Consider the following 56827-nt stretch of genomic DNA (forward strand, 5'->3'; position numbering starts at 1 on the left):
ATTCCGCCGCCCCACTTAACTCCATTAAGTGTTCACTTAGGGTACATTTTATCTGTTTTAAATTCTCTAACTCTTGGTTGATTTCTGTCTGTCTTCGCGATAATTTATCAATTTCCTGCTCCGCTTTTTTCTTGTCTTGTAAATATTTTTTAGTTTCGGGATTTCCAATAATTGCTAAATCCGTTTCTAGGGATTTTTTAGCTTCTCCTAAATGTTTGATAGAGCGATTTAAAACTTCCACACCCAATAATTCTTTAGTCGCTTCAGCAATTTCTAATTTACGTTCATCCCTAACAATTTGCTCAATTCGCTCTCCATCAAAAAAGAAATATTGATGTAAACTTAAGGGTAAAATTCGATTAATAATTTCCTCCGGTGGGTGAGGTGGTATTACCCAGCGTCCATCATCTCCAGCTACTTGCATTGATAATTCACTGCGACTCTGTTCTATCTCATTCCCATTTTTATACGCTCGACAAATTCGTTTAACTGAATATCGTTTATGATCATGATCAAAAACTAATTCCACCCAACATCCTATGGCTTTTGTGGGTTCGGCTTCATTTAAAGCTCGTTTATTAACTAAATGTTCGGAAATAGAAAATGCTGCACTAAACTTTTCATATAAAACCCAAGTAAAAGCATTCATTAAGGTCGTTTTTCCGGCTCCATTATTACCATGAATAACGGTTGTATTCCGTTCTCCAAACGCTAAATGAATTTCTGGAGTTTTTCCATAAAATTGTCGAAAGTTGCAGAGTTGAATCGAAATTAATCTCATTTCACCACATCCTTAATAATTTTGAGAATATCATCATTAATATTCCGGGGATTTTTCATATATAGTTTATCTCGTTCCGCTTGTAATACCCGTTCAATAATTTCTCGCACTTCCGGGGAAGCATTGATAATTGGGTCTTGAGCTTCTTTAGGATTAATATTATCCCCATAAGTGGATTTTTTCTCTGAGAAAACATTAGCAATGGTGCTAATAATACTTTCAGAATATTTAAACATTTTAATAGGCGCGACATGGCAATTATGATCATTTTAATCTGAAATTGACAAAAAAATGCGACAAAGCTGAGTTTTAAACCACAAGAGTTGATTAGTCTTAACAAAAATTTATCTTTGGTTGTTGTAATATAAAATACCGTGCTTGTCACCTAATGACTGTTATGGATCAAAAATGTGTTGACAATGTGTATACAAAGCTGTTAATCTGGAATCAAGCAACAAATCAGCAATTTAGTTTAGCTCTCACAGAGGTATCATTTATGTGTGGGTCAGAATCTCAAGAGTTAGTCAGCCAAACCCGCGAGGTAACGATCAATATCCGAGCCAAGCAGAATCAACGGGATTTTATCGATCAAGCGGCTAAAATACAAGGCAAAAGCCGATCAGAGTTCATGCTTCAAACAGCTTACGAAAAAGCCCAAGATGTTATTTTAGGTCACTGTTTTTTTGGGCTAGATGAGGATAAATTTCAGAAATTCGTGGTGCTGTTAGATACACCGCCTATGCAAAATGAGAAATTACAGGCATTGTTAAATACTAAATCGCCGTGGGATTAGATAAAGATCGAGACAAACTTAGCCCTCCTGAAAAACTAAATCCGTCACATCAAATTGACAACTTTGATTCGGGTAACAGTCAGTTAGATGACTGGCTCAAGCGTCGTGCTTGGAAAAATGAGTTAGAAGGGGCTTCCCGTACTTATGTTCTTTGTGTGGGTGAAGTTGTCGTTGCCTATTACTGTCTTGCCAACGGCGCAGTAGCTCAAACTATTGCTCCAGGACGAGTTCGGCGTAATATGCCCGATCCAATTCCGGTTATGGTGATCGGAAGATTGGCCGTTGATCGGCAGTGGCAAAACCAAGGTATCGGGGGTGCTATGCTACGAGATGCGATTCTTCGCACGCTACAAGCGTCTGAAATTGCCGGAATCCGAGCAATTCTCGTCCATGCTATCTCGGAAGATGCAAAGCTCTTTTATCAGAAGTATGGGTTTACCGCCTCGGAGATCGATCCGATGATATTGATGGTAAAAGTTAGTGATGCTATTATTTCACTTAAGTTAGGGTGAAAGCCAGGGTTTGTTATAAATCTAATAACCCATATCGTTTTTGTAACTGAAGTAATTTTAATCTCGCTTCCCCGGCATTATCAGCTAAATTGGCAAATTCCAAAAACCGTTTTAACTCTTTTCTTAACAAATTACGTTCAACTTCTAAGGTATTTCTATCTAAATCTGGCGGTAATACAATCATATCAAATAAAGTTGCCCGTTCTTTCCCCGGATGGGGTCTTAAAATTCTTCCCCGTCGCTGAATAAATTGTCGAGGATTACAACTACTGGCTAATATTACCGCATTTTGAATCGCTGGAATATCAACTCCTTCATCTAAACACCGAATAGCAACTAATCCTTGTAATTCTCCCTGTTCAAATTGTTGGCGTAATTTTTCCCGTTCAATTAAAGGGGTTTCGGCGGTATAAGTATTCACCCGATAACCTAATTCTGACCCCAATAACTCAACCGTTGCTTCTAATTGTCGAGGGGAATAATCCTCTAGGGTTTCTACACTGCCATCCCCACAATAAAATAAAGTATGGGTTGTATGTAACCGGGTTTTCATTAACTGGCGTAGGGCATCTAACTTATTACTGGCGGAGGCAATTAACCGAGATCTTTGGATGAGTAAAGCGGTGATAGTTTCGTTCTGTTCCCAGTCTTTATCCTCCATTAATGCCCACCCAATACGAGTAGTTAATCGATGATAAGCTCGACTTTCAGCTTCGGTTAATTCCACTAAAATCGGATAATATAAATACCGGACTAATGCCCCTTGACTAATGGCTTGCGCTAAGGTTAATTCCGGTTGTAAAACAGGCCCAAAATAGTCTAAAATAGCCTCGCTTCCACTCTCATCAAAATGTCGTTCAGGCGTGGCAGAAAGTGCTAATCTCAAGCCAATATTTCGGGGTAAACTTTCTTCTAATCTGGGACTTCCTAAATTATGGGCTTCATCCCCAATAATCAGGGTTTTTTCAGGAAAATAACGGATTTGAGATTGCAAACCTTCAGAAATTAAGGTGGAATTAGTAGTAATAACCGTTAAAAAAGACTGAGTTCCGGCTCTTAATTGATATAATTCCGTTGATAACTTTCTTTGCCAATGGCGCACACTTTCAAAGGCTAAAATCGGTTGTAATCCAAATTTTTTAGCCTCCTTTTCCCATTGAATGACTAAATGGCGATAGGGACAAATAATGATAACTGCTTGTAATCCAATTTGATCATATAATTGAGTGGCGATCGCTAAAGCTGTAATAGTTTTACCGCTTCCAGTTGCCATTTTCAAGGTTCCCCGTCCCCGATTTGCAAACCAGTTATTTACCGCTTGCTGTTGATAGGTTCGTAGATGCAAAGATGGGGGAATTTGAGGACAAAATAAGCCATTACCCATTATACAGTTATCATTTATTGGTGGGCTATAAGTACCAAGCGCATCTGTCAACTTATTAACTATAGCAAGTCTAAATCAGTTGCACAAAAGCATCATATAGTTAAAATTCAAAATCGGGATGATAGGATTTGAACCTACGACCCCCTCGTCCCGAACGAGGTGCGCTACCAAGCTGCGCTACATCCCGATGCCTTAATTAAGACACCTTTAGTGAGTATAACACAGAAAAGATCAGTTAGGATCTATAAAGATGTGAATTTATTAGGAAAAGGTAGCCCGTGGTAGTCAAGCCAGACTGGTTAAGAGTCAAAGCCCCTCAATGGGAGCGTGTTGGCAACGTTAAAGGGATTTTGCGGGATTTAGGCTTAAACACCGTCTGTGAGGAAGCCTCCTGTCCCAATATTGGGGAATGCTTCAATGCTGGAACCGCCACATTTTTAATTATGGGGCCAGCCTGTACCCGGGCTTGTCCCTACTGTGATATTGACTTTGAGAAAAAACCCCAACCCCTAGATATTACTGAACCGGAAAGATTAGCGGAAGCGGTACGACGCCTGAACTTGAATCATGTTGTGATCACTTCTGTCAACCGGGATGACCTACCCGATGGCGGCGCGTCCCAGTTTGTTCGGTGTATTGAGGGGGTGCGATCGCTCTCTCCCCAAACCACTATTGAGGTCTTAATTCCCGATTTGTGTGGGAATTGGGACGCCTTAGAAATAATTTTGCAGGCTAAACCGGAAGTTCTCAACCACAATACCGAAACCATCAAACGGCTGTATCGTCGGGTTCGTCCCCAAGGCGACTATCAGCGCAGTTTAGAGTTATTAAAGCGATCGCGCCAACTCAGACCCGAAGTTTATACTAAATCTGGGTTAATGGTGGGACTGGGTGAAACCGATGGGGAAGTTCGAGAGGCCATGGAAGATTTACGGGCCGTTGATTGTGATATTTTAACCTTGGGTCAATACCTCCAACCCACACCCAAACATTTAGCCGTTGGGGGATTTATCCCACCCGAACAATTTGATACTTGGCAGCAGTTTGGTGAGTCTATCGGTTTCTTACAGGTGGTGGCTTCTCCCCTAACCCGCAGTTCCTACCACGCAGAACAGGTACGAGCCTTAATGCAGCGATATCCGCGTTGATACCGTAGTGAGTCCTTTAGGACTCCCTCTCAAGGTTCGAGCCTTAATACAGCGATATCCGCGTTAATACCGTAGTGAGTCCTTTAGGACTCCCTCTCAAGGTTCGAGCCTTAATACAGCGATATCCGGGTTGATACTCCAGTTTCCCAAAATTGAGACAAAATAGAGAGAATATTCTAACCCTTGAGAACGATGACTTGCTGCATCAACCCCCAATGTCCGAACCCAAACAACCCCGATAATACGGTTTACTGTCAAAGCTGCGGTGTCCCCATACCCGACTTCCTGCGGGGACGGTTTCGCATGATCAAACTGTTAGGACAAGGGGGGTTTGGTCGGACTTATTTAGCGGAAGATATCGATAAATTGAATGAGAAATGTGTGGTGAAACAGTTTGTTCCCATGATACAAGGAACAGCAGGACTACAAAAAGCTTTAGAATTATTTGAACGAGAAGCGAAACAACTACAACAACTGGGACACCATTCGCAAATTCCGGCATTATGGGCTTATTTTTCAGAAAATAATCAACTCTATTTAATTCAGCAATATATTGAAGGGGAAACTTTAGATAAGATTTTACAAAAACAAGGGGTTTGGACAGAACAGCAAGTTAAGGAATTATTAATCAGTTTGTTACCTGTTCTCAAATTTATTCACCAGCAAAAGGTGATTCACCGTGACCTCAAACCCGATAATATTATGCGTCGTCGGAATGGGGAATATGTGTTAATTGATTTTGGGGTAGCGAAAGATTTATCAGGAACGGTAGTCTATACCCAAGTCGGAACCCGTGTTGGTTCCCATGGATATGCAAGTCGGGAACAAATGCAAGGCGGGGAGGCTTATGCGGCCAGTGATTTATATAGTTTAGGGGTGACTTGTTTTTATCTATTAACTAAAATTTCACCTCTGGAATTATGGTTAGATGACGGTTACAGTTGGACGACAAATTGGCAAAAATATGTCAAGCAAAATCTTAGTCCACAATTAAAGAAAGTTCTTGATCAGCTACTAAAAAAAGATATTGGAGATCGTTATTCTTCTGCTGATCAGGTGTTACAGAATTTACAGATAATACGACCACCACAACCAGCGCCAACACCGAAGCCAACACCGAAGCCAACACCGAAGCCAACACCGAAGCCAACACCGAAGCCAACACCAAAGCCAACACCGAAGCCAACACGCACCCACAATAATCATATTAACTTCTGGGTGGGTTTATCTATTGGGATATTGCTGTTAGTCGGATTATCTATTGGGATATTGCTGCAAGTCAGATCTAGCAAGGCTAAATCAGTCATTCCGATCAGCAATTCTACAATATCACCAACTCCCATAGCCGTTGCCACAACCGCCCCCTCACCCCAAGTATCCTCGCAAGACCCCACCTTGGTTGCCACTCTCACCGGACATTCAGAGCCTGTCTCCTCTGTAGCCTTCAGTCCCGATGGTCGGACGTTAGCTAGTGGGAGTGATGACGAGACGATAAAATTGTGGGATGTGCAGAGCCAACGGCAAATTGCCACTCTCACCGGATATTCAGGTTCTGTCTTGTCTGTAGCCTTCAGTCCCGATGGTCGGACGTTAGCCAGTGGGAGTTATGACAACACGATAAAATTGTGGGATGTGCAGAGCCAAGGGAAAATTGCCACTCTCACCGGACATTCAAGTGTTGTCTGGTCTGTAGCCTTCAGTCCCGATGGTCGGACGTTAGCCAGTGGGAGTTTGGACAACACGATTAAATTGTGGGATGTGCAGAGCCAACGGGAAATTGCCACTCTCACCGGACATTCAGATTATGTCGTCTCTGTAGCCTTCAGTCCCGATGGTCGGACGTTAGCTAGTGGGGGTCACGACAAGACGATTAAATTGTGGGATGTGCCGAGCCAACGGAAAATTGCTACTCTCACCGGACATTCAGAGTCTGTTGACTCTGTAGCCTTCAGTCCCGATGGTCGGACGTTAGCCGGGAGTTTTGACAAGACGATTAAATTGTGGGATGTGCAGAGCCAACGGCAAATTGCCACGCTCACCGGACATTCAGAGTCTGTCGGCTCTGTAGCCTTCAGTCCCGATGGTCGGACGTTAGCCAGTATGAGTGGGGACAAGACGATTAAATTGTGGGATGTGCAGAGCCAACGGCAAATTGCTACTCTCACCGGACATTCAAGTGATGTCTTGTCTGTAGCCTTCAGTCCCGATGGTCGGACGTTAGCTAGTGGGAGTTATGACAACACGATTAAATTGTGGCGAGTGCCGTAGGGGCGGGTTCGAGTAGCAGAAACCGGGTTTCTCAAGATATCTTGATTTGTAGCAATTAACTTAATTAGAAACCCGGTTTCTTTGGGTATTTGCGATCGCATTCGGGGCGGGTTTAGCCAGATTTTTGCTAATTAACAGAGATGAACGCGAACCCGCCCCTACGATATAGAAATATTTCTGTTATTCTAAAACAAGGAAACAATATTATTAATTGCTGTGATTATGATTAGACGAGTAACAATTTATTCCGGTGAAGATGGTTACTGGGTGGTTGAATGTCCGAGTTTACCCGGTTGTGTGAGTCAGGGTAAAACTCAAGAAGAAGCATTAATCAATATTAAAGAAGCAATTCAAGGCTATATTTTAGCTTTAGAAGAAGATGGTTTACCTGTACCCCAGGAAAATGTTGAGACTTTAGAAAATTTACTGTTAGTGGTATGAGTAAATTGCCTAGAATTTCAGGTAAGGAATGTGTTAAAGCTTTAGAGAAAGTGGGTTTTTATCTAAGACGACAACAAGGTAGCCATCTGATTCTCAGACGTAATGAACCTTTAACACAAGTCGTTGTTCCAAATCATTCCGAACTGGATAAAGGAACTTTAAGATCAATTATTAGAGGTGCTGGCTTAAGTGTCGATGATTTTTTACGATTACTGTAATCTATATTGAAGGCAATAAACCCTAGTTATCAGGTCTTTTGGCAAATTGCGATCGCATTCAGAAACCCAGTTTCTCAAGATATCTTGATTTGTAGTAATTAATTTAATTAGAAACCCGGTTTCTTGGGATATTTGCGATCGCCGATAGGTGTAACCGAGACGTTGATCATGGTGTTTTGATCTTAAAATAAGTTAATATTTTTTCATCCTGAGTAATTAATGATAAGCCGTTAATCTTAGCCGTTGCGACGATAATTTGGTCGGCGGGATCTGCATGAAATCCAGAGAGTCGAGTAGATTCTAGGATAATTGGCAGGTTTAATGGTAGCAATTGAATACCGGGGTATTTTAGGGCGAGTTCGAGCCATTCTTCTATAGAAGACTCAAAAGTTAGTCTATTTTTTTCGACTAATTTGGCAATTTCCCAGCAAGAAATGATACTGATTCCTATACCACTTGTTTGATGTGCTAGAATGATATCGCGGTTTTGGGGTGACAGTTTAGGATGATCGTCAACCCACCAAATCCAGATATGAGTGTCTAGGATAATCATGTTAGCGCCTCCCAGTCTTCTACGGCTACGGGTTCGTAGGGATATTCATAGCGAATGACTTTTCCGCGCAGGGGATGTTCAGAGGTAAGCTGTGGTAAGGAAGTTGAGCGCATATCATTTTTGACAGTTTGTAAAATGGCTTCAATGATTAGGATACGATCTTCGATTGATGTTCCTTGCAGTTTTTCTAGGATATCTGATTCAATCATTTGTTTATTCTTGTATGATTAGGGGTAGGTTTAGCATTCGGGGCGGGTTTAGCCAGATTTATACTAATTAACAGAGATTGTCTCGAACCCGCCCCTACAATTGAGGGATTTGATAATAGGGGAAAGTGCGATCACTATAAATAATATTATGGAAAGTCAACCCAGGGAGATTCAACGTTATGTGACACCAGATGGTAAAATTCCCTTTGATCAGTGGTACGAATCCCTAAGCGACGCTAAAACTCAATATAAAATAGATGCAAGGATAGAACGAATTGCGTTAGGTAATTTAGGAGATTACCGTTTTGTAGGAGCAGGGGTTTATGAGTTCAGAATTAATTATGGCCCTGGTTATCGCCTTTACTTTGGACAAATCGGATTAAAAATTGTGTTATTGCTGTTTGGGGGAGATAAAAGCACCCAAAAACAAGATATTCGTCAAGCTCAGGAGTATTGGAAAGATTATGACAAACATTAAAATACCAACTTCTAAACCCTATCAGGATTTTATAATTGAAAAGCTGAAAAATTCTGAACACGCTGCGGGTTTTTTGACCGCAATATTAGAAGAAGAAAACCCCGAACCTGAATTATTGAAAAATGCGATCGCTAAGGTAATTGAAGCAAAATATCAAAATCAAGATTTATCAAACGAAGCCAAATTATGTTATGAAAAACTTAATCACCTGTTAACAGAATCAGGTTGTGCTGAAATTTATGGTTTTATTGAATTATTGAATAGTTTGGGATTTGAGATTTCAATTCATGTTAAAGAATATATTACAGAAATTGACGAATAAGAACCTGCGATCGCTTGATCATTAAGGCGACTCTTATTTTTATCTTTAACCTTTGGAACGGGACTGACGGGGCTCGAACCCGCAACTTCCGCCGTGACAGGGCGGTGCTCTAACCAATTGAACTACAGTCCCTTGCTGTCGTTCTTTTTTTTGCGACAATTTTTATTATTACTGCTTTTTTCTAATTTGTCAAGCCTTTCTAGGAAAATTTTTTTCAGGGGGCTTTGGGCTGAGTTGGGCAGTGAAAGCTAAACTGAAAAAAAGATATGGGGAGGGATTCTCAGTGAATATAGGGCTGAAGCCATTCGATAGGTTAACCCAGGCTGAACTCAATATCTGGGTGAAGGAAGGACAACAACGGAGTCAACTCGGCCAGTTACCCAGCTATATTCCCCAATTAGCCCAGGTGAACCCCCAGGAATTTGTCGTTAAAATCCTGACGATCCCAGGCCCATCCTATCAGGCGGGGAATGAAGCCCTGCGATTTCCGGTAATGAGTGTGATCAAGTGCTTTCTATTATTGAATCGACTGCTGGAATTGGGGGAGGAGCGGGTATTCCAACGGGTGGGGGTGCAACCTTCCGATCAGCCGTTTAATTCCCTGGAACAGCTAGAGTCCGATGGCGGATGGCCCCGGAATCCGATGATTAATAGTGGGGCGATCGCCCTAGCCGGATTGCTCCCCGGAAAGGATGCGGATACTCGCTGTCAGTATCTCTGTTCCTGGTTAAATCAATTCGGCGATTGTCAGTTAGTCTTAGACCGAGATATTCTGGAGTCCGTGCGTTCAGCCCCCAACGCCAAAAACCAAGCCCTGGTTTCCACCCTGGCGGCTGCGGGTTATTTGGAGTATCCCGAGATCACCCTAGATACCTATAACCAAATCTGTTGTTTATCGGCCACCATTTCCGATTTAGCAAAATTGGGTTTGTTATTACTAAAACCGCCCAATCCCCAGTGGCAAAATGCCAGTCGGATTGTCAAAGCTTTAATGATGACCTGTGGGCTATATGAAACATCAGGACAGTTTGCGGTGAAGGTGGGAGTCCCAACTAAATCCGGGGTGAGTGGGGCGGTATTATCAATTATTCCTGACCTGGGGGCGATCGCTTGTTATAGTCCTCCCCTTGATTCCCAAGGAAATTCTATGGGAGGTTTATTTTTGATTGAAAAAATGGTTGAAACTGTGAACTACCCACACTTCTCTAGGAGTAAGTGTGGGCTTCTAGCATCAACGGGGATAGCATCAGAAGAAACAGAAGTTTGTTCCGGTGACTGACATCCCCTCAGACTAGCAGTATCGCTGGTTCCCAACGATAAAACTTGTACTGAGCATAGTCGAAGTATCCGCAAGGCTTCATTTTTGATATTGATCGACGCATTAATATCACGGTCATGGGTAGTTTGACAATGTTCGCAAGTCCAACTTCTAATATCAAGTGGTAAACTACCGACTTGATTTAGACAGACGTTACAAGTTTTAGAAGAAGGGAAAAACCGATCAATTTCGATATAGGTTTTCCCTTCTTTTTCGGCTTTGTACTTGAGCATTGTACCAAACATTCCCCAACCACAATCGCTAATTGACTTGGCTAGTTTATGGTTTTTAACCATATTTTTAACTCCTAGATTTTCTACAGCAATCACTTGGTTTTCGTCAACTATCTTGCGGGATAGCTTGTGTAGAAAATCTTCTCGGCCACGAGCAATCTTAGCGTGGACTTTGGCAACTTTTAATCTTGCTTTTTGTCTACTATTACTTCCACTTCGACTACGCTCAGTGCAAGCCTTTTGTTTACGAGATAATTTTTGTTGTTTTCGCTTTAAATTGCGTTGATGTTTAGCAAAGTGTTTGGGGTTACTATATTTATCTCCATCGCTGGTGATTGCCAAGTGTGTTAATCCTAAGTCAATGCCAATTGCTTTTCCATTGGTTGATGAATTAGGTATTTCCTTACCGTCATCAACTAACACCGATGCGTGGTATTTCCCATCACGATTCTTTGAGATAGTAACGGTTTTGATTAGCCCTTTAAATTCTCGGTGGCGACGACAATAAATTAACCCCACTTTACCGGGTAATTTCAGGTAATCCCCTTCAAATTTAACACTTTGGGGATAACTGATTGATTGTCTGCCATGCTTGGATTTGAATTGAGGTAATCTTGCCCGTTTCTCAAAGAAGTTTTTGTAAGCGGTAGACAAATTGAGAGCGACAACTTGTAAGCATTGGGAGTAAGCATCTTTTAACCAAGGATATTCCTTTTTGAGTTCAGGTAACAATCCTTGAATTGCTTTTCTGAATAATCCTTTTCCCGTTTGCTTATAGGTTTCTTGACACAAATTTAGGGCATAATTCCAATACCAACGGCAACAACCAAAACTTTTGGCTAAGGTAATCTGCTGTTCAGTCGTTGGATAGATTCGGAACTTATACCCTTGAAACATTGTTACTTTCAAAACTCTTTGATATACTCTAACATATTATTGTTAATTTTGTCGGGATTGACCGACCAAAATTAACTTGGGGGAGTCCATGTAACCCACACTGATTTGGTGGTTGTTTTTTTGTTTTGTGAAATTCAGTGTGGGACTTATCGCTCCCCCAAACCCCCTCGTCAGTTAAATTTGAGTCTGTTTAATTAATTGATTTTTATAGTATTGAGAATCTAACATCCTCCTGTAGCCTTCGGCAAGGAAGGGCTAGTTACGATACAATTCAACTAAAAGCTACTCTAAGTATTATGACAAGCACAGAACAAGCCCCACTAACGACCGAAACAAACGATGAGCTCATTGAGTCTGCCATGGCGACGGTCAAACCCTCAGAAGAAATTGAAGCCGTCCTGGCGGGGTTAGCCCAAGACCAGAAGGTCATGGTCAGCAATTCCGAAACAGCTAAGGTTTGGCAGTTTGAATACGGGACGGTGGAGGTTTTTGTGCAACTCACCGGAGAAACTGATGAAGATACTCTCACGGTTTGGGCGACGGTACTCAAATTTCCGGTTAAAAATGAAAATCAGTTAATGCGAAGATTATTAGAAATGAACTGGTTATCGACATTAGAATCCCATTTTGCGATTACTAATGATCAAGTTGTGGTTTTATCTAGTCGAACTTTAGCCGAAATATCTGCCACCGAAATCTCACGTATTATTACCATTGTGGCAACAATTGCCGATAATAACGATGATAGCTTACAAGCCGAATTCGGTGTCTAATATTTGGCGTTTAATTCCCGTATTTAAAGCCTCGGGACATCTACAAATGGCAATTGACCATTGGTTGTTTCGTCAGCATCAACAGGGAAAACACCCCCCTACTTTACGGTTTTATCTTTGGGAACCTGCGAGTATTTCTTTAGGTTATCATCAGAAATCTTGGCCGGAACATTGGCAACGGTTAACCTGGCAAAACCAACCTTTAGAGTTAGTTAAACGTCCCACCGGAGGCAGGGCAGTTTTACATCAAGGGGATTTAACCTATGCGGTGATTGCTTCGGAATTACCCGAAAATTCTAGGGCAGCCTATCAAACAGTATGCCAATTTTTAATTGACGGATGGCGATCGCTCGGCTATGAACTCCATTATGGTTCCACCGAACGGGGATATATTCACAACCCCAACTGTTTTGCCACCGCCACCGCCGCGGATTTAATTTTATCCGATGGTACTAAATTAATTGGAAGCGCCCAACTCAAGAGTAATGGGACAATCCTACAACATGGCTCCATTCGATTAACCCCCGATGCGGAACTGTTTCGTCAGGTATTTGGTCGGGAAATGCCCTCACCGACTTTAAGCACTTTACCCTCGGGAGAGGAGTTGATTTCAACGGTCATTGATGGCTTGGCGGTTGCCGCCCGGTTTTGGTTCGGGGGAGAATGGGTAATCCAACCCCTCTCGGAAACGGAATTACAGACCATTCAAACCGAGTATTCAAGCCATTGGGGCGTATTTTCTGACCCCATGGTAGTTTAAGATTAGCAAGGAAAACCCACCCCAGTTAAAGATAAAAAAATGGATACAAAAGCATTTAGACGTTCCTTACAACAGTCCCAAACCTATCATCGTAAAGGCTTTGGTCATGAGGAAGAAGTGGCAAATGTCATGAACTCCGCCTATCAAAGTTCTTTAATTCAAGAAATTAGAGAGAATAACTATAGGATGAAACGGGGAAATGTTACGATTCAAATGGCTCAATCCTTTGGGTTTTGTTGGGGTGTGGAACGGGCTGTCGCCATGGCCTATGAAACTCGTCAACATTTCCCGACGGAAAATATTTGGATTACTAACGAAATTATTCATAATCCTTCGGTGAATCAACATTTAAAGGATATGAAAGTGGAGTTTATTCCGGTTGAAAATGGGAATAAGAATTTTTCCGTGGTTGATGCGGGGGATGTGGTGATTTTACCGGCTTTTGGAGCCAGTGTTCAAGAAATGCAAACCTTGAACGAAAAAGGCTGTAAAATTGTCGATACGACTTGCCCTTGGGTGTCTAAAGTTTGGAATAGCGTTGAGAAACATAAAAAAAGAGATTATACCTCTATTATTCATGGAAAATATAACCATGAGGAAACCGTTGCTACCAGTTCCTTTGCAGATAAATATTTAGTAGTTTTGAATTATCAAGAAGCGGAATATGTGTCTAATTATATTTTAAATGGAGGCGATCGTCAAGAGTTTTTAGCAAAATTTGTTCGGGCTTATTCGGAGGGTTTTGATCCCGATCAAGATTTAAGACAAATTGGTATTGCTAACCAAACCACTATGCTGAAAAGTGAAACCGAACAAATCGGCAAACTGTTAGAGCATACGATGATTAAAAAATATGGCCCCGATCAATTAAATAATCATTTTCAAAGTTTTAATACCATTTGTGATGCTACCCAAGAACGTCAAGATGCCATGATTGGCATACTAGATCAACCGTTAGATTTGATAGTTGTGATTGGAGGATTTAATTCTTCTAATACCACCCATTTACAGGAAATGTCCGTGGAAAAAGGAATTTTATCCTATCATATTGACTGTGCCCAACGCATTTTAGAAAATAACCAGATTGAACATAAACCCTTGGGTAAGTCCTTAGAAATTCAAGAAAACTGGCTTCCTGATGGGGAGATTGTAGTCGGAATTACTTCCGGTGCATCAACTCCTGATAAAGTCGTGGAAGAAGTAATTGAACGAATTTTTTCACAAAAACTTTCTCTAGTTTAAGGTTAAAAACTAAGGAAATTGACTCTCCCCTGATTAGGATAATCAAGCTAGGTTATAATCATCCCGATTAACTTTTCCCGCCTTGATTATCCTAATTTTATTAAACCCTAAAGACACAAACAAAAAAATATAATGAGTTTCCAGACTCCCATCCTTTTCTTATGATTCAATCAGCAACAAAACTCTTAAATGTTGATCAATTTATTACTGAATATGGTGATAGCGATCGCCATGAATTAATAGATGGGGAGTTAATTGAAATGGAACCGACTGGACTACACGAACAAGTAGGAGCTTTTATCAGTCGAAAACTAAATGTAGAAATTGATCGTCAAGACCTGCCTTCCCTAATTCCCCATCGTTGTTTGATCAAACTATTAGGAACAGAAACCGCTTTTCGTCCCGATCTCATTGTATTAGATCAAACAAAACTGATTGATGAACCCCTATGGGAACAAAAACCTATAATTACATCAGGAAAATCCATTCAACTCATTGCTGAAGTTGTCAGTACCAACTGGCAAAATGATTATGCCCGGAAGGTGGAAGATTATGCTTTATTTGGAGTTGCTGAATATTGGATTATTGATTATTTAGGAATAGGAGGTAGAGAATATATTGGTAAACCAAAACAACCTACTCTTACTATTTGCAATCTAGTCGGTGATCAGTATCAAAAACAATTATTTCAAAATAATGATTTATTGGTTTCATCAATCTTTCCCAATTTAAAAATCACCGCCCAACAAATTTTTGCAGCAGGTCGTATCGTGTAACATTATGACCTTGAATAACTTTGAGTGTAAAGGTTGTTTCTCTAATATAATCAGAATTGTTTCAACTCACGGGCGATAGATTAAATCCCTTCAACATAATTAGCTCAGAACTCGTGCTTGGGCAATTTCTCTATTACCAATAGCCCGAATTTGAGAACTAAATAAAGAAATAATAGTAATTGTTTGACCTGTGAGGGTCATAAATTCTACTTCGTATCCTAAACCTTCTTGATGGACTAAAACTACAGTACCAATATCGCCTGCTTTTAAATTATATTCGGCTAAATCATGGGTTAAAACCACTCGGTCTAATTCAGTAATCATATTAGTTTAGTTAATTTGATCTGAGGATTTTATTCTAGTGGATATGCGCTAACCAGTCTAGGATTATCATCTCCGGTGGCAATAAACCAAACAGAACGAACTTCTGGGTTCCTACCATCTGGGGTCATGAGTATACCCTCAATAACGTACCGTGTTCCAAAAGGAGATGTTTCGATTTTAGCTAATTCATGATCAGCAGCATGATTGATGAAAGCTTTAGCCATTATTTCCCAGGAATTAACCGTAAACCCAAACCGGAGAAAAAAATTTGCCTTACTTTTGCCATCAGGATGAGTCGGTGACAGTAAATATTCTGTAATTTTTTTCTGTGGAACTATGGCTTGCCGATAATTGGGTAGTTTCAAGCAATTTCTCCCATAAAATTTTTGAGTTAATCAAATCAATGATATTATCTCAAATGCCAAAAAACTGGCTAAAAATTAGGCCGTTGATTCCTAATCAACCCATCAAATTATCTTGCCAATTTAAGACGCTGGAGAATCGCTGGTAAAATAAATATGACCTAGGGTTTTTCCCTGATAAACTCGTTTAGTTAAACGCCAACCGGGTTCTAAAATTATTTTAGCGAAACCACTGGTAAATCCGTAGGTTCTGCCAATAATAATCGGTGGCGCGTAGACATCAGCCCGGGACTGGGCGACCAGCAAAATATCATTAGGGGTACTTTGAACACTCAACGCATGGGAGAGCACCAAATCTGTCCCAGCCATTCTCACCGAATAACCGTTACTATCGGTGGCCCGTCCACAAATCCCAGTAAAATCAAAATTCAGCAGTAATGGATCAATCATCGTGGGTTGACTACCACTCTCACTCCAACAGGGGCGACTATCCGAGACCTGTTCCACAATAACTAAAGTATGTCCAAAGGCGCGGGGGACAGCGATCGCCACAAATCGATCCTGTTCTACCTCTTTTTGATCAAAATCAACCGCGATCGCATTTAAGCTAAAACCCAGGACTGATATCCCGATGATCAATGCTGTAATAGTTTGCTTTAGTGATAGTTTCATCTGGATTTTTGCACCGTCTAATGGCAACAAGAACTGACTCTAAATATTTTCTAAAATCCCACGGGAACCACTAACCCTTCCCGTGCCATAATTGCTTGGGGAGATATGGCCTGGACTTCCTGTTCTATCTGATCCAAAAAGTCATCGCTATGGCTAGGGTCGTGATGGAAAATCACTACTCGCTTGACTCCGGCAGCTTCAGCCATTTTTACCGCCTCTTGCCAAGTGGAATGTCCCCAACCGATTTTCGGAGATTTAGGATTATGATATTCCTCATCGCTATACATGGCATCGTAGATCAAAATATCGGCATTTTGAGACAGATTTAGGACATTTTCATCCAAGCCATCGGGGAGATGTTCAGTATCGGAACAATAAACCGCCGTGCGTCCCTTCCAAGTCACCCGATATCCCATGGCCGTATTCGGATGGTTCAGTTGTCCGGTTTCAATCAAAATATCATCCAACATCATCGAGTCTCCGGGCTTGAGTGTATAGAATCTCAAGTCTCCCTGGAGTCCCGTCAGGGGAACAGGGGAATTCGGATGCAAAATCCGGTCAATAAAATGTTGTTTCATCGACTCCCCATCCGGCGGAATTGCCCCATAAATATGAAAACAATTACCCCGCATAAAAGCCGGGGTAAACAGGGGAAATCCTTGAATATGATCCCAGTGGTAGTGGGTAAAAAACATATAGGCTTCCACCGGAGTTTCTTTAAGTAAATCATCTCCTAGGAGTCGCAGGCCAGTTCCGCCATCAAAAATCAAGCGTTTACCAGCCACTCGCATTTCCAAACAGGAGGTATTGCCCCCATAACGAATCGTCTCTTTTCCGGGGGTGGGAATACTGCCCCTAACCCCCCAGAATTGGATCACAAAATCCTCGGGTTTCGAGTCGGGAGTCGATAAATTAGAGAGCTTCTGAGGGTTAGCCCCCACAGACGATAGGCTGGTTTCCATTTTATTCTTCAGGCTTCAAAGTTCCACACTGACCATGATGACGCAGCAAATGATCGCACAACACAAGGGCAACCATTGCTTCCACCATTGGCACGGCCCGAGGTAAAACACAGGGGTCATGCCGTCCTTTCGCCGATAACAACGTTTCCTCTCCCTCCTGGGTGACGGTGCGTTGCTCCTTCCGAATTGTAGCAGTTGGCTTAAATGCTACTCGGATAATAATATTTTCTCCATTGGAAATGCCACCCTGAATTCCACCCGATCGATTGGTTACGGTTCGGACACTACCCACAGGATCAATATAAAATTCATCGTTATGTTGACTGCCTGTGAGCAGAGTGCCCGCAAAGCCCGAGCCAATTTCAAACCCTTTACTCGCGGGTAAGGACATTACCCCTTTCGCTAGATCTGCTTCTAGTTTATCAAATACTGGAGATCCGAGTCCTAACGGAACATTTCGAGCCACACATTCCACTACCCCACCAATGGAGTCCCCCTGATCTCGAACCTGTTCAATCCGTTCTATCATGGTTTCGGCACAATTGCCATCGGGACAACGGACAATATTACTTTCTACTTGAGCTAGGGTAACGGTATTGGGATCAATCACTCCCTCGATATCTTGAATCCGTTTTACATAACCAATAATTTCTACCCCGGCATATTGTTTGAGGATTTGTTTGGCGATCGCCCCGGCGGCCACCCGTCCAATGGTTTCTCGGGCGGAAGATCGCCCCCCCCCTTGCCAATTTCTAATCCCATATTTGGCATCATAGGTGGCATCGGCATGGGAAGGGCGATATTTTACCGCCATATCACTATAATCTTGGGGGCGAGTATCCTGGTTCCGCACCATAATCATAATCGGGGTTCCCAGGGTTTGCCCCTCAAACACGCCGCTGAGAATATCACAGGTATCGGTTTCTTTGCGAGGAGTGGTAATCTTGCTTTGTCCGGGGCGTCGCCGATCCAGTTCCGCCTGAATATCTGTAATATCAAGTTTTAATCGGGGAGGGCAACCATCGATCACAACTCCCACCGCCCCACCGTGGGATTCTCCAAAGGTCGTGATCCGAAACAAATGCCCAAATGTGTTGCCCATAATGGTTGTGTTTATTTTGCCAAACTCTTTATTATAGCAGATCTGGAGCTAAACCAGACCTGGAACCTTGAGAAAATATGTACCTAAAGCTTGAGAGAGAAAACATGAGAGACGCGCCGTGGCACGTCTCTACGGATATCTCCCACCCCATGTTAGTCTTCGTGTTCTTCAAAGGGGTCGCGCAGGTCGGTAGAAGCAGGGCCAAAGGCTGTGTAGATCGCATATCCCGTCAGGGCGATCACAAACACAGCGATACAAATGCTTAGAGTTAATGCGGGTTCCATTATGATTAATCCCTTGTTATTCGTGTGCTTCTATAATAAAATAATTAGAAAACTTAAGACAATTTAACAATTGTTTCGATTCTGGAGTCAGGATATTGTGTTTAACCCGATATGGGGACACCTAAATCGGGTAACATTAGCCTAAGCCTCTCCGGTCTTCCCTCGCTTGAAGCGGTGAGAGTGTCCAAAATCCAGAAAAAATTTTGTTGACGTAAAAAATTTAGGTGAACTATGGCACAACGGACTTGGTTAGGAGATTTATTAAGACCTTTAAATTCCGAGTATGGTAAGGTTTCTCCCGGTTGGGGAACCACCTCCTTAATGGCAGTGTTTATGGGTCTGTTTTTTGTGTTTCTGTTAATTATTTTACAGATTTATAATTCCTCACTGCTGCTTGAAAATGTGGATGTAAACTGGGCTAATTTAACCCGCTAATTAAGTTTAAAATCCGGTTAATCGTGAACTGTGAGTAGCAATTTAGGCAATGGGTTTTAAGTATAATACCTAAAAATACTGACCTAAGTTCTGCATTTATGCTTGTTAAAAGTTGAAAGTCGCAGTTCACGGTTTTCTATTTATGACAATTATTTTTTGAAACTAAGGAGACTATTTTAGTGAATATATTTGGCATTGGTTTACCGGAAATGGCAGTAATTTTGGTACTGGCACTCTTGATTTTTGGGCCAAAAAAGTTACCGGAAATTGGCAGTAGTTTGGGTAAAGCCCTGAAAGGGTTTCAACAGGCTTCTAAAGAGTTTGAAGATGAATTTAAAAAAGAAGCTCAAAAGTTAGAAGAAACACCTAAAATCAAGCCAGAAACCAACTCAATTGTCGCATCTACTCCCACTGAAAATTCAGTCAATACCCTGGAATAATTAATAGATAAAATCAATAAATTAACGTTATTTAGCTATATCAATAATTATGATCATGGAGGTTACGCCCACTAAAACCTTAATTGTGCCTCAATTAATAGTGGGTTTAGGAAATCCTGAAAACAAATATGAACAAACCCGACATAATATTGGTTTTGAGGCGATAGATGCGTTAGCCAAGGCTTGGCGAATTCCCGTTTCAGAAAATCGCAAATTTAAAGGTAAATTTGGGGAAGGGGTGACAACATCAGGGGAAAAAATTAGACTATTAAAGCCTCTAACCTATATGAATTTGTCAGGACAGGCGATTCGTGCTGTCGTTGATTGGTATAAACTCCCTCCCACATCCGTATTAGTAATTTATGATGATATGGATTTACCATTAGGACGGTTGCGACTGCGGTTGTCCGGTTCAGCAGGAGGTCATAATGGCATGAAATCTACCATTTCCCATTTAGGAACCCAAAACTTTCCTCGGTTGCGAATTGGAATTGGTAAACCGAAGTCAATGACTGGAAACGGGGAAACGGTTTCTTATGTGTTGGGAAAATTTTCCTCACCAGAAATGCAAATCATGGAACAAGTTCTAAAATGGACAGGGGAAGCCATTGATTTGAGTTTGCATCAAGGTGTGGAAAAAGCCATGAGTTTATATAATAATCGGAGTCTTGTTGATAACCCAGAGTGAGTTCTAAAAGTTTACCTGAAACAACGGCGTATGTAAGAATTACGCGACAATCTTGGCACCAGGGTCTTCTCGAAGGGGAGGTCAGTGCTGGGGATTACGAGTGGCGATTTCAGTGGCGATTTCGACATACCAAAAAACTCACAATTCAACCGTCCCAAGGACGAGCTTTAATTCAAGAACCCCTAGGACGGTTTTTAGAAAAGTATGATTATCAATTAGAACCCGGTGGAGATTATTGCTTTACGGTTCGCGCTCAATTTTAGGTCAGGGTACAGGGGAAGCAAAGATCAAAATAGAATTTATTACCCTGGTTTACCGAATGCTATACTTATTTGAGAAAGTCTGAATTTAAAATGATAAAAAGCGTTACTATACCTATTTACAAATTTATAAAAAAGCAAAATCGTGCAAAGTATTTCAAAGTTTGATATTGCTAGCCAAATTAGCTGTAACCCTTACTACAAAACGTCGCTAGGTTCTGCCTATTTAGGTAATAGCTTAGAACTGATGAGAGAACTGCCCGATGAAAGCATCGATCTGATTTGCACTTCCCCACCTTTCGCCTTAGTCAGAAAGAAAGAATATGGCAATGTAGATGCTCATCAATACGTCGAATGGTTCAAGGCGTTTACCTATGAATTTTACCGGATTCTCAAGCCCCAAGGATCGCTAGTGATCGATATTGGAGGAACTTGGCTTAAGGGTTTTCCTGTGCGATCGCTGTATCATTTTGAATTAGTTATAGAGCTTTGCAAACCAAAATCAGAAGGGGGTTTAGGTTTTTTTCTCGCTCAAGAGCTTTTTTGGTATAACCCAGCGAAACTTCCTACACCTGCGGAGTGGGTGACAGTGCGAAGAGAAAGAGTTAAAGATGCTGTCAATACAATTTGGTGGTTATCAAAAGATCCCCATCCTAAAGCCAATAATAAAAGAGTTTTACGCCCTTACAGTGAGGCGATGAAAAATCTATTAAAAAATGGCTATGACGCAAAATTACGCCCGTCTGGACATGATATTTCTACTAAGTTTCAGAATGATCGCGGTGGTGCTATTCCTCCTAATATTATCGCCGATCCTTCATGTGAATCAGGTACATCGATTGGAAAACCCATATTAGGAGAATTTAATTGGATTTTAGAGAATGATTTAGCACAGCCTGTCAATATTATTTCTGCTTCTAATACTGCATCTAATGATTACTATCAAAGGCGCTGTAAAGAAGAAGGAATTAAAGCTCATCCCGCCCGATTTCCTCAAGCATTACCTGAATTTGTTATCGGACTTTGTACAGAACCCGGTGATTTAGTCCTTGATCCATTTGCAGGTTCAAATATGACTGGACGAGTTGCTGAAACACTGGATCGCCGTTGGTTAGCCTTTGAATTAGATGAAAATTATATTAAAGCATCACAGTTTCGATTTGAAGAAGATGCGCCATTGGTGGTTACTCCATTAAAAGACAGAAAAGCACTGAAAGCAAAAGCACTGACTTTAGCCCCTGATTATCTGGATAAATTATCTAAACTTGATGATCAAAATACTTATATCCAATTAGACTTATTTCAATCGCATAGTAATAATATGGCGGAACAAAAACTTAAATTTACTTATGGGCATCAGTTTGAACCTAAAACGATGAATTTACGGGAACTGATACAACTCTGTCTAAAGTGTCAACCTGATCGCCGTGTGCTACAGGATGAAATTGCCAAGCGTTACTATTCTAGCCACTCAACGCAAAATGATTTACAGAAAGGAGAAAATCGTAGCAAACTTGCTATGAATACATTTCTTTCCCTTCGTGCTTACAAGTTAGTTGAGTCGATTAATGATGATGATTGGCAGTATAAAGTAACAGATATTGCTAATGAAATATTAGAAAATCAGAGTGATGCGGATGAAGCCGCAACAATTTTTGCCCGTCATATCCTGACTAACTTAACTGGAATGTCTTTGCTGAAAGCAGTGGAAGCAATCAACAGTAGAGGCGATAAACCTAAATTAGATCTAATTGGTTACGAACTGCAAGAAATGGGATATTCTCTTTCTCCCAACGCCATTTATGTCAGCACTATGCGTCAATGGTTACAAGAAGCAGGGGTATTTGAAAAAACTTACGAAATCAATTGGGATCGAGTTTATGATATTTTAGAACTTGATAAAGACTATATTGATGAAATTTACACGCTTACCTCAGAGCAAAAGTATTTTCTATTAGCAATGCTCCAAATGAGTATTATAGAACTAACAAAATGGAATGATATTGTTAATTATGCGGTGAGCGTTTATAAAGTACGGTTCCCTTCTAAGTCATTTGTTAAGGATATTATTCAACCCTTAGTAGAAGTAGGTTTGATTGAAACGGAGAAAACGACGGGCGGACGTGGTGCTAAACCCAATTTGGTTAAGTTGACTGAAAAAGCCCAGCGAGAATTACTATCTAAACTGTTAGAATCGATTGCAGATATGACAGAAATATCTCAAACAGAACTCAATCGAAGTTTTGAAGATGTTGTTAATGATTTAGAGCATTCAGATAAACATATAAAAGGTAAAGCCCTAGAATTGTTAGCTATTTGGATGATTCGTTTAACGAGTCTTCGATTCACAAAATGGCGGAAACGGGACTATGAAACAGGACAAGGGGAAGTAGATGTTTTAGCTGCATCTGATCGTTTTGTCTATCATCGTTGGCAAATTCAGTGCAAAAATACCAAACGAGTCGATGTTGAGGTGTTAGCGAAAGAAGTAGGCATGACTTTTGTAACGGGTGCTGATGTCGTAATGATCGTAACGACTGGGGAGTTTACCAGAGATGCTTTTCAGTACGCTTATCGGATGATGGAAGTATCCCGTTACTATATGGTGTTGATTCAAAAAGAGGATATTGAGGCTATTAAAGAAGATCGAACCAATATTATCAAGATTCTTGATCGCCGCGCAAGGCGTGTATTTGCCAAAAAGGAACTAGGGTTAACTGATAATACAGTTGATGAGATTGAACTTGAAGAGGATTCACTGACAGAGTTTGATGGAATATTGACAGAGGAATAGAGAAACCTCTGGGAAGAAGGGAAGAACCTCAGTTCTTCAGTTAAAGCTGATTTAAAATAATACAATGACGGCCCGGACGTTGAATTAATTCATCCTGTTCAAGTTTAATCATCATGCGGGTAACACTAACTCGGGTCATGCCAATTAAATCAGAAATATCAGCATGGGTCAGACGCAAATCTATCAATAATCCTTCGGGTGTCAAACGACCAAATTTTTTTCCCAGCCATTTTAAACAATTAAATAAACGCTGTTCTGTCCCTTGGGTGTGGAGAATACTTTGCAGTTCTTCTGTTTGGCGCAGATGGGTTAAAATCCGATCCAGATAATTTGACCAATGAGTTGAAGGGATGAGACTAACTTCAACGGAGCTAACACATTCAATTTGATAGGGGTCAAGTTGAGAAACGGGTCTACCGACAATATCATTCTGTCCCCAATATCCTAAACTAATTAAAGTTCCATCTTCTTTCCATGTGAGGGTACGCACGACACCCCGTTCGATCTTCCATAGGGTATTAGACCAGAGGGGGATTTGTTCCCGGGGGTTAAAGGTACGGGGTCTGGAGGTTAACGCAGGATTAACAAGGGTTGAAATATTCACAGGAGATTCCTTGAATGCTTACTCCCAGCCTAAAGGTTTGAGGTTAAATTTAGGTTCACTCTCGGTTAAAATTCTCTGACATTTCCGAGAAGCCTGCATTATAATACGACCTGATTGCCAAAAAAATAATCGGCTACAATTCAATACATTTATAACTATCAGTTTGATATAATGTTAGAGTTATCTGCCCTTGGACTATTACAACAGGAACCTTTACATGGCTACCGACTAAAACAACGGCTGGAGTTATTTCTCAGTAGTTGTATGAGCGTTAACTATGGAGCGATTTACCCCTTGCTCAAACGTTTAGAAGAACGGGGTCAAGTTCAGGTTTTGTTAGAGGAGTCTGGAGATGGGGGGGCGAGTCGCAAAATTTATGCCGTAACTGCGGCTGGATGCGATCGCTGGCGGGAACAAATGTTGGAACATCCGCAAGAAAGCTGGGTTAAAAGTCGTGCTCGATTTTTAGTGAAGTATTTCTTTTTCGGAAGTTTAGAACCTGGGGAACGAGTCCAACTGATTGAAATTCGTTTAAGGGTTTGTTATCAACGAAAAACTTATTTAGATAGTCAAGAAATGGGAAAGTTGGTAACGGACTCTTTTCAAGTAGCAACTTGGGAACGTGCAAAAGTGATGCTGGAGTCAGAAATGGATTGGCTCCATGAATGTTTAGAAAAAGAAAAATCTACAGCCTCTACATCTATCTCTGGAAAGATGTAGACTGAGTTTAATATATTGTAACTTTAGACTTTAACTCTAATTTTATCTCAATTTAATGTCGTTTTGCTCCGTAAAAAGCAACCTTAATCTTGGCTGAAAAATGTCTAATTTACAATCCCCTAAATCTACTGTGAAAGAACAGGATCAAGAATTGATTCAGTCGGAAAATCAGCGAGAAGGAACTGATTTTCCCGCTAAATCCTTACCCATAAAAATTGCTCCAGAACCCTCGGCTGCTAAAACCGGATGGTTGCCAATTTTGCTGGTTACTTCCATGGCATTGGGGATTGGTTTTGTCGGAGGACAATGGTGGCAAGCTACACCGAAAGATGGGGATAAACCAACGGCAGAAAGACCGAATAGGGCTAGAGAAAATAAAGTTAAAATTGCTGCGGTAGAAACTTTAAATTTTGAGGAAACCTCTGATTTTGTGGGAACATTAGAGGCACAACGGGCAGTAGATATTAAGCCGGAAATTGAAGGTCGAATTACTGAAATTTTAGTGCGCTCTGGGCAGTTGATTCAACAGGGAGACGCGATCGCTCGCCTCAAAAGTGATAGTGTAGAATCGAGTTTAAATCAAGCTAAAGCCAATTTAGTTAGAACTCAAGCCCGTTTATCAGAATTACAAGCCGGAAGTCGTCCAGAAGAAATTGCTCAAGGAAGGGCAAAATTAGCAGAAGCAAAAGCTAAATTAGCCGATGCGGAATCCGGTAGTTTATTAGCAGAAATTAATCAGGCCGCATCTCAAATCGATTCAATTCGAGCCGATGCCGAATTAGCTCAAAGTCGGGTAAATCGCTTTAGAGATTTAAGCGAATCAGGGGCAATTTCTCAAGATCAATTTGATGCTTTATCTTCTCAAAAAAGTAGTGCTAATGCGAATTTACAAGCCGCAAAACGCCGTTTAGAACAATTACAAAAAAATCGACAATCAGAAATTAATCTCCGTCAAGCCGTTATTGAACAGGAACAACAGGCTTTAAAACAATTAGAAAATGGCACTCGAATTCAAGAAGTTCAACAGGCGGAAGCCCAGGTTGCTGAAGCATCGGCTCAGGTTCGCAATATTGAATTAGATTTGCAAGAAACCGCCGTTTTAGCACCGTTTACAGGGGTAGTGGGTGATGTAGGAATTAAAGTGGGAGATTATGTGAGTAAAGGAGATATTCTCACCCGGTTAACCGCAAATGATCAGTTAGAATTACGCTTACCCGTAGCATTAGAACACAAAGAAGATCTCAAGTTAGGATTATCGGTGAACATGATTGATGCCCAGGGAAAAGTATTAGGCACCGGACGAATTAGTTTTATCTCTCCTTCAGTTAATCAAGACTCCCAAACAATTTTAGCTAAAGCAAGTTTTGATAATCGTCAAGGATTATTTAAAGATGGTCAATTTGTCCGGGCTGAAGTAGTTTGGAAACAAAAACTAAATGCCGTTGTAATTCCGATGACCGCCGTTCAATTTCAAGGTAATCAACGATTTGTATTTTTGGCGGAAGGAGAAGAAAAATTAACCGCCAAAAAACAACCGATTAAATTAGGTTTAATTCAAAAAGATCAGGCGGAAATTTTAGAAGGATTGAAACCAGGACAAAAATTGATTATCTCCGGTACACAAAAATTATCCGATGGTGCAGCTATTAATATTTTACCTGCTAATTCCGATCAAACTCCCAAGGGTTGAGGTTGAGGGGGCAGGGGGAGCAGGCGGCACTTCGACAGGCTCAGTGGCCGCAGGGGGAGCAGGGGAGGCAGGGGAGGCAGGGGGAGTAAACTATTACCCATTACCTATTACCTATTACCCATTACCCATTACCCATTACCCATTACCCATTACCCATTACCCATTACCTATTCGTAATTCATAATTCGTAATTCTAATTAATATGTTTACTCATTTTTTCATTAAAAGACCTGTTTTTGCTTCGGTTTGTTCGTTGCTGATTATTATTTTAGGACTGGTGGGTTATACTCGCCTTCCAGTGCAGGAATATCCTAAGATTGATCCACCGATTGTGACCGTAAGTACCAGCTATCCGGGGGCAAGTCCCCAGGTCGTAGAAACAGAAGTTACAGAGATTTTAGAAGCCCAAATTAACGGCATTGCCGGAATTAAAACCCTCACTTCTAATAGTCGAGAAGGAAGCAGTTCTATTTCAGTTGAATTTGAATTAGATCGAGATTTAGAAGTCGCCGCCCAAGAAGTTAGAACTCGGGTAGGAAGGGCGGCTAGAAGATTACCTGATGAAGTCGATGAACCAACCGTAGAAAAGCGCTCTGGAGATGATGAAAGAATTTTATGGGTGGGATTCTTTTCCGATAATTTATCTCCTTTAGAATTAAGCAACTATGCCGATCTTTATATTAAAAATACCTTAGAAACTGTTGATGGTGTAAATAGCATTTTTATTGCCGGAGAACGCCGTTATGCCATGCTATTATGGTTAAACCCGGTGCAAATGGCAGCCCGTCAAATTAGCGCTTTAGATGTTGAACAAGCCCTAAGACGACAAAATATTGAAATTCCTAGTGGTCGAATTGAAGGTAAAGAAACGGAATATCCCGTGAGAACCCTAGGAAGATTACAAACCCCTCAAGATTATGAAGACCTAATTATTAAGCGCAATGATAATAGCTCTCAGGTTAAAATTCGGGATATTGGACGAGTAGAAATTGGAGCAAGAGATGATCGAGTAGTTGCCCGTTTTAATGGAAAACCTGCGGTTTCCATGGGCATTAGTAAACTAGCAGATGCTAATTTAATTGAAGTAGTTCAGGGAATTAAAGCTCAATTAGTAGAATTAGAAAAAAGTTTTCCTGAAGGACTCAGATATGAAATTGCTGTAGATTATTCTGAATTTGTCGAATTGGCTATTGAAGAAGTTTGGATTAGTCTGTTTATCTCCATTTCTCTAGTCGTTTTAATTATCTTCCTATTCTTGAAAAATTGGAGGGCTACGTTAATTCCAGCCATCACCATTCCTATTTCTTTAATTGGGGCTTTTAGTGTGATGTTTTTTCTGGGATTTTCGATTAATACCCTCACCCTATTTGCCTTAACTTTAGCCACGGGTTTAGTCGTGGATGATACGATTGTGGTCTTAGAAAATATCATCCGTTATATGGAAGAAAAACGACTAGACCCCTTCCCTGCAACCTACGCCGCCGTGGGAGAAGTGGTATTTGCTGTAATTGCCACCACGGTTGTTTTAGTGGCGGTATTTGTTCCCGTCGCCTTTGCTGGGGGAGCAACGGGACGATTATTTAATGAATTTGCCTTGACCTTAGCGGGTTCGGTGGTCTTTTCGAGTATTGTGGCTTTGACCTTAGCTCCTCCCCTAGCCGCCCGTTTATTGCGTCACGAAACCGAGCCCCGGGGATTGATGAAAATTTTATCTTTCCCCCTAGATGTTTTTGAATGGGTTTTGAATAAAATCATCGCTATTTATGCTTGGACATTAAACGTATTGATGGGAATTAAACCCCTTGTTATTTTAGGATTTATTGCTAGTTTAGGATTAACAGCTTGGTTATTTTTGCAGTTGCCCCAGGGATTTTTACCCACGGAAGATCGAGGTCGAGTTTTTACCCCAATTACTGCTCCCGAAGGAGTGAGTATTAACTATACTAACCGAGTGGTTCAGCAGGTTGAAAATATCTTTAGTCAAATCCCAGAAATTAGAAGTTATTTTGCCATTGCGGGTTCTAGTCGAGGGGTTTCCCAAGGGAATAGAGGATTTTCTTTTGCTCGTTTAACACCTTGGTCTGAACGCACGAAACCCGAACAATCTCAACAATCTATTGTGGGAAAATTATTAGGTAAATTTTCTGGAATTACCGATGCCTTAGTCTTCGCTACCAATCCCGGGGGATTGCCCGGAGGCGGTCAAGGTCAACCGATCCAATTTGTCTTACAAGGTCGTGATTTAGAACAATTGGCAAATGTTTCGGAAGAATTTGTCATTCAAGCCAGAAATTTACCCGAGGTGGTGAATATTGATACCAATTTAAAACTGAATAAACCGGAATTAGTGATTAGTGTAGATCGTTCCCAAGCTGGAAATTTAGGAGTGTCTGTACAGGATATTGCTAGAACCTTACAAATTTTGGTTGGGGGTCAGGAAATTACCAGTTTTAATCAGGGAAATCAAAGCTATGAAGTAGTGGTTCGGGCTGAGGAACAATATCGAGCAAATCCAGAGGATTTAAAGCAATTATATGTGCGTTCCCAACAGGGAGAAATGATTGCTTTGAGTAATTTAGTCACCATTTCTACCGCGACAACACCCCCTCAAATTAACCATTTTAATCGCTTTCGTTCGGCAACTTTAGAAGGAAGTCCGGCCCAGGGAGTCAGTTTAGGCGTGGCGTTAAATGCTTTAGAAAATTTAGCTAAGGAGATTCTACCACCGGATATGCGAACCTCTTTTTCTGGGGAATCTTTAGAATTTAAAGCAGCAGGTCAATCGACTAATTTTATTTTTGCCCTCGCCTTAGTCTTTATTTTCCTAACCTTAGCTGCCCAATTTGAAAGTTATATTGACCCGGTGATTATTCTATTAGCGGTTCCTCTGTCCTTATTAGGGGCATTTGGAGCACTATGGATGGCACAATTAGAATTAAATGCTTTTAGTCGAATTGGGTTGATTATGTTGATTGGATTAGCAACTAAAAACTCGATTTTAATTGTGGAATTTGCTAACCAATTACGAGAACAGGGATTATCGATTCAAAAAGCCGCAATTGAAGCCTGTCGATTAAGATTTCGCCCGATTATGATGACCGCTTTATCGACGATTTTAGGGGTGATGCCTCTAGCTTTTGCTACGGGGGCAGGGGCAGCTAGTCGGGTAGCAATTGGTATGGCGGTGATGGGCGGAATGTTTGTTTCTACATTTTTGAGTCTCTATATTATTCCGGTTTTTTATGTGATTGCTACCAGTATTCAATCCCGTTTGATGGGGCATAATTCTCCGGAACAAGATTTAGAAAATGTCCCTTTGAATACAGACAACGGATCATACACTAATGGCAAGGGTACTGTCCCACCCCATGGGGATCAACTTACCAAAGCTTTACAAAGTTCTGATAAAACTCGGGATTTGTAAAGCAATCCTATAGATAATTCGGGTAACGGACTTTTTGTTGTAACTGAGATAATGGGTGTATAATTGAGTTAACATAACTTAATTTATAAATTGTTAAGTTATGATGATTTGATAACATTACAAGATTAATGATTCCGATTGAGGATTTAGAGAAGTATCAGGAGCAGTCTATCAAACCTTAGAAGGATAGATTAAGTCCCAGGTTCCCAATCTGGATCTTGATGCCGACCCTATACCCTTAGTTGGAAAATTAAGACATTTCAAAATAGTCCTTTAAAATCTCACTTTAATAAAACATCATGCAAACCGTAAACTTGCCTGTCGATTCGATGAAGACCGAAATTTTGTGCGGTTATAAAAACCCCACTAAACAGGTGCAAATTCTGCGGATGGAAACTACAGTTCGAGGTTATTTTGAACGAGTTGTTTTTCCCGGAGAATATTGCCTATTTGTCGGCGAATCTAATATAGATCTGGAGGTTTATTCTAGTGGAGATCCAACCAGAATTGAATTAGAAAAAATCCCTTGTGATATCTTGAAAGTTGAAGAAACTGAATAATTTTCTAACTTCGTAGTGAAGCGTTTACGCCTCAATTCTTACTCAAAGATCACGATGAGGCGTGAACACCTCACTACCAGAAATAAGGAGAAAGGAGCCCTGAAGGGCTCACTACTATTTAACGGCGTCTTCTGCTGCCACTTCCCGAGGAGGAACGACTGCGGGAACCACTGCCGAAACTGGGTTTGCGTTGTTGAGTTGAACCTTTATTCGGGGAGGTGCGTAAATCCGTTGACCCGAACCCCGAACCCGTTGAACGTCTGGAATTGGGGGAGTTGGGACGGTTAACGGAAGAATTCCGGTTGGAGTTGCGAATATTTCCGGTGGTGCGGAGGGTGGTGCTATTTTTTACCGCCGCTGGGGGGCTATTGTATCGAGTCCGATAGTCGTTGACGGCTTGATTATAATTGGAACCGTAACCGCCAAATCCGGTCATCACACCGCCGGATTGATACATCGGAGGTACATAATAGCGGGGGGCAAATAAGGTATTGGCGATCGCACTTCCCGCCAAAGAAGCAGCAAAAGGTGTCCAGAAACTCGATTCTTGTCGCACGACAACGGTTTGCGGTTGACCAGTGGCGGGGTTGGTTTGAGTTTCGGTAACATTATGAACATATTCAATCCGAAAGTCTTCGGTTAAATACAAAACGGGTTGACCATTGGTAATATTTAAGCTACTTTTTTCCCCGGCTTTAATTTGTTCATCGCTTAACTGCGCCATTTGTAAATCCGTCGTCCGATAGGTGGCAGATTTCCCGGCCGGAGTATTTAATAACATGAGGGTGTACTCCCCATCGACATCATTATATTGGGCTTGCTGAACCGGATATTTACCCTCGATAACTTGATTTTGGGGCGCCGATGTGGTGCGAGTGGACTGTTGGGGAATCGATGAAGTTGTGGCAGACCCACAGGCAACCGTTGTCCAACAAAACGTCAGCGAGACTAACAGAATTAAAAATTTTTTTCGCATAAAACCATTGACTTTTTTCAACATTTATGTCTCCTATTCTAACAAAAAAATCCTGAATTGGGCACTGTTTTTTAACTTCAAGATCAACCGATAATATTCCTTAAAGGGGAATCAGTTCGGGAAAGTTCTCTAATAATTGGTCGTTGGTTAATTCATCTCCTAAAACAGCCGGGGAAAAATGCACTTGAATCCCTCGGAGTCTGTGTTGATAATGCAGATTAATTAATGTTTTCAACCCCTGATTCATAGCTTCCAAACTGGCTAAATCCGTTTCTAATTCTGGAACTTCGCCTTCACTGACTATGGTAATCATCACAATTAAATTGTGGGTAATTGGTATAGATAGGTATTCACTTTCATCCAGGGGTTGAGAAAAATCCGGTTGACTCAAATACCGTTGGCCCGAATCCGTGAACAGTTCGTTAAAGTAGTCCACCGCTTCTCCCTCACTCCAAACTACATCCCCTTCATTGGAGCCTGAGAGCCAATAGGTGTCATACTGAAGCAGACCTTGGCAGACTTGTACTAAGGCCTCTCCTGTGACTGGTAAATCGCCCTCAGCATCCATCACATCCCTGGCGGCTTGGTTAAGTATTCCCAACAGGGGCGCGACCTGATCTCCTCCTAAATGCAGAAACAAACGACTGACGACAAATCGGGTTTTCCCCATCATCCGATTAAAGCGATCGCCTAGAGCAGCCATAATTACATTACTCCTGAATGATTATTGGTATTTAATCAGCATATCGTTTTAAGCTATCCTGTTGTTAGCCATCGGGTTTCAGTTCTAGGCTGGCAATACTCTTTAATATTAATACAGATGAACTCCACTCCTTCTCCAACGGTTTCTCCTCGAGAAAAGCTAAATTTATCAACTAAATTAGCCTTTGGTGCAGGGGATTTAGGCACCGCAATTACTGCCAATATTTCTGTCTTTTATGGTTTGCTTTTTCTGACCAGTGCTGCTGGTTTTGACGCGAGAGTAGCCGGCAGTGTATTAATGGTGGGAAAGATTTGGGATGCGGTTAATGATCCGATTGTGGGAGTATTAAGCGATCGCACCGTTCACCCCTGGGGACGGCGTTATCCTTGGATGGTTTTTAGTGCGATTCCCTTTGGAATTTTGTTCTTTTTACAGTGGATTGTTCCGGGGACTAACCAGTGGTTTTTGTTTGGGTATTATGTGATTATTGGGATTTTATTTAATACGGCTTACACCGCCGTCAATTTACCTTACACTGCCCTAACTCCTGAATTAACATCGGACTATAATGAACGCACCAGTCTCAATAGTTTTCGCTTCTTTTTTTCTATTAGCGGTAGTATTTTCTCTTTGATTTTAGCAGCAATTATTTTTGGTTTGATTCCTGATTCTCCTGATTCTCTTGATTCTACCTACCAAGAGTATTTGGTTTTAGGGGCAGTTTGTGCGATTATATCGGTTCTTCCCATATTTTGGTGTTTCCTGGGAACCCGGAAGCGGGTATGGTCGGGACATTCAGTCGCAGATAATCAGGATAATTCCGATAGTCTTCCCATGGCCGAACAAATCAAGATTGCTCTGAGTAATCGACCGTTTTTATTAGTGATTGGAATTTATCTTTGTTCCTGGTTAGGAGTGCAACTCACCGCTTCAATTTTGCCTTATTTTGTCATGAATTGGATGCAACTTCCCAAAGCAACATTTCCCCAGTTGGCAATCGTGATTCAAGGCACAGCTTTAGTGATGTTATTTGTCTGGAGTGCTATTAGTAAACGTTATGGGAAAAAATCCGTTTATTTTATGGGAATGGGGTTGTGGATTATTGCCCAAGCGGGTTTATTTTTCCTCCAACCCGGACAGGTTGGCTTAATGTATATTCTAGCAATTTTAGCCGGATGTGGAGTCTCAACGGCCTATTTAGTTCCTTGGTCAATAATTCCTGATGTTATCGATTTAGATGAATTAAATACCGGACAAAGACGGGAAGGAGTTTTCTATTCTTTCATGGTTTTTTTGCAAAAAATTGGATTAGCCATTGGGTTATTTTTGGTCGGACAAGCCTTGGGTTTTGCTGGATTTATTTCTACTACTCCCGATAACCCTGTCCCGATTCAACCGGACTCGGCTCTGTTAGCAATTCGGTTTGCCATTGGCCCCTTACCCACCGTGTTTCTGATTATTGGGATAATTTTTACGTTTTTATATCCGATAACAAAAGAGGTTCACGCCGATATTTTACTGCAACTTAGCGAGAGAAAACGGAACAAAAATCTCAATTAAAACTTAGGTAGAGATATTAACTAAAATGTCTCTACCTAAAATTTTTAAATAATTAGATAATGTGGTAATATAATGGACAAGTAATATTAATAATCCGATTCAGTTCTACCGATCACCCACCCCAGTCTAAAATCCATGCAATCGACTTCAAACTGCGATTATTTACAATTATCTCCCGCGGCCCTAGCATTAATGGCAGACTTTTTTAAAGTGTTATCAGAAGTAAGTCGATTACAAATTGTTTGCTGTTTAAAATCTGGGGCTAAAAATGTCACCCAAATTATTGAAGCCACCGGGTTAGGACAGGCGAATGTTTCTAAACATTTAAAAGTTTTAGCCCAGGCGGGAATTGTAACTCGTACCCAACAAGGAGTTAGCGTGTATTATGAAATTGCTAATCCTTTCTTATTTGATGTTTGTGATTTGGTTTGTGAATCCTTAGTTGCTCAAATGCACCAACAAAATCAACACTTAGAACAACTTAGAGGCATTAAATCTGCTGTTTAGTCTATTTTCTTATCCTTGATTGAACTCAATATTATCATGAATGTTGATGAATTTATCCTAAGATATGCCGCCGCCGAACGTAACTTTCCAGATATTGACCTATCTTATGTTGATTTACAAGAAGCAAATTTAGTTAATTTAAACCTAACTGGAGCCAATTTAAGTTATGCGGATTTACGAGAAGCAAGATTAGGAAAAGCTAACCTTTCTAAAGCCAATATTAGCCATGCTAACCTCAGTGAAACCATTCTTTGGGGGGCTAATTTAAGCGAAGCCAATTTATATCAAGCTCAATTACGAGAAGCTGACTTAACCGGAGCAAAATTAATTAAAACATCCCTAGAAAAAACTCAACTGATTAAAGCGTGTTTATCGGGATGTAACTTAAACCATGCTAACCTTTCCCACGCTATTCTTTTTGAGGCTAATTTTCGCCCTAACCAGAATCAACAAACGGATTTAACCGATGCAATTCTAGTGGAAGCAGATTTGAGTTATGCTAATTTTAGCGGAGCAATTTTAGAACGGGCTAACTTTGAAAAAGCCAAGCTCTGTCACGCTATTTTTGGGGTTTCAGGTTTGGGGATTTTAAGTTCCGAACAAAGCTATAAGACTAACCTGACTGGCGTGAATTTCAAAGATGCCGATTTAAGTTATGCCGATTTTAGTGGAGCAAATTTATCCGATGCAAATTTGCAAGGAGCGGACTTAACTCGGACGATTTTAACCCATGCTAATCTTCATGGGGCGGTGATGCCCGATGGCACAATTCATGATTAATTTGTGATTAAAAAACAGGGTTTTAAAATAATTTATAAAACCCTGTTTTTATATAAAAATATTAATGAACTTCCGACCGTAATGCTTCTGCATCAATGGGTTTGGCTAAATAAATTCTCAGTAAATGCCACAAAGTTGAACAATTTGTGGGCAATTTTAATAGGAATTTAACCAATTTTGGTTTTTCGGTAGCATCAATTTTTTGATTCTTAACATTATTCTCAGAACATTGTTCTAAACGACGGAAAAAGTCCGGGTGTTCTGTATCTAAAACCTCGGGAAATGCTCTTAAGGAAGTTTCATTAGTTTTCCGCACCACATGACGATTATATTCCTTAGCGTCTAACCCCAAGGTTTCATAAAAATCTTCTCTTTCATTAACGGTTAAAGTATGGGTTGCGAACACCGTTAATAGGAAAAACCGTGCCCACAGTCTACCTTTCCAACTTTGCCACATATTGGGCTGCGATCGCAATAAAACCTTAAAGAAATCCCCATGACGGTTTTCATCCTGACACCAGTTTTCAAAATAACGGAATAAAGGATAATATTCATGTTCGGGATGGTTTTCTAAATGGCGAAACACCGTAATATAGCGCCAATAACCAATTTTTTCCGATAAATAAACCGCGAAAATAATCCACTCTGGCTTAAAGAAAGTATAAGTCCGATTTTTAGTTAGATATCCTAAATCTAAGGATAAATTAAAATCTGACATCGCCTTATTAATAAACCCCGCATGACGGGCTTCATCTCTGGCTAATAAATGAAACGCTTCTGATAATAAATGGTTGCGATTTTTCAGTTGACGCGATAACTCTTTAAATAATAAAAATCCAGAAAATTCAGAAGTACAAGACCGTTCTAAAAAGTCAACAAACGCCAGGCGGGTTCTCTCATCAATTTGTTCCCAATTTTGGTTAAATTGTTCATCCCGCACAAAATGATGGCGGTTATAGTCCGCCCGCAACTCCTCTAAAACCGCCGAAAATTCCTCCTCACAAGTGGATAAGTCCATATTCGCCATCGCGTCAAAATCCGTTGTGTAGAAGCGAGGGGTCAGCAACGTCTCTTGAACCGGATTTTTAATCCCGGGGCGCACTCCTTGAGTTTCGGGGTTTTGGATAGTATTTACCATCGCTGCGATTCCTTAAATATTACTGTCTAGTTATTGAACTATATAATTTTTATTTTGTCTAGGGGTTGCCCTAAATTTCCTGCGTTGGTAAAGAATTGTAACAATCATATAACTGACCAGCGATATAGTGATAGATTCATTCGAGTAGGAAAAACCGAACCTTGGGCTTGCCATTTGCCCTGTTTTTAGTCTTAGGAAAAATTCAATCTAATTCATCCCTAAAATTATGACAAACTTAGCTGAAAAACTCAAAATTGGAACCCAACAATCTCATAGTAATGCCGAACATACCGGATTTATGAGAAACTTTTTATCCGGGGGCATTAGTAGAGAATCTTTTTGTCAACTTTTGAGTAATTTATATTTTGTTTATAGCCAATTAGAAGCAGAATTACAAACCCATCAAACCCATCCCAATATTAGCAAAATTTATTTTTCCGAACTCAACCGAAAAGCCAATTTAGAGAAAGACTTAAACTTTTATTATGGAGAACATTGGCCAGATAATATCGCCGCTTCTCCCGCCGCCCAAGCTTATGTTTCCCGACTTCATGAACTTTCTACTACCGAACCCACCTTATTAATTGCTCACTCCTATACTCGTTATATGGGTGATTTGTCGGGAGGACAAAGTTTAAAGAAAATCGTCCAATCTGTATTTCATTTAGAAGAACATCAAGGAATTTGTTTTTATGAATTTTATGAAATTCCCGATGTCAATGAATTTAAAAACCTCTATCGTCAAAGATTGAATGAATTAGTCCTAACTGAAGAACTCCAAGATCAAATTGTCGCCGAAGCCAATAACGCTTTTGTTTTAAATATTCAAATGCTGCGAGATTTAGGAGAAGCTCCAACTCCAGCCGCCGTTTAATTTTGTGTATTTATTATCTACAATCATAACTCATTAGGGAGAACAAATCAATGGTTTTTTCGGTTGCCAATGTGGCGTTTGATTTTGATTTAATTGAAAAATACGGTAATGCAGTTCCTCGTTATACCAGTTATCCACCAGCTACGGAATTAAAAAATGAATTTACGCCCTTAGATTGGGAATTTGCCCTGACTGAATCTAATCAACGCCAATCTCCCTTATCTCTCTATTTCCATATTCCTTTTTGCCAAACAGCTTGCTATTTCTGTGGCTGTAATGTAATTGTTTCTAACAATAAAAATGCAGCTAAAACTTATATCGAATATTTGTCGAGAGAAATTGAATTCACTTCTAGTTTTATTGATACTCGACGGCTAGTTACCCAACTCCATTGGGGCGGTGGTACACCCAATTACTTATCATTAGAACAGGTTGATTATTTATGGGAAACCATTAATAAACAGTTTACTTTTGATGATAAAGCCGAAATTTCAATAGAAATTAATCCGCGATACGTCAATAAAAACTATATCTTGTTTCTCAAACAAATTGGGTTTAATCGGATTAGCTTTGGGATTCAAGACTTTAATCCCCAGGTGCAAGAAGCGGTTAATAGAGTCCAGCCAGAAGCTCTGTTATTTGATGTGATGGATTGGATTAAGGAAGCTGGGTTTGAAAGTGTGAATGTGGACTTAATTTATGGCTTACCCTATCAAACTTTATCCAGCTTCAAAGAAACCATTAAAAAGACCATTAAACTCGATCCCGATCGGATTGCTATTTTTAACTTTGCCTATGTTCCCTGGATGAAACCCGTCCAGAAAAATATTCCCGAATCTGCCTTACCCCAACCCCATGAAAAGTTAGAAATTTGGCAAATGTCCATCCAAGAATTAACCGATAATGGCTATGTTTTTATTGGTATGGATCACTTTGCAAAACCTAATGATGAATTAGCGATCGCCCAACAAAATTCATCTTTAAAACGGAATTTTCAAGGGTATACAACCCAACCAGAAGCTGAATTGTATGGATTTGGCTTAACATCAATTAGTATGTTAGAAGATACCTATGCTCAAAATCATAAACGATTAAAAGAGTATTATCAAGCCATTGATCAAGGAATTTTACCTGTCAGTAAAGGGTTTAAATTAAGTAAAGATGATATAATTAGACGAGATGTAATTATGCAAATTATGTCTAGTTTTTACTTAGATAAATCTCAAATTGAAGCTAAATATCATCTGGATTTTGATACCTACTTTGGCCAGGAATTAATCGCCATGCGTCCCTTAATTGCCGATGGTTTAGTTCAGTCCAGTTATGATTTCATTGTGGTGACAAACCTAGGCAGACTTTTAGTTAGAAATATTGCCTTTTTATTTGATACCCATACTCTAGCCCAACAGGAACAAAGATTATCAAGGGCGATTTAATTGCTAGATTGTCCAGAATCCGGTAAGGTGGGTTATGCCCACCTTTATTTTTAGGTTTTGATTGGCTCTATGACTTATTTTTGGTTTAAATCCTTTCATATCATCGGAATGGTTGTCTGGTTTGCGGGTTTATTTTATCTAGTCAGATTATTTGTTTATCACGCGGAAGCCGAAGACAAACCCGAACCCGCCCGCAGCATTTTAAAAGAACAATATGAATTGATGGAAAAGCGTCTTTATGGGATTATCACAACCCCAGGAATGGTGGTGACAGTGGTAATGGCGATAGCTCTTTTAATCACAGAACCGAGTCTTTTAAAAGATATGTGGCTGCATATTAAATTAGGATTAGTTGTAGTTTTAGTCGCCTATCATTTTTATTGTGGTCGAATCATGCGACAATTAGCCACGAATAAAATTATGTTCACCAGTCAACAATTTCGCAGTTTAAATGAAGTGCCAACGGTACTTTTATTGGTGATTGTTTTACTAGCCGTATTCAAAAATAGTTTACCCATAAATACAGCCGTTGCTGTCACGGGTAGTTTTATTGTAGGGATGATTGTTTTCTTTCAACTCTATGCCCTACATCGACAAAAAAATCCTCAGCCAGCTATTAGTCAGCAATAGAATATTAACAGAATTTTTATCAAAGAACCACAGGGGATTTAATTGTGGTTCTTTGATTTTTGAGTTTCCAGACTGATATTGATGGAGTCAGGGTTTAATCAGAGAGCTAAATCGGTAATTGTTGCCTGATTAAAATGGTAAAATCTCCACATCACTCTCATCTGCTGATAACAGAACCCAATTATCAATGACTTCACTACAAAAACCAGCCCAACATCTCAAAGCCAAGGGTATGAAACCCGGAAGTCGTCGCCCGGCTAAAGAACTCTGTAGCGAGTGCGGTCTGTGCGACACCTATTATATTCACTATGTTAAAGAAGCCTGTGCGTTTCTCAATCAACAAATCGCTGAATTAGAAACAGAAGCCCACGGACGCCGCCGCAATTTAGAAAACTGGGATGATGTCTATTTTGGGGTGCATCAAGATATGATGCAAGCTCGAAAAAAAGAACCTATTGAGGGCGCTCAATGGACGGGAATTGTTAGTACCATTGCTATTGAAATGCTCAACCGGGGTTTAGTGGAAGGTGTGGTTTGTGTTCAGAATAGCAAAGAAGACCGTTTTCAACCTCAACCCATTATTGCAAGAACCCCAGAAGAAATTTTAGCAGCAAAAGTTAATAAACCTACCTTATCCCCGAATTTATCGGTATTAGAACAAATCGAACAGTCTAAAATGAAGCGGCTGTTAGTGATTGGGGTTGGCTGTCAAATCCAAGCATTAAGGGCAGTTGAGAAGGAATTAGGATTAGAAAAACTCTATGTTTTGGGAACCCCCTGCGTTGATAATGTCACCAGAGCAGGTTTGCAAAAATTCTTAGAAACCACCAGTAAATCCCCCGATACTGTGGTTTATTATGAATTTATGCAGGATTTTCGAGTTCACTTTAAACATGAGGATGGCTCTACTGAAACCGTGCCATTTTTTGGGTTAAATACTAAGGAATTAAAGGATATTTTTGCCCCCTCTTGTTTGAGTTGTTTTGATTATGTTAACTCTTTGGCGGATTTAGTTGTGGGATATATGGGGGCAACTTTTGGCTGGCAATGGATTGTCGTTAGAAATCAAACCGGACAGGAAATGTTAGACTTAGTGGGAGATTTAATTGACACCCAACCTGTAATAGCCCAAGGAAATCGGAAACCCGCCGTGCAGCAGAGTATTCCCGCCTATGATAAAGCCGTTACCTTACCGATGTGGGCAGCAAAATTAATGGGTGTGGTGATTGATAAAATCGGCCCCAGGGGGTTAGAATATGCCCGATTTTCCATAGATTCTCACTTTACTCGGAATTATTTGTATGTTAAACGGAATCATCCTGAGAAGTTAGAGGCTCACGTTCCTGATTTTGCCAAGCAAATTGTCGAACAATATAATCTTCCTAATTCTTAAGGGAATTACGAATTACGAATTACGAATTACGAATTACGAATTACGAATTACGACGAATAGGGAATAGAACAGAAAAACAAAAACCCCGCGTTGGTTACTGAGTGCTAATGCGGGGCATAATAAACATAATAAATTAGTATTGAGTTGGTTGTGGATATTTACACCCTTAGAACTAAATAGAGTGTTTTGGTATTTATCCAGCATTTTTGACCAATTTAGCACCGATAACGGGGACTGATAAAATCAGTAACACTAACCAATGTGCTAAGGCTAAACTGACCACCAAACTGATAGCAGCAACTCCTCTAGCCATGACTTGAACGATTTCTTCGTTGGTACTCAGACTGAACAAGATTGCAAAAACGGAAACTGCTAAAGAAAATAAAGAAGGTACTAACATCACAACAAACCCTTAATTTCAGGTGAAACGGTGTTGTGCGTTCCTTCGGGAAAATTCCCTACTTCCGTCTTCCTCAAACGCCAGAACGCATCCCTCTTGATTGAGCATTTGGGGGAGATGAACGGTTAAGATTGATTTTTGTTATCAAGATTATAACATATTTAAGAAAAAAGTATATCGTTTTGTGCCTGCGTCGTTGTTGCGATGCGGCGCAATCTTCTCAAATACAGACAGAGACGCGCCGTGGCACGTCTCTACATTTTTCGAGGGGTTAACAAAAAGTTAACGTTTGACTAACTTCTTACTAACTTTGCGTAAACGAATAGATAGGGGAGTCACTTCCACCAATTCATCATGGCCAATATATTCCAACGCCCGTTCCAAACTCATCTCCACAGGCGCTTGTAACTGCACCAGTTCATCTCCGGTGGCCGCCCGATGGTTGGTTAACTGTTTGGTTTTGCAGACATTGAGTTCCAAATCTTGGGGACGGTTGTTTTCGCCCACAATCATACCTCTGTACACCTTAGTCCCGGGCGTAATAAAAAATACCCCTCGGTCTTCAGCGTTTTTCATCGCATAGAAGGTACTCACCCCTTCCTCAAAGGAAATTAACACCCCATTCCGACGGGCTTCAATATCTCCAGATAGGGCGCGATATTCCAGGAAACTATGGTTCATAATTCCTTCCCCGCGAGTCATCCGCATGAATTCCCCTCGGAACCCAATTAAACCCCGGGCAGGCACAACAAAATCTAACTGAGTCCGGCCATTACCACCAACCAACATATCCTGCATTTCTGCCCGCCGTTGGCCCAAGCGTTCAATACAGCTACCCACGCCATCTTCAGGCACATCTAAAACTAGATATTCAAAGGGTTCATAGGGTTGACTATTGACTTCGCGGTAAATTACCTGGGGTTGGGATACCTGGAATTCGTACCCTTCCCGACGCATATTTTCAATTAAAATCCCCAGGTGCAGTTCCCCCCGTCCCGATACCAAGAACTTATCCGGGGAGTCGGTTTCTTCCACCCGCAGGGCCACGTTAGTTTCCAATTCTCGCATTAGGCGGTCGCGCACTTGCCGCGATGTCACCAACTTTCCTTCCTGTCCGGCGAAGGGCGAGTCATTCACCGAGAAGGTCATTTGTAACGTCGGTTCATCGACTTTAATTAACGGTAAGGCTTGGGGGTCGTTGGGACAAGTAATAGTTTCCCCAATATTGGCATCGGCAAACCCGGCGACGGCGACAATATTTCCCGCCGATGCTTCTTGCAGTTCAATTCGTTTTAAGCCTTCAAATCCCATTAATTTAGAGATTTTGCTTTTAACAATACTGCCATCTTCCTTAATTAAGGAGGCGAGTTGTCCAGCTTTAATCACGCCATTATGGATTTTTCCAATCACAATTCGCCCGACATATTCAGAATAATCCAGGGTTGTGACTTGCATTTGCAAGGATTTTTCCGGGTTTCCGACTGGGGGCGGAACATATTCCAGGATAAACTCAAACATCGGCTGCATATCCGAGCTTTCATCCTCTAGGGTGCGTTTGGCAAAGCCACCTAAACCGGATGCAAATAGATAGGGGAATTCGCATTGGTCATCATCAGCACCGAGTTCTAAGAATAAATCTAAGACTTTATCAACGGCGGTGTGGGGGCTGGCGCGATGACGGTCGATTTTGTTAATTACAACAATCGGGCGCAGTCCTTTTTCCAAGGCTTTTTTCAGTACGAAGCGGGTTTGAGGCATGGGCCCCTCGTTGGCATCGACGATTAAAATACAACCGTCCACCATTCCTAATACCCGTTCGACTTCGCCCCCAAAGTCGGCGTGACCCGGGGTATCGATAATATTAATAACGGTCTCTTTATAGCGAACTGCGGTATTTTTAGATAGGATCGTGATCCCACGTTCCCGTTCAATATCATTAGAGTCCATAACGCAATCTGGAACCTCTTCCCCTTCACGGAAAATGCCAGATTGTCTGAGAAGTGCGTCCACAAGGGTCGTTTTGCCGTGATCGACGTGGGCAATAATTGCTACGTTGCGAATGGGGAGAGACATAAGTTAGGTCTAAGTAAGCTGAATTTTTGGAAAAGTGTCAATATTGTTCCAATCTATTAATAATTGTAACGCATCTGCGATCGCATTGGTCATATTTTTATGGAATCAGTCACAAAATCTAGCCCTCAGCCCGGATACCCGCCACAGAATTAAGGAAAGAATAATAAAAATGTTAACGTTTAGAGAGTTATTATTAATTTATAGCAATCCTAATTCGAGTTGTGTTCAAAATTCCTGAGCCAAACGGAACACCAGTTAATACTTGTGGTTGTTTCATATCAGTATTAAAATGTTACAACCTCGGCGCGGGTTGGTATACATATAATAGCCGTGAATTAAATCTTGATCAATTCGGTTCAATGAGGATCAAAAAAGCATGAAAAAGCGCCAAACTTTAATTTATTTTTGCCTAGTTTTAATCAGTTTATTTTTAGTAGCAAGCTGTCAATTCTTACAGCCAAAGTTAGAAACAGAAACTCCTGCTTCTACTGTGCGCCTAGGGTTTAGTAATTGGCCGGGATGTGCCGTTTGGCAAATTGCTGCCGAGCAAGGTATTTTTGAGAAGAATAATCTGGATGTTGATTTACAATTTTCTGATTACACCACGGGATTCAATAACTTTGCCTCGGGTCAATTAGATGCAAATTGCCATACTTTATATGATACAATTTATTTACTGGGGACAGATTCACAAGTTGATCAAGTGATTGTAGCTTTAACAGATTGGTCTACGGGAGGGGATCAAATTGTTGTTGCACCAGGAATTAATAATATTCGGGAATTAAAAGGCAAAAAAGTTGCTTTTGAATCGGGATCTGTTGGCAATTTTATGCTGCTGCTGGCTTTAGAAAAATATGGATTAAAGCTATCGGATATTCAAGCGGTTAATCAGGATTTAATTACTAATCTCGCCCTTTTTATGGAAGGAGAAGTAGATGCTGTTATCACCTATATTCCTTTTGTTAAGGAAGCTATGAATCGTCCTGGAAGTCAAATTATATTAACCTCGAAAGATTTCCCAGGAGCGATTTCCGATCATATAGTAGTAACTCGTAAATTTCTGGAAACCAATCCTCAAGTCGTACAATCTCTAGTTAATAGTTGGTTTGATACCGTTGAATTTATGCAGACAAATCCAGACCTATCTCGTCAAATTATTGCTTATACTTCTGGGTTAACAATTCAAGACTTAAAAAAATATGAATCCCAAATTCCCATCAAAGGATTATCGGAAAATTTAACCGCTTTTGAAAGAGCAGAAACCTTGACATCCTTACCCTATGCGGCGGAACAAATTTATCAGTTTTTGCAAAAAAATAAATGGATTAACAAATCTGTCAATATAGAACAAATTTTAGATCCTAGTTTTATTCGTAACAGTAGCAAAAATTAGCCGAATTTAAGGAAAATTGATCATGAAAACAATAATTAATTTTTTCAAGCAAGGTGAATTACAATTTAAAATGATTAATGCCTTTATTCTCATGGGATTAATTACATTTATTGTGGCTTTCTTAGGATGGCAAACTACATTAAATTTAAGCACTGAACTCAATGAAATTAGCGTAGTCAGATTACCCTCAATTTTAAGTTTAGCAAAGATTGATCAAGGAGTGAGAAATATTGATTCTAAACAATCCTGCCTTTTAAATAATTGTATAGCAGGTGAAAAGAAAGAAATTGCCATTGCCCAAATCCAGGAAAACTTTAATTTAATCAGAACCGGTTTTTCCGAGTATGAAATATTGCCTCGGACGGAAAAAGAAGATCAACTATGGCAGCAATTTAAGTTAAGATGGCAACAATGGGAAAAACAGCATAAAAATTTTATGAATCTTTATGATGAATTTCAAGAAGTTGGCATTGTATACCCCTATAAAACCCAAATTAAATTATGGAAAACAGGTCAACAGAACTCTCCAGAAATGCAAATAGCCCGCCAAGGATCTCTACTTTTAGCAAAATTAAATATTCAAGATAGCTCGATTAATCAACCCATTTTATACGCCACATCTCAAAGTTTAGCAAAAGTGATTAAAGAGAATCAAAATATAGCAGAATTGGCTAAGGAGCAAGCAGATAAAACCATTCAGGTCAGCAAAAATTTTACGGTTTTAGCAATGATATTTGGGCCTTTAATAGCCATATTTTTAGGTATTATTTTAAGTATAGCGATCGCCCGTCCCATTAGTCAAAGTCTCAAAGGATTAGTTAATACCGTTGTCAATTCTTCCACCGAAATAGCAGCAACGGTTGAAGAACAGGAAAGAATTGTAGCTTTACAAGCAGCATCCGTCAATCAAACCACAACCACAATGGATGAATTAGGTCAAACTTCTCGTCAAGCAACCCAACAAGCTGAAACCGCAGCTAAAATTGCTAAACAAGTCTTGAATTTATCTCAGGACGGGGCGAACGCCGTTTCTAAAACCATGTCAGGGATGGTAACTTTAGACCAAAAAGTGGGTGAAATTTCTCGCCAAATTATGACATTGAATGAACAAGCCCAACAAATTAATAGTATTAGTAACTTAGTCAGTGATATTGCCAATCAAACTAATATGTTAGCCCTAAATGCTTCAATTGAAGCTGTTAGAGCCGGACAGCATGGTTTAGGGTTTAATGTTGTGGCTTTAGAAATTCGTAAACTCGCCGACGAAACCCATAAATCTGCTCAAAAAATCAATCAATTAATTGATCAAATTGAAAAAGCACTTAAAGGTACAGTGATCGCGGCGGTCGATGGCAAACATACCGTCCAGCAAAACTTAAAAATCGCTGAAGACACTACGGCAATTTTCAGCAAAGTTACCGTAGCAATTGATCAAGTTTCCGTGAGTTCCCAACAGATTTATTTAACTTCAAAGCAACAAGTTCTCGCCATTGAAGAAGTGATCTCAGCCATGAATTCTATCAATAATGGCGCTCAACAAACCGTGATTGGAATTAGCCAAACTAAATTAGAAACCCAACAGTTAAAAAATGCAGCCCATAATCTAAAAATATTAGGGGTAGGTTAATGCCGGATTTCTGGATTAAATTAGGGCTTGGGAACATCATAATAGGCAGGAATCCCTTGAACTTGTAACTCATCCCGTAGGCGTTTAGCTGCGGCCGCATCGGTTAGGGCACCCAGTTGAATTTTTTTACCCGTTTTGAACTCGGCAATATAGGCATCGGGAACCACTTCTTTCGCCTGTTCAAAGGAACGCTCACCCTTGTAATCTAGGACAACATAATAATATCCGTCCCCGGATTTTATCGGTTCCGTGGGTCGGGCTGGAGTCGGTGTTGTTGCCTTTGCTGTTGCCACGGTCGCAGCCGCACCACCCCCGGGTTGAATCGTGGAGGTGTTAGTCCCCTGTCCAGTTACGGGGGGAGTCACAGCAGGAATTACAGGTTTTTTAGGTAACAACTCCTGAGTCAGATTATTTAAACCCGGATCACTTGAGGATGTCGGGTTATTCGAGGGCACGGGTAAGGTTGTCGCCGGACTCGGGGGTAAGGGGGCAGGGACGGAAGGGAGCGGAACTGGATTCGGATTCGGATTAATATGGCTCAAGGTATCCAAATTCAAGTTGACAAATTCCTTGGCCGCTAAATTAGGGGAAAGAGAATCCGTAGGGGGAAGGGATGTTTCTGTGGTGGCTACGGTTGGGGGGGTAGCAGGAGTCGGGTTAGCCGTAGGAAAAAACCGATTCAACCCCAAACTATTCCGACCCGAGGGAGACGAGATCACATAGCTTAAAGCCGTACAGGATAGCAAAAATAGAACCATGGAAGCAATGCCCAGGGGGGTTAAGAGACTGGCCATCAAACTCCGATTTTCCCGGGGGTGGGAGCGCCGTTCTTCTATACTTTTGATCAGGGCTTCCGTGGATTCTAAATATCCATCCGATGCAGTTTGAGCCGGGGCGGGTGACTTCAAACTAAAACTAACCGCCGGTTCAGTCCCATTGGTTTTAGGGGGACTTGTCGATGGTGGTTGAGTCGCAATAGCCAAGGGTGCAGATTTTGCGGGAACCACGGTTTCCCAGCCCGGGGGTTGAGTTTGGGGTTCAAATAGTTTTCCCTCCGATGCTGCGGTGTCACTCATCGCCACGGCTACAGCATCGGTCGCTTGTTCAAACTGCGAGTTAATTTGTCCGTTGGGGTCGGGTGTGGTTTGTTTTGTCCGTCGTCGATGACGCCGATAACGGGTTAATTCTGATTCCAGTTGCACATCCAAATAACCTAAAACCGCTTGGAGTTGGGGTTTTAGTTCTGGCTGTGAGGATTGAGGGGAGTTGATCTCAGATATTTGACTCATGGTTAAACTCCTATACAAAACTTGATTAAACCTATCTAAGTCTCACGATTGAATGTGAGTTTATCTATATTTTGATTTATTTTACTCATTTGGCTAACAATGCAATCCCTCCATCATATTTTAGGTCGCCTTCAATCTCAGATTCTTACCCCAGAACAGCAACAATTTCAAGATCTCTGTCAATGTTGGTCTGAAATCGTGGGAACTGTGGCCAGTCGTCATACCCGTCTGGTCACTTGGCATCGAGGCGTGTTGAGTGTGGCTACCTCTAGTGCCACTTGGTCTCAGGATTTAACCTTAAGACGGGTGCAAATTATCCATAAATTGCATCAAAAACTCTTATTTCCAGTTCAGGAGATCAAATTTTCTCCGGCGGGCTGGCGCTATCAACGCCATGGGGAGCAACCCAGTTCCTTTCCTGCTCCGGCCGATGAATTATCTCAAATTTGGCAGGAACATCCCAGTCGGGTTGAGATTCCGACCCCAATCCCAAAAGATGACATTCAAGCGTCCCGGCGTTCCCCTATGACCCCCTTAACCGCCTTTGAAGATTGGGCTAATTGTTTGAAGCAGCGATCGCAAGATCTTCCCTTGTGTCCCCAATGCCACTGTCCCACCCCCCCAGGGGAATTATCCCGTTGGTCAGTCTGTGGCCTCTGTGCCACGAAAAATCTAAATCAATGACCGATTTAGCTTTTGAGTCGTTTTTTAGGAAATTTATACTGATTTTATCGATCCTTTTATCTCAATTAAACCTTGATCCCTATAGATTCTAATCTCTTTAGGCTAAAATCTGTCAAATTTACAATTCTTAATTTTTTAAATTGATTGGGGATCTAAATTCCCAACAAAATATAAAATAAGTGTTAAGGTTTTTGGGGATAAAAAATTAACTCAAAACCAGACAGAATCTAAGTTTCACCCTAAAAAATCCAGATTTGATGATCCCCGATAATTTATAGATAGGTAATGTTCTTGGGGAAATCAAAGTATGGAGTCTGGAAACTTGATATCGGTCTGCCGTAATTGCCAAAAATACACCCCCGAAGGCCATCGCGGGGGGTATTGTCAGCTTCTTCAAGTTTCAGTTAAAGGTAGTTGGAAGTCTTGTCAATTAGCACTTCCCGCCTTTGCTCCATCTTGGGAAACCCTAGAAAAGCTCATCCACTTACCCCAAGAAACGCCTTGCCCGGGAGATATGATACCTTTAGAGTCCCATCGAGTTCATCAGCTAGAGGAAGCAGAATCGTTATTAGCTTAATTTAAAAATTTGCGGGCTAGGAGTTCCCAGTCCCCGCAAAAATCCGATCCTAGACTAAGGAAGCCAGGGATATTGGCGGAAATTAGGCGATCGCTTCTCCAAGAAAGCCTGTTTCCCTTCCGTTCCTTCCTCAGTCATGTAATAGAGTAAAGTGGCATTACCAGCTAGTTCCTGTAGACCTGCTTGGCCATCACAATCGGCATTGAACGCCGCTTTTAAACAGCGAATGGCAATGGGGCTTTTATCCAGAATTTCCTGAGCCCATTCAATTCCTTCTAATTCCAATTGTTCGACGGGAACAACATGATTAATTAACCCCATATCTAGGGCCTGTTGAGCATTATATTGACGACACAAATACCAAATTTCTCGGGCTTTCTTTTGACCGACAATTCGAGCTAAATAACTCGCTCCAAATCCCCCATCAAAACTGCCGACTTTCGGCCCCGTTTGACCAAAAATTGCATTATCCGCTGCTAGGGTTAAATCACAAATTAAATGCAGTACATGACCGCCACCGATCGCATATCCAGCAACTAAAGCAATTACAACTTTCGGCATACTTCGGATTAACCGTTGTAAATCTAAAACGTTTAATCGAGGGATACCCGCATCATCAATATATCCGGCATCCCCCCGTACACTTTGATCCCCGCCGGAACAAAAGGCATATTTCCCATCGGTATGAGGCCCGGCTCCAGTGAATAAGACCACACCAATATTGATGTCTTCTCGGGCATCAGAAAAGGCATCGTAGAGTTCAAAAACCGTTTTAGGTCGAAAAGCATTGCGTTTTTCAGGACGGTTAATCGTAATTTTAGCTATTCCGTCGGCTTTGTGATACAGAATATCTTCGTAGGTTTTGGCAATTTGCCATGTAACTGACATTATCGGTAATTAATTAGGGGATGAGAATAAGAAAACAGCCTTTGATTCTATCAATTAATGGGTGGGTAATCCAATTAAATTACCCGTTCCTGATACCACTTCCCCGATAGAATAGGCGGCAATTCCTTGGGTTTGAAACCATTCTTTTGTAGTTTCAGCCTGTTGGGGCGCGACCAAAACCACAAAACCGATCCCCATATTAAAAGTATCAAACATAGCCGCAGAGCTAATTTCACCCTCTTGAGCTAACCAGTTAAAAATCGGGAGAATCGGCCAACTGTCGGGATAAATTTTAATCGATTGTCCCGAACTCAGACAGCGCGGCAGATTTTCCGGTAAACCACCTCCGGTAATATGGGCCATGCCATGAATCTCTAGGCCATTACGCAGAGCTTGTAACACGGGTTTAACATAAATTTGAGTCGGGGTTAAACAGACCTCGGCAATGGATTGACCCGCTAAGGTTTCCGGGGATTGATTCCAGTCCCATCCGCGATCGCTCACCACTTTACGAACTAAACTAAACCCATTACTATGCACCCCACTACTGGCCAGTCCAATCGCCACATCCCCGATTTCGACTTGAGATCCATTTAACATTCGGCTTTTTTCCACAATTCCCACACAAAAACCCGCCATGTCATATTCCCCGGGTTGATAAAATCCGGGCATTTCGGCTGTTTCTCCCCCCAGGAGACTACATCCGGCCTGTTGACACCCTTGGGCTACCCCGGCAACAACTTGAGTTAATTGGTGGGGATCAAGTTTTCCCGTGGCTAAATAGTCGAGAAAAAATAGGGGCTCTGCCCCACAGGTGAGAACATCATTCACACACATGGCAACTAAATCAATCCCCACGGTATCGTGGCGGTTGAGGATTGTGGCTAATTTTAACTTGGTTCCCACTCCATCGGTTCCCGATACCAGGACGGGTTCGGTATAGCCCGCAGGCAATGCAAAACAGCCACCAAACCCCCCCAGTCCCCCTAGAACTTCCGGTCGATAGGTTTTCTGTACGAGGTTGCGAATCTGATCGACAAAATCCCGACCCGCTTGAATATCAACACCAGCTTCCCGATAATCCATCTTCTGTTTTCCTGATTGACCTAAAAGATATTTAAGCAATTTTCGGCACGATTATTTTTTGTTCTGGTGGTACTCATCGGCAGGCTATTAATTAAACCCATAAGAAAATTTAATCAAAACGTGATGGGGAAAATTTTCATGGCCTTAGAATGTCTACATCCTTTTATCAATCAGGGTTATACCTTAACACTGAACAGTTTAGTTTTTCAAAAAACCTGCAAACCCTTGATATGTAGTGATCCCCAAATTTCCAAGTTCGTGTTAGTCTGTTGCAGTTCCTCAAACAAAGGTGAATGGGGAACGAGTGTGAGTTGACGAATTGAATTACCTGATATTTGGGTTAAAACCCAACGATTGAAACTTTCAGCATTTTATTAGCTGATTTCCAGGCTCCAAATTCAGGAGATATCAACCAGGGTAAAGCTTCAACTCGATAACCAGCAGTTTTGAGAGTATATTTTATGAAACATAAACTTTGGGGCGGTCTGACAGCAGTTATTCTTCTGCCTGTCTTGAGCTTAACCTCCTCGGGCCATGCTGAATCAATATCAGCGTCTAACCCGACTTCTAACCTCAGTGAAGGAAAAAGTTTGACGGCTTCAGAATCCACTGATGTGATTAAAGTAGGAGAATATCAATCCCAACAGGCTAATGCTTCGTTACTACCCGAAAGCGTAGCTAAAATTAAAGCCCATGAACTCAATCAACAACAGGCTGCCACCCTTTATATTAGAAATATTCCCGTCCTGACATTTATCAAAAACACGAATTTCGATTCTAAGGCGATCACACCCCCAACCCTTCAGCCCATCAAAGTGGGGTCGTATTCTGATCAGGTCTATCTACCTAACTCCACCACCTCTGCCACCGGGCCCACCGTCGCCACCGATCCCGTTTCTAGGGCCACTGCGGTTGCAGCCGAAATTAACCAACTGATTCGCAATAACTTTGACGCCAGTACCATTCAAGTCCGATGGGATCAAGCACAGGAGCGTTACCTGATTGAAGTAGCCGGTCAGGAACTCGTCACCATCGACTCCCAAACAATTCTACCGGATACCACCAATGACAAGGCAACGGATGCCCTACAAGCCACCAATAGACTCAGACGGCAAATTGGCAATGCTCCCCCTTTGAATGCCATTGAAGGCCAACCCAAACTTTCAATTCCAGACGTAGCGAAGGGATATTTGTTGCAACGGATTGAGGGTTGGGCGTCTTGGTATGGCCCTGGCTTTGATGGCAACTTAACAGCCAATGGAGAAACCTTTGACCAATACGATTTAACTGCGGCCCATCCCTCCTTACCCTTTGGGACGACGGTACGAGTCACCAATAAAGATAACGGCCAATCCGTTGTCGTGCGGATTAATGATCGTGGCCCCTATGCGGGTGGTCGTGTGCTTGATTTATCCAAAGGAGCGGCTCAAGCGATTGGGATGCTTGGTAGTGGAGTGGCTCCCGTGCAAATTGATGTATTGACTGCTAATCAGTAATCGGTCATAAGAATTACGAATTACGAATTACGAATTACGAATTAAGTCGTAATTTGTAGTTCTTAATTGCTTGGTAATTTTGGGTTTCACCATTACCCAATCACTCATTTAGGTGCTTAACTGATCATGCGGATACTTGATAATGCGGATACTTGATTTATGGTTCGTCTTTTGACTAGCGTTGCTGCCCTGCGGTGTTCTCTTCGTTCCTACCGAACTCAAAACCCTTTAAATTTTGTGGGTCTAGTTCCCACCATGGGGGGTTTACATTTAGGGCATCTGAGCTTAATTCAACGGGCTAAAGCCGAAAATGGTTTGGTGGTGGTGAGTATTTTTGTGAATCCTCTACAATTTGGGCCGAATGAGGATTTCCAAACCTATCCCCGGCGGTTAGAAACGGATTTGCAGCAGTGTGAACAGGCGGGAGTTGATGTCATCTTTGCTCCGTCAGTAGAGGAGATGTATCAATCCTCCGTGCAGACCATGGTGATTCCACCGACATCAATCATGTCTGGATTATGTGGGAAATCTCGCCCCGGACATTTTCCAGGGGTAGCAACGGTTGTGACCAAATTATTGAATTTAGTGCAACCGGATCGGGCCTATTTTGGACAAAAAGATGCCCAACAGGTGGCGATTATTCAAGGTTTAGTTCAGGATTTGAACTTGCCAATTGAGATTATTCCCTGTCCGATTGTGCGCGAGCCGTCGGGACTGGCCTATAGTTCTCGGAATCAATATTTAACGACCTTAGAACAAAAGCAAGCAACGGTTTTATATCGGGCGCTACGTCGCGGCCAAGAACATTTCCACAAAGGTTGTGATTCAGCCACGGAGATTAAAACCGTTGTCCAAACTGAATTAGAGACGGAACCGGAAGTACAGGTAGAATATATTGAGTTAGTCGAACCCCAGACGTTAATTCCCTTAGCTACAGTTGAAAAAACCGGGTTATTAGCGATCGCGGCTCGTGTGGGACAAACTCGTTTAATTGATAATATGATTCTGCGCCGTCGTCAACCGATTATCGCCATTGATGGCCCCGCCGGAGCCGGGAAATCCACCGTTACCCGTAAAATTGCCGAGGCGTTGGGATTGTTATATTTAGATACCGGGGCCATGTATCGGGCCGTGACCTGGTTGGTGTTACAGTCTGGAATTGCGGTTGATGATCAAGTGGCGATCGCTGAAATCGTCAGTAACTGCCGAATTGAATTGATCCCCGACGGCAAACAACCCAGAACGCTGATTAATGGCCAGGATGTGACTGAAGCGATTCGATCCTTGGAAGTAACGGCTAATGTGTCGGCGATCGCGGCTCAATGGTCTGTGCGTCAGGCTTTGGTAAAACAGCAACGGGCGTTTGGAAATCAAGGCGGAATTGTTGCCGAAGGTCGGGATATTGGGACAACGGTATTCCCGGATGCAGAATTGAAAATTTTCTTAACCGCATCTGTACAAGAACGGGCAAAACGGAGATTATTAGAACTGCACAGTCAAGGCAATACGGATATTACTCAAGAACAACTGGAACAGGATATTGCCGAGCGGGATCGGCTGGACAGCAATCGGGCTATTTCCCCCTTGAGAAAAGCCGCCGATGCGGTGGAAATTCAAACGGATCATTTAACCATTGAGGATGTGATTCAACGGGTTGTAAGTTTATATCCCCAAAACCTAACGTTTTAATAAAGATGTATTCTTATTAACATCTTTATGCACTAAGATTTTGTAGGTATTATGTTTAAACCCTCAAAATTAATCAGGTTACATTTGTGATCTGGGTATTGACTTTTTATTAAAAATATGCTTCTTTTATCGCTGATCTCAAGGGTAGATCGGTGGATATTTTAGGTGCAGCTTGATCGATCTCAATTCTACAATTTATTTTGGTGTGAAGGAGTAATCTCGTGGCTCAGTATAGTCCTATTCTGCGACAACAAAAAATCGCCTTATTTGCTTTGGTCGCTGCTACTACCAGTTTTGCGATGGGTGTGATGTTACCTGTTAATTTGCGGGTGGAGCGATCGGGTAAACCCAGTATTCCGGCGGTTGCGACCAAGCCGCAAAACGAGGCTCCGCAAGTAACGGAAAAGGCTCAAACTTCTGAGAATAGCCCTAAAGTTTTATCGGGGTCGGGTTTGAATTTTAAAGGCGCGATCGCCCAACGAGTAGATTATCTGGAAACGACCTTAGCACAACTCAAGACTCAACGATTTAGTTATGCCATTCCCCAACAATTTCAAGGGAAAACTATTAAGGAAGTGAGTATTCCCGGGGAACAAAAAGTCATTGCTCTGACCTTTGATGATGGCCCCTGGCCGAATAGCACCCAACAAATTTTAGATATTCTCAAAGAGAATAAGATTAAAGCGACCTTCTTTTGGGTGGGTGCAGCCTTGAAAAATCACAAAAATATTGCCAAGACCGTCGTTAATGAAGGTCATGTGGTGGCGAATCATTCTTGGAGTCACCGTTATGGGAAACACAGTTCAGAAGCAGCAGCTAAAGAAATTGAAAGCACGGCTCAATTAATTGAAGAATTAACAGGAATTGAAAGTCCCATATTTCGACCCCCGGGCGGGAATTTGACTAATGGTTTAGTGGATTATGTGTTAGGAAAAAATTATGTTAATGTGATGTGGTCAGCCGATTCCCAGGATTGGAAATCTTCATCAGGAAAAATTATTGATCAGGTTTTAAAAGATTCTAAATCTGGGGGAATTGTTTTGATGCACGATGGCGGCGGAAATCGTTCAGAAACAGTAAAAGCCTTACCTACTATCATTAAAAGCCTGAAGGAACAGGGTTATACTTTTGTAACCTTGCCTGAATTACTAGAAATAGCCGATCAAAAACCCGTTGAACAACCTCAACCAACTGATAGCAGTCAACCGTAAATCAAGAAATATTATAGGGTTGGTAACACTGGAAAGTTATAATTAGTTATCTGTTGTTATCAACCCTGGAATATTGTTAGATATAGTTAATATTAACTCATTTGTTGAGGAGTTTAAGGTTGTGATTGTTTCTGATAATTTAGCTCCAGATTTAATAGTTAATAAATCTCTGTTTCCAGATAGTTTTTTGATTACAATTGCGCCTCTTTTGTTAGAGGAAATTTATGCTTTAGCTGATGATCCCAGAAATGGTGCAATTGTGGTGATGAGTGGTATGGTGAGAAATCAAACCGATGGTCAGCCCGTAGAATCCTTAGAATATCAAGCCTATCAACCGATGGCAATCAAAGTCTTTGAAAAAATTGCGACGGATATTCGCACTTCATGGTTAGATGTGACCCGTGTGGTGATTCATCATCGGGTTGGACGGTTAAGAATTGGTGAAATTAGTGTTTTAATTGCGGTGGGTTGTCCTCACCGTCGAGAAGCGTTTGAAGCCTGTCAATATGCAATTGATACCTTAAAACATAGTGCACCTATTTGGAAAAAAGAACATTGGAAAGACGGTTCTAGTAGTTGGGTGAGTATTGGTGCTTGTGAAACAAATTGTTAATCTGAATCAAACACTATAGCAATCCTATTTGAGTTGTGTTCAAAATTGTTGATCAAAAGGGAACGGGGAACAGGGAACAGGGAACAGGGAACAGGGAACAGGGGTAATACTTCTGGCTGTTTCATGTAAGTATTAAAATGTTACAACCTCGGCGCGGATTGCTATATTTTAGACCGTTCTGAGAAAGGAATAAATCCCAAGGCAAAAGTCTAAAAGTCGCGCCGGGCAGTGGGGATTTTCTCAAGATTGGGATAAACTATAAATAGTTAACGCTATGCAGCCCATTAATATATCGTGTCTCCCCAACCTACAACTACTTCCAATCCCAAAGCCCTCGCTGCTTTAGACGATCAGCTTTCTAATCGTTTCATTCATCTTGACCCGGCCGGATATTTTATTATTTATATTAATCAAAAAGCGGGATTAATCTGTGCCGAACACTATACCAATGCTATCAATGAAAAAGGACTTGCGGTTGATCCTGAAACCGGAGAACCTTTTCCTTGTACGGGGAGTTTGAAGCGCGAACCTACAGCTATTTTTAGTGGAAAAACTGCTAAGGAATTAGGGATTAAAATTACTGAAGAAACCCAACCTTGTCCCGTGAGTTGTTTGGATCATGCGTTATATTTGGGACGGGAATTTGTACGGGCGGAAATCGCCTTAATTTCCGGGTCTGATTATATTCAGGATTAAAATTAACTAGAGACGTTGGTGGCAACGTCTCCATCCTCTTGATTAGAGATCTCCGCCACGAAAAGCCAGTAAGATAATGACTGCCGGGCCAGCCACCACAATCAGACCTAACATTGTAAGCTGGGCAATAAGCTCAAAGTTGATATCGCCTAAAAAACTTGTAATCGCGTCCATTATTCCTCCAAACTTAACAAGTGTAAATATTGACTATCTAAAAATCAACAGTTGATCTTACCAGGCGATCGCACCTTCATTTTAAGATTTTTCACAAAACGCAATACAACGACCGGGGTATCCAACCCAGGAATAAGCCCTGATCGGGTTTTCTATTCCCTAGGATAGAGGAGGGAGTGGCTGATCTTGAGATAGGTAGACCAATCTGAGGACAGAACGCGATAATCGTGGTAAAGTCATGCTCATCAAACCCATTTTAATAAATTCCAAATCACTTGAATGCACATTGCTTGGCTTGGAAAAAAATCACCCTTTTGCGGTAACGTTACTTATTCTCGGGAAATCACTAACGCCCTGTTAGACCGGGGCCATCGAGTCAGCTTTCTGCACTTTGCCCATGAAGGAACGAACGACCGCAACCCAGAATGGCAACTGGAAAACGGCAACTGGAAAATCTCTACTGAGGACAAAAATGGGAAGGTGACACCTTTTCCCATGACTCAGGAG

61 protein-coding genes, 2 tRNA genes and 1 riboswitch (2 of these 64 cut by a window edge) are annotated in these 56827 nt (G+C 41.2%); of the genes, 39 read left to right on the top strand and 24 right to left on the bottom strand.

Annotated features, from left to right (window positions below):
* Positions 1 to 781: the beginning of an AAA family ATPase gene (locus PL9631_RS18280; RefSeq protein WP_083622501.1), read on the bottom strand. The gene continues 1286 nt to the left of window position 1, outside the view; only the first 781 of its 2067 coding nucleotides appear in the window; the start codon lies at positions 779 to 781; its stop codon lies beyond the left edge, outside the window.
* A complete protein-coding gene (locus PL9631_RS18285; protein WP_083622503.1) occupies positions 778 to 1017 on the bottom strand; it encodes a hypothetical protein in 240 nt (79 codons plus the stop codon). Before PL9631_RS18285 ends, PL9631_RS18280 begins: the two co-directional genes overlap by 4 nt.
* A gap of 152 nt (positions 1018 to 1169) precedes the next feature.
* Here PL9631_RS18285 and PL9631_RS18290 point away from each other — a divergent pair, with 152 nt between their 5' ends.
* Both PL9631_RS18290 and PL9631_RS18295 read left to right on the top strand, forming a co-directional pair.
* Entirely contained in the window at positions 1170 to 1574 is a 405-nt protein-coding gene (locus PL9631_RS18290; protein WP_231516778.1) for a type II toxin-antitoxin system TacA family antitoxin, read from the top strand.
* Positions 1565 to 2086: a GNAT family N-acetyltransferase gene (locus tag PL9631_RS18295; protein ID WP_083622504.1), complete on the top strand. Its 522-nt coding sequence runs from the start codon at positions 1565 to 1567 to the stop codon at positions 2084 to 2086. The genes PL9631_RS18290 and PL9631_RS18295 overlap by 10 nt, the downstream gene beginning before the upstream one ends.
* A 13-nt stretch (positions 2087 to 2099) precedes the next feature.
* Here the strand turns inward: PL9631_RS18295 and PL9631_RS18300 are convergent, their stop codons facing one another.
* Together PL9631_RS18300 and PL9631_RS18305 are read right to left on the bottom strand one after the other, a co-directional pair.
* Positions 2100 to 3470, bottom strand: a complete 1371-nt coding sequence (locus PL9631_RS18300; RefSeq protein WP_083622506.1) for a DNA phosphorothioation system restriction enzyme — start codon at positions 3468 to 3470, stop codon at positions 2100 to 2102.
* Between the two features lie 113 nt (positions 3471 to 3583).
* Positions 3584 to 3657, bottom strand: a tRNA-Pro gene (locus PL9631_RS18305).
* A gap of 91 nt (positions 3658 to 3748) precedes the next feature.
* Here PL9631_RS18305 and lipA point away from each other — a divergent pair.
* The 4 genes from lipA to PL9631_RS18325 all read left to right on the top strand — a co-directional run bounded on the left by lipA (position 3749) and on the right by PL9631_RS18325 (position 7545).
* A complete protein-coding gene (gene lipA, locus PL9631_RS18310; protein ID WP_083622507.1) occupies positions 3749 to 4618 on the top strand; it encodes a lipoyl synthase in 870 nt (289 codons plus the stop codon).
* Between the two features lie 192 nt (positions 4619 to 4810).
* The gene (locus PL9631_RS18315; RefSeq protein WP_156090622.1) at positions 4811 to 6886 is read left to right on the top strand and encodes a serine/threonine-protein kinase; all 2076 of its coding nucleotides are present in this window, start codon (positions 4811 to 4813) and stop codon (positions 6884 to 6886) included.
* Positions 6887 to 7108: 222 nt separating this feature from the next.
* Entirely contained in the window at positions 7109 to 7327 is a 219-nt protein-coding gene (locus PL9631_RS18320) for a type II toxin-antitoxin system HicB family antitoxin (protein WP_197046425.1), read from the top strand.
* Positions 7324 to 7545 carry a type II toxin-antitoxin system HicA family toxin gene (locus PL9631_RS18325; protein ID WP_083622509.1) on the top strand — a complete coding sequence of 74 codons (222 nt, stop codon included), beginning with the start codon at positions 7324 to 7326 and terminating at the stop codon, positions 7543 to 7545. Before PL9631_RS18320 ends, PL9631_RS18325 begins: the two co-directional genes overlap by 4 nt.
* Positions 7546 to 7711: 166 nt before the next feature.
* On the opposite strand, the gene PL9631_RS18330 is transcribed toward PL9631_RS18325, so the two are convergent.
* Both PL9631_RS18330 and PL9631_RS18335 read right to left on the bottom strand, forming a co-directional pair.
* Entirely contained in the window at positions 7712 to 8098 is a 387-nt protein-coding gene (locus PL9631_RS18330; protein ID WP_083622510.1) for a type II toxin-antitoxin system VapC family toxin, read from the bottom strand.
* Entirely contained in the window at positions 8095 to 8307 is a 213-nt protein-coding gene (locus tag PL9631_RS18335) for a hypothetical protein (RefSeq protein ID WP_083622512.1), read from the bottom strand. Before PL9631_RS18335 ends, PL9631_RS18330 begins: the two co-directional genes overlap by 4 nt.
* A 148-nt stretch (positions 8308 to 8455) precedes the next feature.
* On the opposite strand from PL9631_RS18335, the gene PL9631_RS18340 reads away from it, so the two are divergent.
* Both PL9631_RS18340 and PL9631_RS18345 read left to right on the top strand, forming a co-directional pair.
* Positions 8456 to 8785, top strand: coding sequence for a type II toxin-antitoxin system RelE/ParE family toxin (locus PL9631_RS18340; protein WP_079676879.1), 330 nt, complete (start codon positions 8456 to 8458; stop codon positions 8783 to 8785).
* The gene (locus tag PL9631_RS18345) at positions 8772 to 9107 is read left to right on the top strand and encodes a transcriptional regulator (RefSeq protein WP_083622514.1); all 336 of its coding nucleotides are present in this window, start codon (positions 8772 to 8774) and stop codon (positions 9105 to 9107) included. Before PL9631_RS18340 ends, PL9631_RS18345 begins: the two co-directional genes overlap by 14 nt.
* Before the next feature lie 58 nt (positions 9108 to 9165).
* Here the strand turns inward: PL9631_RS18345 and PL9631_RS18350 are convergent.
* Positions 9166 to 9239: transfer RNA gene (locus PL9631_RS18350), tRNA-Asp, on the bottom strand.
* A gap of 151 nt (positions 9240 to 9390) precedes the next feature.
* Here PL9631_RS18350 and PL9631_RS18355 point away from each other — a divergent pair.
* A complete protein-coding gene (locus PL9631_RS18355; protein WP_231516780.1) occupies positions 9391 to 10386 on the top strand; it encodes a glutaminase in 996 nt (331 codons plus the stop codon).
* Here the strand turns inward: PL9631_RS18355 and PL9631_RS18360 are convergent.
* Positions 10299 to 11555 carry an RNA-guided endonuclease InsQ/TnpB family protein gene (locus PL9631_RS18360; RefSeq protein WP_083622515.1) on the bottom strand — a complete coding sequence of 419 codons (1257 nt, stop codon included), beginning with the start codon at positions 11553 to 11555 and terminating at the stop codon, positions 10299 to 10301. The two genes, PL9631_RS18355 and PL9631_RS18360, sit on opposite strands and share 88 nt — an antisense overlap.
* Before the next feature lie 296 nt (positions 11556 to 11851).
* Here PL9631_RS18360 and PL9631_RS18365 point away from each other — a divergent pair, with 296 nt between their 5' ends.
* The 4 genes from PL9631_RS18365 (at position 11852) to PL9631_RS18380 (ending at position 15106) form a co-directional block, all read left to right on the top strand.
* The gene (locus tag PL9631_RS18365; RefSeq protein ID WP_083622517.1) at positions 11852 to 12328 is read left to right on the top strand and encodes a YbjN domain-containing protein; all 477 of its coding nucleotides are present in this window, start codon (positions 11852 to 11854) and stop codon (positions 12326 to 12328) included.
* Entirely contained in the window at positions 12297 to 13088 is a 792-nt protein-coding gene (locus PL9631_RS18370) for a lipoate--protein ligase family protein (RefSeq protein ID WP_231516781.1), read from the top strand. The genes PL9631_RS18365 and PL9631_RS18370 overlap by 32 nt, the downstream gene beginning before the upstream one ends.
* Before the next feature lie 39 nt (positions 13089 to 13127).
* Complete coding sequence (locus tag PL9631_RS18375) at positions 13128 to 14330, top strand: 4-hydroxy-3-methylbut-2-enyl diphosphate reductase (protein ID WP_083622518.1); 1203 nt, start codon at positions 13128 to 13130, stop codon at positions 14328 to 14330.
* Between the two features lie 161 nt (positions 14331 to 14491).
* Positions 14492 to 15106, top strand: a complete 615-nt coding sequence (locus tag PL9631_RS18380) for a Uma2 family endonuclease (protein ID WP_083622520.1) — start codon at positions 14492 to 14494, stop codon at positions 15104 to 15106.
* A 99-nt stretch (positions 15107 to 15205) separates the two neighbouring features.
* On the opposite strand, the gene PL9631_RS18385 is transcribed toward PL9631_RS18380, so the two are convergent.
* The 6 genes from PL9631_RS18385 to psbN all read right to left on the bottom strand — a co-directional run bounded on the left by PL9631_RS18385 (position 15206) and on the right by psbN (position 18812).
* On the bottom strand, positions 15206 to 15430 hold the full coding sequence (locus PL9631_RS18385; protein WP_026787069.1) for a DUF4926 domain-containing protein: 225 nt from the start codon (positions 15428 to 15430) through the stop codon (positions 15206 to 15208).
* 29 nt (positions 15431 to 15459) lie between these two features.
* On the bottom strand, positions 15460 to 15795 hold the full coding sequence (locus tag PL9631_RS18390; RefSeq protein ID WP_083622522.1) for a DUF6883 domain-containing protein: 336 nt from the start codon (positions 15793 to 15795) through the stop codon (positions 15460 to 15462).
* A 120-nt stretch (positions 15796 to 15915) separates the two neighbouring features.
* The gene (locus PL9631_RS18395) at positions 15916 to 16464 is read right to left on the bottom strand and encodes a DUF3747 domain-containing protein (RefSeq protein ID WP_083622523.1); all 549 of its coding nucleotides are present in this window, start codon (positions 16462 to 16464) and stop codon (positions 15916 to 15918) included.
* Positions 16465 to 16514: 50 nt separating this feature from the next.
* On the bottom strand, positions 16515 to 17426 hold the full coding sequence (locus PL9631_RS18400; protein ID WP_083622525.1) for an MBL fold metallo-hydrolase: 912 nt from the start codon (positions 17424 to 17426) through the stop codon (positions 16515 to 16517).
* A gap of 1 nt (position 17427) precedes the next feature.
* Positions 17428 to 18528: a chorismate synthase gene (gene aroC, locus PL9631_RS18405; RefSeq protein ID WP_083622527.1), complete on the bottom strand. Its 1101-nt coding sequence runs from the start codon at positions 18526 to 18528 to the stop codon at positions 17428 to 17430.
* 152 nt (positions 18529 to 18680) lie between these two features.
* On the bottom strand, positions 18681 to 18812 hold the full coding sequence (gene psbN / locus PL9631_RS18410; protein ID WP_026787065.1) for a photosystem II reaction center protein PsbN: 132 nt from the start codon (positions 18810 to 18812) through the stop codon (positions 18681 to 18683).
* 231 nt (positions 18813 to 19043) lie between these two features.
* On the opposite strand from psbN, the gene psbH reads away from it, so the two are divergent.
* The 5 genes from psbH (at position 19044) to PL9631_RS18435 (ending at position 23429) form a co-directional block, all read left to right on the top strand.
* Positions 19044 to 19247: a photosystem II reaction center phosphoprotein PsbH gene (gene psbH, locus PL9631_RS18415; RefSeq protein WP_042151338.1), complete on the top strand. Its 204-nt coding sequence runs from the start codon at positions 19044 to 19046 to the stop codon at positions 19245 to 19247.
* 179 nt (positions 19248 to 19426) lie between these two features.
* Positions 19427 to 19687 carry a TatA/E family twin arginine-targeting protein translocase gene (locus tag PL9631_RS18420; RefSeq protein WP_083622528.1) on the top strand — a complete coding sequence of 87 codons (261 nt, stop codon included), beginning with the start codon at positions 19427 to 19429 and terminating at the stop codon, positions 19685 to 19687.
* Between the two features lie 55 nt (positions 19688 to 19742).
* Positions 19743 to 20375, top strand: a complete 633-nt coding sequence (pth, locus tag PL9631_RS18425) for an aminoacyl-tRNA hydrolase (RefSeq protein WP_197046426.1) — start codon at positions 19743 to 19745, stop codon at positions 20373 to 20375.
* Entirely contained in the window at positions 20372 to 20638 is a 267-nt protein-coding gene (locus tag PL9631_RS18430; protein ID WP_083622532.1) for a DUF3146 family protein, read from the top strand. Before pth ends, PL9631_RS18430 begins: the two co-directional genes overlap by 4 nt.
* Positions 20639 to 20780: 142 nt before the next feature.
* The gene (locus tag PL9631_RS18435; protein WP_083622534.1) at positions 20781 to 23429 is read left to right on the top strand and encodes a DNA methyltransferase; all 2649 of its coding nucleotides are present in this window, start codon (positions 20781 to 20783) and stop codon (positions 23427 to 23429) included.
* A gap of 40 nt (positions 23430 to 23469) precedes the next feature.
* Here PL9631_RS18435 and PL9631_RS18440 read toward each other — a convergent pair whose 3' ends face one another.
* Complete coding sequence (locus PL9631_RS18440; RefSeq protein ID WP_083622536.1) at positions 23470 to 24033, bottom strand: Crp/Fnr family transcriptional regulator; 564 nt, start codon at positions 24031 to 24033, stop codon at positions 23470 to 23472.
* 171 nt (positions 24034 to 24204) lie between these two features.
* Between PL9631_RS18440 and PL9631_RS18445 the strand changes: the two genes are divergently transcribed.
* The 4 genes from PL9631_RS18445 to PL9631_RS18460 all read left to right on the top strand — a co-directional run bounded on the left by PL9631_RS18445 (position 24205) and on the right by PL9631_RS18460 (position 30427).
* Positions 24205 to 24753 (top strand): PadR family transcriptional regulator, encoded by a 549-nt coding sequence (locus PL9631_RS18445; protein ID WP_083622538.1) that lies wholly within the window; start codon positions 24205 to 24207, stop codon positions 24751 to 24753.
* Between the two features lie 100 nt (positions 24754 to 24853).
* On the top strand, positions 24854 to 26443 hold the full coding sequence (locus PL9631_RS18450; protein ID WP_083622539.1) for an efflux RND transporter periplasmic adaptor subunit: 1590 nt from the start codon (positions 24854 to 24856) through the stop codon (positions 26441 to 26443).
* Positions 26444 to 26645: 202 nt separating this feature from the next.
* A complete protein-coding gene (locus PL9631_RS18455) occupies positions 26646 to 29867 on the top strand; it encodes an efflux RND transporter permease subunit (protein WP_083622541.1) in 3222 nt (1073 codons plus the stop codon).
* 299 nt (positions 29868 to 30166) lie between these two features.
* A complete protein-coding gene (locus PL9631_RS18460; RefSeq protein ID WP_083622543.1) occupies positions 30167 to 30427 on the top strand; it encodes a DUF1830 domain-containing protein in 261 nt (86 codons plus the stop codon).
* A gap of 118 nt (positions 30428 to 30545) precedes the next feature.
* Here the strand turns inward: PL9631_RS18460 and PL9631_RS18465 are convergent, their stop codons facing one another.
* Together PL9631_RS18465 and PL9631_RS18470 are read right to left on the bottom strand one after the other, a co-directional pair.
* A complete protein-coding gene (locus PL9631_RS18465; RefSeq protein WP_231516782.1) occupies positions 30546 to 31427 on the bottom strand; it encodes a hypothetical protein in 882 nt (293 codons plus the stop codon).
* Positions 31428 to 31503: 76 nt separating this feature from the next.
* The gene (locus PL9631_RS18470) at positions 31504 to 32106 is read right to left on the bottom strand and encodes a DUF1517 domain-containing protein (RefSeq protein WP_083622544.1); all 603 of its coding nucleotides are present in this window, start codon (positions 32104 to 32106) and stop codon (positions 31504 to 31506) included.
* A 117-nt stretch (positions 32107 to 32223) separates the two neighbouring features.
* Between PL9631_RS18470 and PL9631_RS18475 the strand changes: the two genes are divergently transcribed.
* The 3 genes from PL9631_RS18475 to hetL all read left to right on the top strand — a co-directional run bounded on the left by PL9631_RS18475 (position 32224) and on the right by hetL (position 34953).
* On the top strand, positions 32224 to 33666 hold the full coding sequence (locus PL9631_RS18475; RefSeq protein ID WP_083622546.1) for an MFS transporter: 1443 nt from the start codon (positions 32224 to 32226) through the stop codon (positions 33664 to 33666).
* A 135-nt stretch (positions 33667 to 33801) separates the two neighbouring features.
* On the top strand, positions 33802 to 34173 hold the full coding sequence (locus PL9631_RS18480) for an ArsR/SmtB family transcription factor (RefSeq protein ID WP_231516783.1): 372 nt from the start codon (positions 33802 to 33804) through the stop codon (positions 34171 to 34173).
* Between the two features lie 36 nt (positions 34174 to 34209).
* Positions 34210 to 34953, top strand: a complete 744-nt coding sequence (gene hetL, locus PL9631_RS18485; RefSeq protein WP_083622548.1) for a heterocyst differentiation pentapeptide repeat protein HetL — start codon at positions 34210 to 34212, stop codon at positions 34951 to 34953.
* 61 nt (positions 34954 to 35014) lie between these two features.
* Here the strand turns inward: hetL and acsF are convergent, their stop codons facing one another.
* On the bottom strand, positions 35015 to 36091 hold the full coding sequence (acsF, locus tag PL9631_RS18490; RefSeq protein WP_083622550.1) for a magnesium-protoporphyrin IX monomethyl ester (oxidative) cyclase: 1077 nt from the start codon (positions 36089 to 36091) through the stop codon (positions 35015 to 35017).
* Positions 36092 to 36317: 226 nt separating this feature from the next.
* Between acsF and PL9631_RS18495 the strand changes: the two genes are divergently transcribed.
* From PL9631_RS18495 to PL9631_RS18510, 4 genes are all read left to right on the top strand, one after another.
* Positions 36318 to 36965: a biliverdin-producing heme oxygenase gene (locus PL9631_RS18495; RefSeq protein WP_083622551.1), complete on the top strand. Its 648-nt coding sequence runs from the start codon at positions 36318 to 36320 to the stop codon at positions 36963 to 36965.
* A 50-nt stretch (positions 36966 to 37015) separates the two neighbouring features.
* Positions 37016 to 38401 carry an oxygen-independent coproporphyrinogen III oxidase gene (gene hemN / locus PL9631_RS18500; RefSeq protein ID WP_083622553.1) on the top strand — a complete coding sequence of 462 codons (1386 nt, stop codon included), beginning with the start codon at positions 37016 to 37018 and terminating at the stop codon, positions 38399 to 38401.
* A gap of 69 nt (positions 38402 to 38470) precedes the next feature.
* Positions 38471 to 39031, top strand: coding sequence for a protoporphyrinogen oxidase HemJ (gene hemJ / locus PL9631_RS18505; RefSeq protein ID WP_083622555.1), 561 nt, complete (start codon positions 38471 to 38473; stop codon positions 39029 to 39031).
* Between the two features lie 187 nt (positions 39032 to 39218).
* The gene (locus PL9631_RS18510) at positions 39219 to 40424 is read left to right on the top strand and encodes a Coenzyme F420 hydrogenase/dehydrogenase, beta subunit C-terminal domain (protein WP_083622557.1); all 1206 of its coding nucleotides are present in this window, start codon (positions 39219 to 39221) and stop codon (positions 40422 to 40424) included.
* A 193-nt stretch (positions 40425 to 40617) separates the two neighbouring features.
* On the opposite strand, the gene PL9631_RS18515 is transcribed toward PL9631_RS18510, so the two are convergent.
* Together PL9631_RS18515 and typA are read right to left on the bottom strand one after the other, a co-directional pair.
* Positions 40618 to 40824 (bottom strand): hypothetical protein, encoded by a 207-nt coding sequence (locus tag PL9631_RS18515; protein ID WP_083622559.1) that lies wholly within the window; start codon positions 40822 to 40824, stop codon positions 40618 to 40620.
* A gap of 34 nt (positions 40825 to 40858) precedes the next feature.
* A riboswitch (Glutamine riboswitch) is annotated at positions 40859 to 40950 on the bottom strand.
* Positions 40951 to 41106: 156 nt separating this feature from the next.
* Positions 41107 to 42897: a translational GTPase TypA gene (typA, locus tag PL9631_RS18520; RefSeq protein WP_083622561.1), complete on the bottom strand. Its 1791-nt coding sequence runs from the start codon at positions 42895 to 42897 to the stop codon at positions 41107 to 41109.
* Between the two features lie 376 nt (positions 42898 to 43273).
* Here typA and PL9631_RS18525 point away from each other — a divergent pair, with 376 nt between their 5' ends.
* Together PL9631_RS18525 and PL9631_RS18530 are read left to right on the top strand one after the other, a co-directional pair.
* A complete protein-coding gene (locus PL9631_RS18525) occupies positions 43274 to 44290 on the top strand; it encodes an ABC transporter substrate-binding protein (protein ID WP_083622563.1) in 1017 nt (338 codons plus the stop codon).
* A gap of 22 nt (positions 44291 to 44312) precedes the next feature.
* Positions 44313 to 45917, top strand: coding sequence for a HAMP domain-containing methyl-accepting chemotaxis protein (locus tag PL9631_RS18530; protein WP_083622565.1), 1605 nt, complete (start codon positions 44313 to 44315; stop codon positions 45915 to 45917).
* 20 nt (positions 45918 to 45937) lie between these two features.
* Here the strand turns inward: PL9631_RS18530 and PL9631_RS18535 are convergent, their stop codons facing one another.
* Positions 45938 to 47206: a hypothetical protein gene (locus tag PL9631_RS18535; RefSeq protein WP_083622567.1), complete on the bottom strand. Its 1269-nt coding sequence runs from the start codon at positions 47204 to 47206 to the stop codon at positions 45938 to 45940.
* Between the two features lie 99 nt (positions 47207 to 47305).
* Between PL9631_RS18535 and PL9631_RS18540 the strand changes: the two genes are divergently transcribed.
* Both PL9631_RS18540 and PL9631_RS18545 read left to right on the top strand, forming a co-directional pair.
* Positions 47306 to 47890, top strand: coding sequence for a DciA family protein (locus PL9631_RS18540; protein ID WP_083622569.1), 585 nt, complete (start codon positions 47306 to 47308; stop codon positions 47888 to 47890).
* 307 nt (positions 47891 to 48197) lie between these two features.
* Positions 48198 to 48467 (top strand): hypothetical protein, encoded by a 270-nt coding sequence (locus tag PL9631_RS18545; protein WP_083622571.1) that lies wholly within the window; start codon positions 48198 to 48200, stop codon positions 48465 to 48467.
* Positions 48468 to 48521: 54 nt separating this feature from the next.
* Here PL9631_RS18545 and menB read toward each other — a convergent pair whose 3' ends face one another.
* On the bottom strand, positions 48522 to 49355 hold the full coding sequence (menB, locus tag PL9631_RS18550; RefSeq protein WP_083622573.1) for a 1,4-dihydroxy-2-naphthoyl-CoA synthase: 834 nt from the start codon (positions 49353 to 49355) through the stop codon (positions 48522 to 48524).
* A gap of 54 nt (positions 49356 to 49409) precedes the next feature.
* A complete protein-coding gene (gene purM / locus PL9631_RS18555; RefSeq protein ID WP_083622574.1) occupies positions 49410 to 50441 on the bottom strand; it encodes a phosphoribosylformylglycinamidine cyclo-ligase in 1032 nt (343 codons plus the stop codon).
* A gap of 461 nt (positions 50442 to 50902) precedes the next feature.
* Here purM and PL9631_RS18560 point away from each other — a divergent pair, with 461 nt between their 5' ends.
* The 5 genes from PL9631_RS18560 (at position 50903) to PL9631_RS18580 (ending at position 56146) form a co-directional block, all read left to right on the top strand.
* Positions 50903 to 51937, top strand: coding sequence for a septal ring lytic transglycosylase RlpA family protein (locus tag PL9631_RS18560; RefSeq protein WP_083622576.1), 1035 nt, complete (start codon positions 50903 to 50905; stop codon positions 51935 to 51937).
* Positions 51938 to 52096: 159 nt separating this feature from the next.
* Positions 52097 to 53626, top strand: a complete 1530-nt coding sequence (locus tag PL9631_RS18565) for a bifunctional pantoate--beta-alanine ligase/(d)CMP kinase (protein ID WP_083622577.1) — start codon at positions 52097 to 52099, stop codon at positions 53624 to 53626.
* Between the two features lie 221 nt (positions 53627 to 53847).
* Positions 53848 to 54837, top strand: coding sequence for a polysaccharide deacetylase family protein (locus PL9631_RS18570; protein WP_083622579.1), 990 nt, complete (start codon positions 53848 to 53850; stop codon positions 54835 to 54837).
* Positions 54838 to 54961: 124 nt separating this feature from the next.
* On the top strand, positions 54962 to 55450 hold the full coding sequence (locus tag PL9631_RS18575; RefSeq protein WP_083622629.1) for a molybdenum cofactor biosynthesis protein MoaE: 489 nt from the start codon (positions 54962 to 54964) through the stop codon (positions 55448 to 55450).
* A gap of 294 nt (positions 55451 to 55744) precedes the next feature.
* A complete protein-coding gene (locus PL9631_RS18580; protein ID WP_083622580.1) occupies positions 55745 to 56146 on the top strand; it encodes a DUF4346 domain-containing protein in 402 nt (133 codons plus the stop codon).
* 42 nt (positions 56147 to 56188) lie between these two features.
* Here PL9631_RS18580 and psb30 read toward each other — a convergent pair whose 3' ends face one another.
* Positions 56189 to 56320: a photosystem II reaction center protein Ycf12/Psb30 gene (gene psb30 / locus PL9631_RS18585; protein ID WP_026785372.1), complete on the bottom strand. Its 132-nt coding sequence runs from the start codon at positions 56318 to 56320 to the stop codon at positions 56189 to 56191.
* Between the two features lie 279 nt (positions 56321 to 56599).
* Between psb30 and PL9631_RS18590 the strand changes: the two genes are divergently transcribed.
* Positions 56600 to 56827: the start of a glycosyltransferase family 4 protein gene (locus PL9631_RS18590; RefSeq protein ID WP_083622581.1), read on the top strand. The gene runs 990 nt beyond the window's last position; only the first 228 of its 1218 coding nucleotides appear in the window; its start codon is at positions 56600 to 56602; its stop codon lies beyond the right edge, outside the window.

It is taken from the genome of Planktothrix paucivesiculata PCC 9631 (assembly GCF_900009265.2).
In the GTDB taxonomy this organism is placed as follows: Bacteria; Cyanobacteriota; Cyanobacteriia; order Cyanobacteriales; family Microcoleaceae; genus Planktothrix; species Planktothrix paucivesiculata.

Coding starts and splice junctions, on each gene's coding strand:
- PL9631_RS18365 (WP_083622517.1), top strand. CDS start 11,852: ATGACAAGCACAGAACAAGCCCCACTAACGACCGAAACAAACGATGAG.
- PL9631_RS18450 (WP_083622539.1), top strand. CDS start 24,854: ATGTCTAATTTACAATCCCCTAAATCTACTGTGAAAGAACAGGATCAA.
- PL9631_RS18475 (WP_083622546.1), top strand. CDS start 32,224: ATGAACTCCACTCCTTCTCCAACGGTTTCTCCTCGAGAAAAGCTAAAT.
- PL9631_RS18330 (WP_083622510.1), bottom strand. CDS start 8,098: ATGATTATCCTAGACACTCATATCTGGATTTGGTGGGTTGACGATCAT.
- menB (WP_083622573.1), bottom strand. CDS start 49,355: ATGTCAGTTACATGGCAAATTGCCAAAACCTACGAAGATATTCTGTAT.
- PL9631_RS18300 (WP_083622506.1), bottom strand. CDS start 3,470: ATGGGTAATGGCTTATTTTGTCCTCAAATTCCCCCATCTTTGCATCTA.
- PL9631_RS18400 (WP_083622525.1), bottom strand. CDS start 17,426: ATGGAAACCAGCCTATCGTCTGTGGGGGCTAACCCTCAGAAGCTCTCT.
- PL9631_RS18540 (WP_083622569.1), top strand. CDS start 47,306: ATGCAATCCCTCCATCATATTTTAGGTCGCCTTCAATCTCAGATTCTT.
- psbN (WP_026787065.1), bottom strand. CDS start 18,812: ATGGAACCCGCATTAACTCTAAGCATTTGTATCGCTGTGTTTGTGATC.
- psb30 (WP_026785372.1), bottom strand. CDS start 56,320: ATGGACGCGATTACAAGTTTTTTAGGCGATATCAACTTTGAGCTTATT.
- PL9631_RS18335 (WP_083622512.1), bottom strand. CDS start 8,307: ATGATTGAATCAGATATCCTAGAAAAACTGCAAGGAACATCAATCGAA.
- PL9631_RS18380 (WP_083622520.1), top strand. CDS start 14,492: ATGATTCAATCAGCAACAAAACTCTTAAATGTTGATCAATTTATTACT.
- psbH (WP_042151338.1), top strand. CDS start 19,044: ATGGCACAACGGACTTGGTTAGGAGATTTATTAAGACCTTTAAATTCC.
- purM (WP_083622574.1), bottom strand. CDS start 50,441: ATGGATTATCGGGAAGCTGGTGTTGATATTCAAGCGGGTCGGGATTTT.
- PL9631_RS18460 (WP_083622543.1), top strand. CDS start 30,167: ATGCAAACCGTAAACTTGCCTGTCGATTCGATGAAGACCGAAATTTTG.
- PL9631_RS18455 (WP_083622541.1), top strand. CDS start 26,646: ATGTTTACTCATTTTTTCATTAAAAGACCTGTTTTTGCTTCGGTTTGT.
- PL9631_RS18285 (WP_083622503.1), bottom strand. CDS start 1,017: ATGTTTAAATATTCTGAAAGTATTATTAGCACCATTGCTAATGTTTTC.
- PL9631_RS18290 (WP_231516778.1), top strand. CDS start 1,170: ATGACTGTTATGGATCAAAAATGTGTTGACAATGTGTATACAAAGCTG.
- PL9631_RS18395 (WP_083622523.1), bottom strand. CDS start 16,464: ATGAAACTATCACTAAAGCAAACTATTACAGCATTGATCATCGGGATA.
- aroC (WP_083622527.1), bottom strand. CDS start 18,528: ATGGGCAACACATTTGGGCATTTGTTTCGGATCACGACCTTTGGAGAA.
- typA (WP_083622561.1), bottom strand. CDS start 42,897: ATGTCTCTCCCCATTCGCAACGTAGCAATTATTGCCCACGTCGATCAC.
- PL9631_RS18495 (WP_083622551.1), top strand. CDS start 36,318: ATGACAAACTTAGCTGAAAAACTCAAAATTGGAACCCAACAATCTCAT.
- PL9631_RS18560 (WP_083622576.1), top strand. CDS start 50,903: ATGAAACATAAACTTTGGGGCGGTCTGACAGCAGTTATTCTTCTGCCT.
- PL9631_RS18375 (WP_083622518.1), top strand. CDS start 13,128: ATGGATACAAAAGCATTTAGACGTTCCTTACAACAGTCCCAAACCTAT.
- PL9631_RS18565 (WP_083622577.1), top strand. CDS start 52,097: ATGGTTCGTCTTTTGACTAGCGTTGCTGCCCTGCGGTGTTCTCTTCGT.
- PL9631_RS18470 (WP_083622544.1), bottom strand. CDS start 32,106: ATGGCTGCTCTAGGCGATCGCTTTAATCGGATGATGGGGAAAACCCGA.
- acsF (WP_083622550.1), bottom strand. CDS start 36,091: ATGGTAAATACTATCCAAAACCCCGAAACTCAAGGAGTGCGCCCCGGG.
- PL9631_RS18525 (WP_083622563.1), top strand. CDS start 43,274: ATGAAAAAGCGCCAAACTTTAATTTATTTTTGCCTAGTTTTAATCAGT.
- PL9631_RS18515 (WP_083622559.1), bottom strand. CDS start 40,824: ATGTTAGTACCTTCTTTATTTTCTTTAGCAGTTTCCGTTTTTGCAATC.
- PL9631_RS18345 (WP_083622514.1), top strand. CDS start 8,772: ATGACAAACATTAAAATACCAACTTCTAAACCCTATCAGGATTTTATA.
- hetL (WP_083622548.1), top strand. CDS start 34,210: ATGAATGTTGATGAATTTATCCTAAGATATGCCGCCGCCGAACGTAAC.
- hemN (WP_083622553.1), top strand. CDS start 37,016: ATGGTTTTTTCGGTTGCCAATGTGGCGTTTGATTTTGATTTAATTGAA.
- pth (WP_197046426.1), top strand. CDS start 19,743: ATGGAGGTTACGCCCACTAAAACCTTAATTGTGCCTCAATTAATAGTG.
- PL9631_RS18360 (WP_083622515.1), bottom strand. CDS start 11,555: ATGTTTCAAGGGTATAAGTTCCGAATCTATCCAACGACTGAACAGCAG.
- PL9631_RS18530 (WP_083622565.1), top strand. CDS start 44,313: ATGAAAACAATAATTAATTTTTTCAAGCAAGGTGAATTACAATTTAAA.
- PL9631_RS18340 (WP_079676879.1), top strand. CDS start 8,456: ATGGAAAGTCAACCCAGGGAGATTCAACGTTATGTGACACCAGATGGT.
- PL9631_RS18510 (WP_083622557.1), top strand. CDS start 39,219: ATGACTTCACTACAAAAACCAGCCCAACATCTCAAAGCCAAGGGTATG.
- PL9631_RS18385 (WP_026787069.1), bottom strand. CDS start 15,430: ATGATTACTGAATTAGACCGAGTGGTTTTAACCCATGATTTAGCCGAA.
- hemJ (WP_083622555.1), top strand. CDS start 38,471: ATGACTTATTTTTGGTTTAAATCCTTTCATATCATCGGAATGGTTGTC.
- PL9631_RS18315 (WP_156090622.1), top strand. CDS start 4,811: ATGACTTGCTGCATCAACCCCCAATGTCCGAACCCAAACAACCCCGAT.
- PL9631_RS18370 (WP_231516781.1), top strand. CDS start 12,297: ATGATAGCTTACAAGCCGAATTCGGTGTCTAATATTTGGCGTTTAATT.
- PL9631_RS18445 (WP_083622538.1), top strand. CDS start 24,205: ATGTTAGAGTTATCTGCCCTTGGACTATTACAACAGGAACCTTTACAT.
- PL9631_RS18325 (WP_083622509.1), top strand. CDS start 7,324: ATGAGTAAATTGCCTAGAATTTCAGGTAAGGAATGTGTTAAAGCTTTA.
- PL9631_RS18465 (WP_231516782.1), bottom strand. CDS start 31,427: ATGTTGAAAAAAGTCAATGGTTTTATGCGAAAAAAATTTTTAATTCTG.
- PL9631_RS18535 (WP_083622567.1), bottom strand. CDS start 47,206: ATGAGTCAAATATCTGAGATCAACTCCCCTCAATCCTCACAGCCAGAA.
- PL9631_RS18545 (WP_083622571.1), top strand. CDS start 48,198: ATGGAGTCTGGAAACTTGATATCGGTCTGCCGTAATTGCCAAAAATAC.
- PL9631_RS18480 (WP_231516783.1), top strand. CDS start 33,802: ATGCAATCGACTTCAAACTGCGATTATTTACAATTATCTCCCGCGGCC.
- PL9631_RS18320 (WP_197046425.1), top strand. CDS start 7,109: ATGATTAGACGAGTAACAATTTATTCCGGTGAAGATGGTTACTGGGTG.